The organism is Salipiger sp. H15 (genome assembly GCF_040409955.1).
GTDB lineage: Bacteria > Pseudomonadota > Alphaproteobacteria > Rhodobacterales > Rhodobacteraceae > Salipiger.
Map to the genome: position 1 here is coordinate 829,638 of NZ_CP123384.1, position 54,646 is coordinate 884,283.

55 protein-coding genes (2 of these 55 only partly in view) are annotated in these 54,646 nt (G+C 69.4%); 22 read left to right on the forward strand and 33 right to left on the reverse strand.

Annotated features, from left to right (window positions below):
* From yihA to PVT71_RS04075, 4 genes are all read left to right on the forward strand, one after another.
* On the forward strand, positions 1-470 hold the 3' portion of the coding sequence (gene yihA / locus PVT71_RS04060; protein WP_353473217.1) for a ribosome biogenesis GTP-binding protein YihA/YsxC. The gene continues 187 nt to the left of window position 1, outside the view; the window shows 470 of its 657 coding nt (coding positions 188-657); its start codon lies beyond the left edge, outside the window; it ends in the stop codon at positions 468-470.
* Positions 471-548: 78 nt separating this feature from the next.
* Positions 549-1,442, forward strand: a complete 894-nt coding sequence (gene argB, locus PVT71_RS04065; protein ID WP_353473218.1) for an acetylglutamate kinase — start codon at positions 549-551, stop codon at positions 1,440-1,442.
* Positions 1,439-2,119, forward strand: a complete 681-nt coding sequence (locus PVT71_RS04070) for a ferredoxin (RefSeq protein ID WP_353473219.1) — start codon at positions 1,439-1,441, stop codon at positions 2,117-2,119. The genes argB and PVT71_RS04070 overlap by 4 nt, the downstream gene beginning before the upstream one ends.
* Positions 2,116-2,604 carry a histidine phosphatase family protein gene (locus PVT71_RS04075; RefSeq protein ID WP_353473220.1) on the forward strand — a complete coding sequence of 163 codons (489 nt, stop codon included), beginning with the start codon at positions 2,116-2,118 and terminating at the stop codon, positions 2,602-2,604. The genes PVT71_RS04070 and PVT71_RS04075 overlap by 4 nt, the downstream gene beginning before the upstream one ends.
* A gap of 347 nt (positions 2,605-2,951) precedes the next feature.
* Here PVT71_RS04075 and PVT71_RS04080 read toward each other — a convergent pair whose 3' ends face one another.
* From PVT71_RS04080 to PVT71_RS04125, 10 genes are all read right to left on the reverse strand, one after another.
* Complete coding sequence (locus tag PVT71_RS04080; protein WP_353473221.1) at positions 2,952-3,740, reverse strand: amino acid ABC transporter ATP-binding protein; 789 nt, start codon at positions 3,738-3,740, stop codon at positions 2,952-2,954.
* Between the two features lie 11 nt (positions 3,741-3,751).
* On the reverse strand, positions 3,752-5,068 hold the full coding sequence (locus tag PVT71_RS04085; RefSeq protein WP_353473222.1) for an ABC transporter permease subunit: 1,317 nt from the start codon (positions 5,066-5,068) through the stop codon (positions 3,752-3,754).
* A gap of 1 nt (position 5,069) precedes the next feature.
* The gene (locus tag PVT71_RS04090; protein WP_353473223.1) at positions 5,070-6,497 is read right to left on the reverse strand and encodes an ABC transporter permease subunit; all 1,428 of its coding nucleotides are present in this window, start codon (positions 6,495-6,497) and stop codon (positions 5,070-5,072) included.
* Positions 6,498-6,655: 158 nt separating this feature from the next.
* The gene (locus PVT71_RS04095; RefSeq protein WP_353473224.1) at positions 6,656-7,675 is read right to left on the reverse strand and encodes an amino acid ABC transporter substrate-binding protein; all 1,020 of its coding nucleotides are present in this window, start codon (positions 7,673-7,675) and stop codon (positions 6,656-6,658) included.
* A gap of 197 nt (positions 7,676-7,872) precedes the next feature.
* Complete coding sequence (locus PVT71_RS04100) at positions 7,873-8,586, reverse strand: ATP12 family protein (RefSeq protein ID WP_353473225.1); 714 nt, start codon at positions 8,584-8,586, stop codon at positions 7,873-7,875.
* The gene (locus PVT71_RS04105; RefSeq protein WP_353473226.1) at positions 8,583-9,260 is read right to left on the reverse strand and encodes an HAD-IA family hydrolase; all 678 of its coding nucleotides are present in this window, start codon (positions 9,258-9,260) and stop codon (positions 8,583-8,585) included. Before PVT71_RS04105 ends, PVT71_RS04100 begins: the two co-directional genes overlap by 4 nt.
* Positions 9,261-9,264: 4 nt before the next feature.
* A complete protein-coding gene (locus tag PVT71_RS04110) occupies positions 9,265-10,317 on the reverse strand; it encodes an RluA family pseudouridine synthase (RefSeq protein WP_353473227.1) in 1,053 nt (350 codons plus the stop codon).
* Positions 10,314-10,691, reverse strand: a complete 378-nt coding sequence (gene crcB / locus PVT71_RS04115) for a fluoride efflux transporter CrcB (RefSeq protein ID WP_353473228.1) — start codon at positions 10,689-10,691, stop codon at positions 10,314-10,316. The genes PVT71_RS04110 and crcB overlap by 4 nt, the downstream gene beginning before the upstream one ends.
* Before the next feature lie 178 nt (positions 10,692-10,869).
* Positions 10,870-12,189, reverse strand: a complete 1,320-nt coding sequence (locus tag PVT71_RS04120) for a replication-associated recombination protein A (protein WP_353473229.1) — start codon at positions 12,187-12,189, stop codon at positions 10,870-10,872.
* 13 nt (positions 12,190-12,202) lie between these two features.
* Entirely contained in the window at positions 12,203-13,591 is a 1,389-nt protein-coding gene (locus PVT71_RS04125) for a trypsin-like peptidase domain-containing protein (RefSeq protein WP_353473230.1), read from the reverse strand.
* 189 nt (positions 13,592-13,780) lie between these two features.
* Here PVT71_RS04125 and serB point away from each other — a divergent pair, with 189 nt between their 5' ends.
* Positions 13,781-14,647, forward strand: coding sequence for a phosphoserine phosphatase SerB (gene serB, locus PVT71_RS04130; protein WP_353473231.1), 867 nt, complete (start codon positions 13,781-13,783; stop codon positions 14,645-14,647).
* Positions 14,648-14,744: 97 nt separating this feature from the next.
* Here serB and PVT71_RS04135 read toward each other — a convergent pair whose 3' ends face one another.
* Positions 14,745-15,770 (reverse strand): asparaginase, encoded by a 1,026-nt coding sequence (locus PVT71_RS04135; RefSeq protein ID WP_353473232.1) that lies wholly within the window; start codon positions 15,768-15,770, stop codon positions 14,745-14,747.
* 193 nt (positions 15,771-15,963) lie between these two features.
* On the opposite strand from PVT71_RS04135, the gene PVT71_RS04140 reads away from it, so the two are divergent.
* The 5 genes from PVT71_RS04140 to cueR all read left to right on the forward strand — a co-directional run bounded on the left by PVT71_RS04140 (position 15,964) and on the right by cueR (position 21,426).
* Positions 15,964-16,491, forward strand: coding sequence for an invasion associated locus B family protein (locus PVT71_RS04140; protein WP_353473233.1), 528 nt, complete (start codon positions 15,964-15,966; stop codon positions 16,489-16,491).
* Between the two features lie 228 nt (positions 16,492-16,719).
* A complete protein-coding gene (gene rlmN / locus PVT71_RS04145) occupies positions 16,720-17,916 on the forward strand; it encodes a 23S rRNA (adenine(2503)-C(2))-methyltransferase RlmN (protein WP_353473234.1) in 1,197 nt (398 codons plus the stop codon).
* Positions 17,917-18,019: 103 nt separating this feature from the next.
* Positions 18,020-18,445, forward strand: coding sequence for a hypothetical protein (locus PVT71_RS04150; protein ID WP_353473235.1), 426 nt, complete (start codon positions 18,020-18,022; stop codon positions 18,443-18,445).
* A gap of 102 nt (positions 18,446-18,547) precedes the next feature.
* Positions 18,548-21,037, forward strand: a complete 2,490-nt coding sequence (locus tag PVT71_RS04155) for a heavy metal translocating P-type ATPase (protein WP_353473236.1) — start codon at positions 18,548-18,550, stop codon at positions 21,035-21,037.
* Positions 21,034-21,426, forward strand: a complete 393-nt coding sequence (gene cueR, locus PVT71_RS04160) for a Cu(I)-responsive transcriptional regulator (protein ID WP_353473237.1) — start codon at positions 21,034-21,036, stop codon at positions 21,424-21,426. Before PVT71_RS04155 ends, cueR begins: the two co-directional genes overlap by 4 nt.
* A 3-nt stretch (positions 21,427-21,429) precedes the next feature.
* On the opposite strand, the gene PVT71_RS04165 is transcribed toward cueR, so the two are convergent.
* Together PVT71_RS04165 and PVT71_RS04170 are read right to left on the reverse strand one after the other, a co-directional pair.
* Complete coding sequence (locus PVT71_RS04165) at positions 21,430-23,991, reverse strand: ATP-binding protein (RefSeq protein WP_353473238.1); 2,562 nt, start codon at positions 23,989-23,991, stop codon at positions 21,430-21,432.
* Positions 23,988-24,431, reverse strand: a complete 444-nt coding sequence (locus PVT71_RS04170; RefSeq protein ID WP_353473239.1) for an oxidoreductase — start codon at positions 24,429-24,431, stop codon at positions 23,988-23,990. The genes PVT71_RS04165 and PVT71_RS04170 overlap by 4 nt, the downstream gene beginning before the upstream one ends.
* A gap of 227 nt (positions 24,432-24,658) precedes the next feature.
* On the opposite strand from PVT71_RS04170, the gene PVT71_RS04175 reads away from it, so the two are divergent.
* Positions 24,659-25,261 (forward strand): response regulator transcription factor, encoded by a 603-nt coding sequence (locus PVT71_RS04175; protein ID WP_353473240.1) that lies wholly within the window; start codon positions 24,659-24,661, stop codon positions 25,259-25,261.
* Between the two features lie 54 nt (positions 25,262-25,315).
* On the opposite strand, the gene PVT71_RS04180 is transcribed toward PVT71_RS04175, so the two are convergent.
* On the reverse strand, positions 25,316-26,323 hold the full coding sequence (locus PVT71_RS04180; RefSeq protein ID WP_353473241.1) for a zinc transporter ZntB: 1,008 nt from the start codon (positions 26,321-26,323) through the stop codon (positions 25,316-25,318).
* A gap of 396 nt (positions 26,324-26,719) precedes the next feature.
* On the opposite strand from PVT71_RS04180, the gene PVT71_RS04185 reads away from it, so the two are divergent.
* Together PVT71_RS04185 and PVT71_RS04190 are read left to right on the forward strand one after the other, a co-directional pair.
* Positions 26,720-26,956 (forward strand): hypothetical protein, encoded by a 237-nt coding sequence (locus PVT71_RS04185; protein WP_353473242.1) that lies wholly within the window; start codon positions 26,720-26,722, stop codon positions 26,954-26,956.
* Positions 26,957-27,135: 179 nt separating this feature from the next.
* Entirely contained in the window at positions 27,136-27,375 is a 240-nt protein-coding gene (locus PVT71_RS04190; RefSeq protein ID WP_353473243.1) for a hypothetical protein, read from the forward strand.
* Positions 27,376-27,578: 203 nt separating this feature from the next.
* On the opposite strand, the gene tuf is transcribed toward PVT71_RS04190, so the two are convergent.
* A complete protein-coding gene (gene tuf, locus PVT71_RS04195; protein ID WP_353473244.1) occupies positions 27,579-28,754 on the reverse strand; it encodes an elongation factor Tu in 1,176 nt (391 codons plus the stop codon).
* A gap of 120 nt (positions 28,755-28,874) precedes the next feature.
* The gene (locus PVT71_RS04200; RefSeq protein WP_353473245.1) at positions 28,875-29,543 is read right to left on the reverse strand and encodes a hypothetical protein; all 669 of its coding nucleotides are present in this window, start codon (positions 29,541-29,543) and stop codon (positions 28,875-28,877) included.
* Between the two features lie 120 nt (positions 29,544-29,663).
* Between PVT71_RS04200 and PVT71_RS04205 the strand changes: the two genes are divergently transcribed.
* Positions 29,664-31,034 (forward strand): cytochrome P450, encoded by a 1,371-nt coding sequence (locus PVT71_RS04205; RefSeq protein ID WP_353473246.1) that lies wholly within the window; start codon positions 29,664-29,666, stop codon positions 31,032-31,034.
* A gap of 86 nt (positions 31,035-31,120) precedes the next feature.
* Here PVT71_RS04205 and PVT71_RS04210 read toward each other — a convergent pair whose 3' ends face one another.
* From PVT71_RS04210 to PVT71_RS04230, 5 genes are all read right to left on the reverse strand, one after another.
* Positions 31,121-31,696: a cob(I)yrinic acid a,c-diamide adenosyltransferase gene (locus tag PVT71_RS04210; RefSeq protein ID WP_353473247.1), complete on the reverse strand. Its 576-nt coding sequence runs from the start codon at positions 31,694-31,696 to the stop codon at positions 31,121-31,123.
* Between the two features lie 2 nt (positions 31,697-31,698).
* The gene (locus PVT71_RS04215) at positions 31,699-31,899 is read right to left on the reverse strand and encodes a twin transmembrane helix small protein (protein WP_353473248.1); all 201 of its coding nucleotides are present in this window, start codon (positions 31,897-31,899) and stop codon (positions 31,699-31,701) included.
* An 86-nt stretch (positions 31,900-31,985) separates the two neighbouring features.
* A complete protein-coding gene (locus tag PVT71_RS04220; RefSeq protein WP_353473249.1) occupies positions 31,986-32,858 on the reverse strand; it encodes an SDR family NAD(P)-dependent oxidoreductase in 873 nt (290 codons plus the stop codon).
* A 78-nt stretch (positions 32,859-32,936) separates the two neighbouring features.
* Positions 32,937-33,500, reverse strand: a complete 564-nt coding sequence (locus tag PVT71_RS04225; protein WP_353473250.1) for an SH3 domain-containing protein — start codon at positions 33,498-33,500, stop codon at positions 32,937-32,939.
* On the reverse strand, positions 33,497-33,694 hold the full coding sequence (locus tag PVT71_RS04230) for a hypothetical protein (protein WP_353473251.1): 198 nt from the start codon (positions 33,692-33,694) through the stop codon (positions 33,497-33,499). Before PVT71_RS04230 ends, PVT71_RS04225 begins: the two co-directional genes overlap by 4 nt.
* Here PVT71_RS04230 and PVT71_RS04235 point away from each other — a divergent pair.
* The 3 genes from PVT71_RS04235 (at position 33,693) to PVT71_RS04245 (ending at position 38,059) form a co-directional block, all read left to right on the forward strand.
* Positions 33,693-36,008 (forward strand): DNA topoisomerase IV subunit A, encoded by a 2,316-nt coding sequence (locus tag PVT71_RS04235; RefSeq protein ID WP_353473252.1) that lies wholly within the window; start codon positions 33,693-33,695, stop codon positions 36,006-36,008. The genes PVT71_RS04230 and PVT71_RS04235 overlap by 2 nt on opposite strands.
* A 366-nt stretch (positions 36,009-36,374) precedes the next feature.
* Positions 36,375-37,133 carry an electron transfer flavoprotein subunit beta/FixA family protein gene (locus PVT71_RS04240; protein ID WP_353473253.1) on the forward strand — a complete coding sequence of 253 codons (759 nt, stop codon included), beginning with the start codon at positions 36,375-36,377 and terminating at the stop codon, positions 37,131-37,133.
* Complete coding sequence (locus tag PVT71_RS04245) at positions 37,133-38,059, forward strand: FAD-binding protein (RefSeq protein ID WP_353473254.1); 927 nt, start codon at positions 37,133-37,135, stop codon at positions 38,057-38,059. The genes PVT71_RS04240 and PVT71_RS04245 overlap by 1 nt, the downstream gene beginning before the upstream one ends.
* A gap of 53 nt (positions 38,060-38,112) precedes the next feature.
* On the opposite strand, the gene PVT71_RS04250 is transcribed toward PVT71_RS04245, so the two are convergent.
* A complete protein-coding gene (locus tag PVT71_RS04250) occupies positions 38,113-38,865 on the reverse strand; it encodes a glutaredoxin family protein (protein ID WP_353473255.1) in 753 nt (250 codons plus the stop codon).
* Positions 38,866-39,070: 205 nt separating this feature from the next.
* Here PVT71_RS04250 and PVT71_RS04255 point away from each other — a divergent pair, with 205 nt between their 5' ends.
* Positions 39,071-39,646 carry an NAD(P)H-dependent oxidoreductase gene (locus PVT71_RS04255; protein WP_353473256.1) on the forward strand — a complete coding sequence of 192 codons (576 nt, stop codon included), beginning with the start codon at positions 39,071-39,073 and terminating at the stop codon, positions 39,644-39,646.
* Between the two features lie 82 nt (positions 39,647-39,728).
* Here PVT71_RS04255 and PVT71_RS04260 read toward each other — a convergent pair whose 3' ends face one another.
* Positions 39,729-41,339, reverse strand: coding sequence for a capsule biosynthesis protein (locus PVT71_RS04260; protein WP_353473257.1), 1,611 nt, complete (start codon positions 41,337-41,339; stop codon positions 39,729-39,731).
* A complete protein-coding gene (locus PVT71_RS04265) occupies positions 41,317-41,976 on the reverse strand; it encodes an ATP-binding cassette domain-containing protein (protein ID WP_353473258.1) in 660 nt (219 codons plus the stop codon). The genes PVT71_RS04260 and PVT71_RS04265 overlap by 23 nt, the downstream gene beginning before the upstream one ends.
* Positions 41,977-42,168: 192 nt before the next feature.
* Here PVT71_RS04265 and PVT71_RS04270 point away from each other — a divergent pair, with 192 nt between their 5' ends.
* The gene (locus tag PVT71_RS04270) at positions 42,169-42,765 is read left to right on the forward strand and encodes a uracil-DNA glycosylase family protein (protein WP_353473259.1); all 597 of its coding nucleotides are present in this window, start codon (positions 42,169-42,171) and stop codon (positions 42,763-42,765) included.
* Positions 42,762-43,550: an SseB family protein gene (locus PVT71_RS04275; protein ID WP_353473260.1), complete on the forward strand. Its 789-nt coding sequence runs from the start codon at positions 42,762-42,764 to the stop codon at positions 43,548-43,550. The genes PVT71_RS04270 and PVT71_RS04275 overlap by 4 nt, the downstream gene beginning before the upstream one ends.
* A gap of 10 nt (positions 43,551-43,560) precedes the next feature.
* Here the strand turns inward: PVT71_RS04275 and PVT71_RS04280 are convergent, their stop codons facing one another.
* From PVT71_RS04280 to PVT71_RS04310, 7 genes are all read right to left on the reverse strand, one after another.
* The gene (locus PVT71_RS04280; RefSeq protein ID WP_353473261.1) at positions 43,561-44,565 is read right to left on the reverse strand and encodes a P1 family peptidase; all 1,005 of its coding nucleotides are present in this window, start codon (positions 44,563-44,565) and stop codon (positions 43,561-43,563) included.
* A 239-nt stretch (positions 44,566-44,804) separates the two neighbouring features.
* The gene (locus PVT71_RS04285) at positions 44,805-45,545 is read right to left on the reverse strand and encodes an SDR family oxidoreductase (RefSeq protein ID WP_353473262.1); all 741 of its coding nucleotides are present in this window, start codon (positions 45,543-45,545) and stop codon (positions 44,805-44,807) included.
* Between the two features lie 35 nt (positions 45,546-45,580).
* Complete coding sequence (locus tag PVT71_RS04290) at positions 45,581-47,026, reverse strand: aldehyde dehydrogenase family protein (RefSeq protein WP_353473263.1); 1,446 nt, start codon at positions 47,024-47,026, stop codon at positions 45,581-45,583.
* Positions 47,004-48,695 (reverse strand): ABC transporter ATP-binding protein, encoded by a 1,692-nt coding sequence (locus PVT71_RS04295; protein WP_353473264.1) that lies wholly within the window; start codon positions 48,693-48,695, stop codon positions 47,004-47,006. Before PVT71_RS04295 ends, PVT71_RS04290 begins: the two co-directional genes overlap by 23 nt.
* A complete protein-coding gene (locus tag PVT71_RS04300; protein WP_353473265.1) occupies positions 48,692-49,507 on the reverse strand; it encodes an ABC transporter permease in 816 nt (271 codons plus the stop codon). Before PVT71_RS04300 ends, PVT71_RS04295 begins: the two co-directional genes overlap by 4 nt.
* A complete protein-coding gene (locus tag PVT71_RS04305; protein ID WP_353473266.1) occupies positions 49,504-50,448 on the reverse strand; it encodes an ABC transporter permease in 945 nt (314 codons plus the stop codon). The genes PVT71_RS04300 and PVT71_RS04305 overlap by 4 nt, the downstream gene beginning before the upstream one ends.
* A 40-nt stretch (positions 50,449-50,488) precedes the next feature.
* Positions 50,489-50,932 carry an NUDIX domain-containing protein gene (locus PVT71_RS04310; RefSeq protein WP_353473267.1) on the reverse strand — a complete coding sequence of 148 codons (444 nt, stop codon included), beginning with the start codon at positions 50,930-50,932 and terminating at the stop codon, positions 50,489-50,491.
* Between the two features lie 111 nt (positions 50,933-51,043).
* Here PVT71_RS04310 and PVT71_RS04315 point away from each other — a divergent pair, with 111 nt between their 5' ends.
* Positions 51,044-52,180 (forward strand): alpha-D-ribose 1-methylphosphonate 5-triphosphate diphosphatase, encoded by a 1,137-nt coding sequence (locus PVT71_RS04315; RefSeq protein ID WP_353473269.1) that lies wholly within the window; start codon positions 51,044-51,046, stop codon positions 52,178-52,180.
* Between the two features lie 27 nt (positions 52,181-52,207).
* Here PVT71_RS04315 and PVT71_RS04320 read toward each other — a convergent pair whose 3' ends face one another.
* Positions 52,208-53,281, reverse strand: coding sequence for a 5-(carboxyamino)imidazole ribonucleotide synthase (locus PVT71_RS04320; protein WP_353473270.1), 1,074 nt, complete (start codon positions 53,279-53,281; stop codon positions 52,208-52,210).
* A 167-nt stretch (positions 53,282-53,448) separates the two neighbouring features.
* Positions 53,449-53,940, reverse strand: a complete 492-nt coding sequence (purE, locus tag PVT71_RS04325) for a 5-(carboxyamino)imidazole ribonucleotide mutase (protein ID WP_353473271.1) — start codon at positions 53,938-53,940, stop codon at positions 53,449-53,451.
* Positions 53,941-54,163: 223 nt separating this feature from the next.
* On the opposite strand from purE, the gene PVT71_RS04330 reads away from it, so the two are divergent.
* Positions 54,164-54,646: the 5' portion of an L-lactate dehydrogenase gene (locus PVT71_RS04330; RefSeq protein ID WP_353473272.1), read on the forward strand. 447 nt of this gene lie beyond the right edge of the window; the window shows 483 of its 930 coding nt (coding positions 1-483); its start codon is at positions 54,164-54,166; the stop codon falls past the right edge of the window.

The window sequence follows — 54,646 nt, forward strand, 5'->3', positions numbered from 1 at the left end:
TCAACGCGCTGACCGGCCGCAAGGGCCTTGCCCGGGCGTCGAACACGCCGGGCCGGACGCAGGAGATCAACTTCTTCACGCTGAACGAGAGCCACTACCTCGTCGACCTTCCGGGCTACGGCTTCGCCAACGCGCCCGTCGCCGTGGTCGAGAAATGGCAGCGCCTGCTCAAGCAGTACCTCTCGGGCCGCGCCTCGCTGCGCCGCGCCTTCGTGCTGATCGACGCGCGCCACGGGGTGAAATCCGTGGACGAGGAGATCATGGAACTGCTCGACAAGTCGGCGGTGACCTTCCAGGCGGTGCTGACCAAGACCGACAAGCTGAAGGCCAGCGAGCTTGCTAAGATCCTCGAGCAGGTGCGCGGCAAGCTCTCCAAGCACCCGGCCGCCTATCCCGAGATCGTGCTGACCAGTTCCGAGAAGGGCGAGGGCATTCCCACGCTCCGCGCCATCATCAGCGGGCTTTCCTGAATTTCCCCTTCGCAATCCCCGGCGTTGGATCTAGTTCTCCGGAACAGAGACATTCCCCGCATCGAGGATGCACCCTAGATGAAGAAGCAGACGATGAACCGAGACTGGATCGCGACAGCCCGCACTCTCAACGAAGCCCTGCCCTACCTGCAGCGCTATACGGGCGCGATCGTTGTGGTGAAGTTCGGCGGCAACGCCATGGGCGACACCGACGCCATGGCCGAGTTCGCCCGGGACATCGTGCTGATGCGACAGGTCGGCGTGAACCCGGTCGTGGTGCATGGCGGCGGGCCGATGATCAACGACATGCTCGCCAAGCTGAACATCCAGTCGGAGTTCAAGCGCGGCAAGCGCGTCACCGACCAGGCCACCGTCGAGGTGGTCGAGATGGTGCTCACCGGCCTCGTCAACAAGCGCATCGTGCAGGCGATCATGGACGAGGGCGGCCGTGCGGTCGGCCTCTCGGGCAAGGATGATGACCTCATCGTCTGCGAGGCGGACGATCCGGAACTCGGCTTCGTCGGGCGTCCGGTCGAGTGCAACGTGCAGGTGCTGCGCGACCTCTTCGCCGCCGGGATCATCCCCGTGGTGGCCCCTGTCGCGACCGGCATGGACTATCTCGAGACCTTCAACGTCAACGGCGACACCGCCGCTGGCGCGCTGGCCGCGGCGCTCAAGGCCGACCGCCTGCTGCTGCTGACCGACGTCTCGGGCGTGAAGAACAAGGACGGCGAGGTGGTCACGCAGATGACCCCCGAGGAAGTCCGCGCGATGATCGACGACGGCACCATCGCCGGCGGCATGATCCCCAAGACCGAGACCGCGCTGAAGGCGGTCGAGGACGGCGTGCGCGCGGTGGTCATCCTCGACGGGCGCGTGCCCAACGCCTGCCTGCTCGAGCTCTTCACCGAGCATGGCGCCGGCTCGCTGATTCGCCGCGCCGACCTGGAGCCGGTGCGCCCGCGCACGTGAGCCTCGGCGAGATCGACGCCGCGGCGCGGACCGAAGGCCTCGCCCTGCGCGGCGCCTTCCACCCCGCGCCCGGCGACGGCGCGCCGGACGGCTGCGCGACGCTGGTGCTTCTCGGCCCCGACGAGCCGCGGTTCTGGCCGGTCTTCTCGGCCTCGCCGGAATACCTCGACGGCGCGACGGCACCGATGGATCGCTGGTCCAAGCGGGTGATCGGCGCGCTGGCCGGGCGGTTCGGCGGCAGCGCGGTCCTTCCCTCGGACGGCCCACCCTACCCCTCCTTCTTCGCCTGGGCGCTCGCCAGCGGCCAGGCCTTCGCGGCACCGCCGGCGCTGCTGGTGCATCGCACCGCTGGCCTGCTGGTCAGCTACCGGGGCGCGATCGCGCTGCCCCTGCGCCTGCCGCTTCCGCCCCCTGCCCGCCGCCCCTGCGACACCTGCGACGCCCCCTGTCGCGGTGCCTGTCCCGTCGGTGCGCTCGGCGCGGGCACCCCTTATGACGTCGCCGCCTGCCAGGCCCACCTGCGCCGCGACGCGGGCGCCGAGTGCCGCCAGCGCGGATGCCTCGTGCGCCGCGCCTGCCCGCTCTCGGCCAGCCTGCAGCGGCAGCCGGCGCAGGCCGCTTTCCACATGACCGCTTTCATGGAAGACTGGCCGCCGGCGGTGGAGGGACGCGGATGAAACGGCTCATTCTCATGCGGCATGCGAAATCCGATTGGTCGGTGGGCATGCCGGACCATGCGCGCCCGCTGAACCCGCGCGGCCGGAAGAGCGCCCGGGCGCTCGGCGATTGGCTGCGGGCCGAGCAGATCGTGCCGGATCAGGTCCTCTGTTCCTCGGCCGCGCGCACCCGCGAGACGCTCGACCTCCTCGGCCTCGGCGAGCTTCCGACGCGTTTCGAGGACCGGCTCTACCTTGCCGGGCCGAAGATCCTGCTCAAGAGCCTGCAGGAGGCGAGCGGGGCAACCGTGCTGATGCTCGGGCACAATCCCGGCATCGGCGAATTCGCCAACCTGGTGGTCACGCACGGCCCCGGCCATCCGAAGTTCGGCACCTATCCGACCGGCGCCACGCTGGTGGCCGACTTCCCGGTCGAGGACTGGTCCGAGGCGCGCCTCGGCATGGCGGCCTGCCATGAGTTCATCGTCCCGCGCGAGCTTGCCTGACCCTCTCCGACCGGATTGTTGCGAAGTTTCAGGGGCCTGAAAACAGTGACGCCCGCGATCCCCCTCCCAAAGGATCGCGAGCGCCGCTGTAGCCGGTACTTGGCGAAAGCCCCCACCTCACGTGGTCCGGGTCATCCGCGTCGCATTGCCGTCCTCCCCTACGGCAATCCGACTTCGGACGACTCTCGGACGACCAGGAAGCGAAAGCCCCTTCATGGACACCGGTACAGATTCCAAATCGACATGCATCGCGATGCGACGCTGTGTAACGGACTGTAACACAAGCGACAAAAAAGCGAGCCCCAAATCGCATGGGACTCGCGCCTATAATTCAGATTTCTTCTGTCTCAGTGCCCGAGAATCTGGCTCAGGAACAGTTTTGTCCGCTCGTGCTGCGGATTATTGAAGAATTCCTCAGGTTCATTTTGCTCAACGATTTGTCCGGCATCCATGAAAATGACCCGATTCGCGACCTGCCGGGCGAATCCCATTTCATGGGTGACGCAAAGCATGGTCATTCCCTCCTCAGCGAGTTCGACCATGGTATCGAGCACTTCCTTGATCATCTCCGGGTCGAGCGCCGAGGTCGGTTCGTCAAAGAGCATGATCCGCGGCTTCATGCAGAGCGAGCGGGCGATGGCCACGCGCTGCTGCTGACCGCCCGAAAGCTGTCCCGGGTACTTGTGGGCCTGCTCGGGGATTTTCACCTTCTCGAGGAAGTGCATCGCCGTCTCTTCCGCCTGCTTCTTGGGGATCTTGCGAACCCAGATCGGCGCGAGCGTGCAGTTCTCGAGAATTGTGAGGTGCGGGAAGAGGTTGAAGTGCTGGAAGCACATGCCGACCTCGGAGCGGATCTTGTCGATGTTCTTCAGATCCGAGCTCAGCTCGATGCCGTCGACGACGATGCTGCCCGCCTGGTGTTCCTCGAGGCGGTTGATGCAGCGGATCATCGTCGACTTGCCCGAGCCCGAGGGCCCGGCGATGACGATCCGCTCGCCGCGGTAGACGGTCAGGTCGATGTCGCGCAGCACGTGGAAGGTCCCGTACCACTTGTTCATCTTCGTGATCTGGATGGCCACCTCGTCGGAGACCTTCATCTGGCTGCGATCGACTTCGCGTGTTGCAAGTTCAGACATTGGAGGTCTCCTTAGCGGTGCTCTCTGCGGAGCTTTTTCTCGAGGAAGAGCGAATAGCGGCCCATGCTGAAGCAGAAGATGAAGAAGCACAGGCCGATAAAGACGAAGAGTTCCCAGTAAATGCCGTTCCAATCGGTGGTCGCCCGGATCGAACTGGATAGGCCAATGGGATCGAGAAGGCCGATGAAGACGACCAGGGTGGTATCCTTGAAGAGGCCGATGAAGGTATTCACGATCCCCGGGATCGAGATCTTCAATGCCTGCGGCAGGATGACCAGCCGCATGGATTTCCAGTAATCCAGCCCCAGCGCGTCCGCGGCCTCGTACTGGCCCTTCGGCAGCGCGGCAAGACCGCCCCGCACCACCTCGGCGATATAGGCGGCCGAGAAGAGGGTCACCATGATGATGACGCGCAGCATCAGGTCGAAGTTGGTGCCCGGCGGCAGGAAGTAGTTCAGCAGCAGCGACGCGGTGAACAGCCAGACGATCAGCGGCACGCCGCGGATGATCTCGATGAAGGCAACCGAGAACTTGTTGATGATGAACATGTCCGACTGCCGCCCCAGCGCCAGCAGGATGCCCAGCGGCAGCGACAGCACGATGCCCGACACGCCGATGATCGTCGCCAACAAGAAGCCGCCCATCTTCTGCGTCGCCACGGTCTGCAGCGACAGCGGCACCACCGAGGCCAGCGCCCCGGCGAGCGGGCCGCAGACGAAGAGCCAGTAGAGCACCGGCACGACGATCGCGAGGATCACCGCCAGCAGCGTGCCGAGCTTCGGCGCGGCGAAGGTCATGATCGCCCAGCCGATGGCGAAGCCGAGGATGGCCGCGATCGGACCCCAGAGCGAGCCGCCCCAGATCAGCCAGAAGATCGCGAAGGGCGCGATGGCCGAAACCCAGAGCACCTTGCGCGGCACCGAGCTGAACAGCACCGGCGCGACCGCCGTGAGGAAGATCAGGAAGGCGAGGATCGGCCGCCAGTAGAGCTCCCGGGGGAAGAAGCCGAAGACCAGCTGCGGCCAGCGTTCGGCCAGCACCGCCCAGCAGGCGACATTGGTGCCCTCGCCGTAGCGCTCGGCGATGATCTGGCGGCACTGCGTGAGGTTCGAGGCGTCCCAGACCCCGCGCAGGGCCCAGGGCAGCAGGTGGCTCAGCACCGCGTAGATGACCCAGAGCGAGGCGAGGGTGAGCAGGATGTTGAGCCAGCTCGAGAACAGGTTGTCGCGGATCCACTTCACCGCGCCGACCTGGTTCAGCGGCGGCTCCTTCTGGTCGAGCATGGTGTCGCGGACATAGGCGACGGTCTGTGCATGGGTGTCGCTCATCTCACCGCTCCTTCAGCTTAACGGAGGAGTTGTAGACGTTCATCACGCCCGAGATCAGCAGGCTCAGCACCAGGTAGAACAGGCCCAGCAGCAGCATGCCCTCGAGCTCGCGGCCGGTCTGGTTGATGGTGATGCCCCCGAGGGTCGAACGCACGTCCATGTAGCCCACCGCGATGGCGAGCGAGCTGTTCTTGGTGAGGTTGAGGAACTGCGAGATCAGCGGCGGGATGATCACCCGCAGCGCCTGCGGCAGGATCACGAGGTTCATCGTGGTGCCCGGACGCAGACCCAGCGCGTAGGCCGCCTCGGTCTGGCCCTTCGAGATGGCGAGGATGCCGCCGCGCACGATCTCGGCGATGAAGGCGCCGGTGTAGAGCGACAGCGCCAGCCACAGCGCGATCAGCGAGTTGCGCAGGTGCACGCCGCCGTCGAAGTTGAAGCCGCCGAGCTCGGGCTTGTCGAGCGAGGCGCCGAGCGCCACCAGCACCACGATCAGCGGCACGAGAATGGCGGCGATCTGCAGCGGCAGGGTCATCGGGCGTTTGCCCGTGGCCTCCTGGATATGCGCCGCGCGCTTGCCGAGGAGCTTGGCCCCGACGCTGCCCGCGACGAGCACCGCGAGGATCAGCAGCCAGTCCCAGCCGGAGGAGGAGGGAATGACCTCTCCGCCCTCGCCCGCGGCAGAGGTGCCGGAGCCGCCCGCGCCCGCGGTGGTGCCGTTCTGCCCGGCCTGGATCCCGGCGCCGCCGGTGGCAATGCGGCTCGCGCCATAGGTGCCGGCCATGTTGGTGCCCGGCGTCGCGGCGGCCGCGGGGGCGGGCGCCTCCGCTGCCGCCACCTCGTTGCCGCCCAGGGAGCGGCTGAAGACCACGTTGGGGATGTAGACGCCGCGGTTGGTGATCGCGACGCTTTCACCGAGCAGCATCGAGGGGCCGTCACCGCCCTTGAAATCGCGCGGTGCGGGCATGGATTCCGTCATCAGCGCGAAGATCAGCACGATCCACAGCAGCAGCGGGACGTTGCGGAAGCCCTCGACGTAGACCGCCGCGAGACGCGAGACGATCCAGTTGTTCGACAGGCGCAGCACGCCCGCGATCACGCCCAGCACCGTGGCGAGGGCGCAGCCCAGCACCGCCACGAGCAGCGTGTTGAGGATGCCCACCAGCGCCGCGCGGCCGTGGGTCATCTGGTTGTTGTACTCGATCAGCTGCTGGTTGATGTCATAGCCCGCGGGCTGCGACAGGAACCCGAAGTCGAAGTCCTTGCCCAGTGCCTCGAGGTTGTGGATCGTGTTGGAAATCAGCCACGACAGCAGCAGTCCGATAAGGACCATCGCGACGACCTGGATGGTCATCGAGCGATAGCGCGTGTCGAAGATAAGCTGACTCAGCCGGAAGCCCTGCTCCGGCGGGTCCGAGATGGTCGCCATAAATTTCTCCCCGGACGCTTCCGTCGGCTCTGGGGTCCGCGGCGGTTGATCCGCCGTCTGCCCTGATCGGAAGCGCGCATTCGTTTTATGAAGGCGAAGTGGTCAAAGAAGGTGGAAAGGGGCGCAGGTCATCCCTGCGCCCCTCGCCTTGTCCGGTCTCAGCGGAAGGGCGGGCTGTAGAGCAGGCCGCCTTCGGTCCACTGCGCGTTCAGGCCGCGCGACAGGCCGATCGGGGTGGCTTCGCCGATGTTCTTCTCGAAGATCTCGCCGTAGTTGCCGCCCGCCATGATCGCGCGCTTGGCCCATTCGTTGTCGAGGCCGAGCATCGCGCCCAGTTCACCCTCGGTGCCGAGCAGGCGGTTGATCTCGGGGTTGTTCGTCGGGGCCGAGGACAGCTCCGCGATGTTGGCCGAGGTCACGCCGTATTCTTCGGCAGCGATCAGGGCGTTCAGGGTCCAGCGGGCGATGTCGCCCCACTCGTTGTCGCCGTGGCGGACGAGCGGACCGAGCGGCTCCTTCGAGATGATTTCCGGCAGGATCACGTGATCCGACGGGTTCTCGAAGGTGGCGCGGGTGGCTGCGAGGCCCGAGGCGTCGGTGGTGTAGACGTCGCAGGCGCCGGCAAGGTACTGCTGCTGCGCTTCGGCGTTGGTCTCGATCGGAACCGGCTCGTAGCTGATGTTGTTGGCGCGGAAGAAGTCCGCGAGGTTCAGCTCGGTGGTGGTGCCGGTCTGGATGCAGACGGTGGCGCCATCGAGTTCCTTGGCCGAGGCGACGCCCAGCGACTTCGGTGCGATGAAGCCCTGGCCGTCGTAGTAGTTCACGCCGATGAATTCGAACTTCAGGTCGACGTCGCGCGAGAAGGTCCAGGTGGTGTTGCGGGCCAGAACGTCGATCTCACCCGATGCCAGCGCGGTGAAGCGGGTCTGGCCGGTGGTCTGGGTGAAGGCAACCTTCATCGGATCGCCGAGAACGGCGGCCGCGAGCGCGCGGCAGTACGCCACGTCGAAGCCCTGCCACACGTTGTTTGCATCAGGTGCCGAGAACCCGGCAAGACCCGTCGAGACGCCGCACTTCAGCTCCCCGCGCGCCTTCACGTCGTCCAGGGTCGCGGCGCCGGCTGCACCGGCCGCGAGCGCGGCGACGGTCAGAGCGCCGAGAGTTACGGTCTTTTTCATGTTAACCTCTTCCTGTTGTCCGGTTCCTCATGAACCGGTTCCTTGATCCTTGCTGGATCAGCTTGGTCAGCCAGGGGCTCCCTCCCTGTGCTGACGGGAGTTTGGAAGCAAAGTTTTGGCGAGGTCAAGCCGGTGCAGCGCGAAAAAGGCATGCAAATGCCCAGATCTTACGCAGCGATCAGGGAAGAGGATTCAGTTTAGGCAGGCTGGCAGAGAGCGAAAAAACGATGCGCGTGCAGAAACGCCTGACGTTTGATTTCAGCCGCCTCGCGGGCTTCCTCGTCCTCGCCCCAGAGCTCTTCCTGGAAGGTCTCGTCGAGCCGGGACAGGGCCCAGAGTTCCTCGGCGGCGTGCTCCGTCCGGGTTGCCGCGAAGCCGAGGACCAGAGATCCCGTCAGCGCCACGAGGTCATGGAAGGCCGCCAGCTCGAACGGGCTCAGCGCATGGGTGCGCTCGGACAGGATGCCCAGCGGTGCCCCGGGCTGCGGCGCATGCATGAGCCCGGTGCGCGGCTCGAGCCGCGCCCCCAGCTCGCGCGCCGCCCAGTCGAGCAGCGGGTCCCAGCGCGCGGTCTGGCGCGCGACCAGCTCGGCGGGGCTTGCCGCGCGGTAGCACAGCAGGTCGCTGTCGCCATACTCGGCCAGCATCTCGGCCACGTCCGCATGCTGCGGCGCGACCTTGTCGATGGCGCTGTTGGCGGTGCGGGTGAAGGGCATGGTGCGCGGGTCGATCTTTTCGTCCTGCGCGCGCCATTCTGCGGCCATGGCCTCGGCGATGGCGCGGCTCGGGACCACCAGCGGCACCTTGCCCGGGGTGCGCAGCGGGCGCCCGTCGAGATGCACGGTGAAACCTCCCTCGGCCTCTTCGACCGTGGCGTCCTTGTAGAAGCGGCGGGGGGCCCATTCGCTCATGCGGCCTGGCTCCAGAGTTGCTCCAGCAGCGCCGGAAGCGCGCGGATGTCGTCGATGATGGTACGCGCGGAGGAAAGCCGCGCGCGCTCGTGATAGCCCCAGCTGACGCCGATCCCGTGGACCCCGGCCGAGGCGGCCATGTCCATGTCGTAGCTGGTATCGCCCAGCATGACGGCCTGGTGCGCGGACACCCCGGCCTCGGCCAGCGCCGCCTCGATCATCGAGGGGTGCGGCTTCGAGGGATGGTCGTCGGCGCATTGCTGGGTGACGAAGAGCTTGCGGATGCCGTGCGCGTCGACCAGCCGGTCGAGCCCGCGCCGCGACTTGCCCGTGGCGATGCCGAGCAGCCATTCGGGCCGGGCGTGCAGCGCGCCCAGCACCTCGCGCACATGCGGGTAGAGCGGCGAGCTCGCCTCGGTGCCGTTCTCGCTGCGCAGGCGCATGTAGCTCTGCTTGTAGCCCTCGACCATGGTGTCGATCATGGCGGCGTCGACGCCGGGCGCAAGCCGCGCCACCGCCTGCGGCAGCGACAGGCCGACGATGCCGAGGATCTCCTCGCGGCTCGGGGCCTCCATGCCGACCCCGGCGAAGGCGCCGCGCATCGAGGCGAGAATATCCGCCTGGCTGTCGACCAGCGTGCCGTCGACGTCGAAGATGATCAGCTTGAGGTCCATGCGGTCAGTGCAGCTCTTCGAAGGGATCGTCGGCGGCGAGGTCCTCGGTCCAGCCGAAGGTCTCCCAGCTCTGCGCCATGTGCTCGGGCAGCGGCGCGGTGATGGTCATCACCTTCTTGGTGACCGGGTGCAGGAAGGTCATCGAGCGCGCGTGCAGGTGCAGCTTCTTCGAGATGATGCCGCCAAGCTGCGCGCCCCAGCCATCGCCGAGGTTCTCCTGCCCCGAGCCGCCGTACTTGCCGTCGCCGATGATCGGGTGGCCGATCTCGGCCATGTGCGCGCGCAGCTGGTGGGTGCGGCCGGTGACCGGCTCCATCGCCACCCAGCTCGCGCGCCCGGCAACGCGGTAGAGCGTGGCGTAGAGCGTGTGGGCGCGCTTGGCGCCCGGGGTGCTGTCGATGTCGCGCGGGTGGACGGCGCGCATCTTCTCGCCCTCGCCCGAGGCACCGTGGCCGCCCGCCTTGACCAGCCCGTACTTGATCTCGCCGAGGTAGGGCGTCGGCACGCCGGCGACCAGGCCCCAGTAGATCTTGCGGGTTTCCTTGTGGCGGATCGCGGCGGTGAGCTGCGCTGCCATCTCGCGGGTGCGGGCCAGCAGCAGCACGCCCGAGGTGTCCTTGTCGAGCCGGTGCACGAGCCGCGGCTTCTCCTCGTAGCCGAACATCAGCGCCTCGGAGAGCCCGTCGACGTGGCGGGTCTGCTTGGAGCCGCCCTGTGTCGGCATGCCCGGCGGCTTGTTCAGGGCGATGATGTGATCGTCCTTCCACAGCACGCAGGACTGCATCAGCTTGGTGTCGGCGTCCGAGACCTTGGACTTCGGCTGCGCCGCGAGCCGGGCCATCTCCTCGGGCTCGGGCAACGGCGGGATGCGGATCTGGTTGCCGACCTCGACGCGGGTCGAGGCCTTTGCGCGGCCGCCGTCGACGCGGATCTCGCCCTTGCGGCACATCTTCTCGATGCGGCCCTGCGGGACGTGCGGGAAATGCCGCTTCATCCAGCGGTCGAGACGCTGGTCGCCGTCGCCCGGCCCCACGGTGACTGTCTGAACGCGGCTCATGCGAAGAAACTCCGAGTGACCGACAGGCCCGCGAAGAGCGCCGCCAGCGAGACGGCCACCGAGACCGCCACATAGAGGCCCGCCTGCGCGACGTCGCCGCGCTCGTAGAGCGTCGCGAAGTCGAGCGAGAAGGCCGAGAAGGTGGTGAAGCCGCCCAGCACGCCGGTCATCAGGAACGGCGCGAGCCGGTTGCCCGAGGTGTTGGCGAGGATGACCACGAGGGCGCCCATGGCAAAGGAGCCGACGATGTTCACCGTCAGCGTCCCCCAGGGGAATCCCTTTCCGAGCAGCCGCGACATGGCGAGGCCGGTCAGATAGCGCCCGCTGGCGCCAAGCGCTCCGCCGAGCGCGACTTGTAAAACCGTGAGGATCATTTGCGGGACATGTGCGAGAGGGGGCGGATTGTCAAGATTTTCGGGGGTTCGGAGCCAAGGCGGGGGCGCAAGGCTGCCATGACCGGCGGTCAGGAGAGGTGCCGGCGGCGGTCCGGGGGCGCTGCCCCCGCCGCGGCTGCGCCGCGACTCCCCCGGGATATTTGCCCCATGTGGAAGCTCAGGCGTTCCGCTCGCGGCGCAGCTTCGCGAAATAGTCGAGACGCTTCTTCAGTTCGCGCTCGAAGCCGCGCTCTACCGGAACGTAGTAGCTGTCGCGGCCGATCTCCTCGGGGAAGTAGTCCTGCCCCGAAAAGCCGTCCTCGGCGTCGTGGTCGTAGGCGTAGCCGCTGCCGTAGCCCTGCTCCTTCATCAGCCGGGTCGGCGCGTTGAGGATGTGCTTGGGCGGGCGCAGCGAGCCGGTCTTCTTCGCCGCCGCCCGCGCCGCCTTGTAGGCGAGGTAGGTGGCGTTCGATTTCGGCGCGAGCGCGAGGTAGACCAGCGCCTGCGCCAGCGCCAGCTCGCCCTCGGGCGAGCCGAGCCGCTCGTAGGTCTGCCAGGCCTGCAGGCAGAGCGCCTGCGCCTGCGGATCGGCGAGGCCGATGTCCTCGACCGACATGCGGGTGATGCGGCGGGCGAGGAAACGCGGGTCCTCCCCGGCCTCGAGCATCCGGGCGAACCAGTAGAGCGCCGCGTCCGGATCCGAGCCCCGCACCGATTTGTGCAGCGCCGAGATGAGGTTGTAGTGCCCGTCGCCGGACTTGTCGTATTGCGCGGCGCGGCGCATGAGCCGGGTCGAGAGCGCGTCGGTAGAGAGCGGGGCCTCGACGGTCCAGGCCATGATCTGCTCGATCAGGTTCAGCAGCGCCCTCCCGTCGCCGTCGGCCATCTCGAGCAACGCCGCGCGGGCGGCCTCATCGAGCGGCAGGGCGCGGCCCAGCTCCTGCTCGGCGCGCTGCACGAGGCGCTCGAGATCGTCCGGGGAGAGGCGCTCCAGCACCAGCACCTGCGCGCGCGAGAGCAGCGCGGCGTTCAGCTCGAAGCTGGGGTTCTCCGTGGTGGCGCCGACGAGGAGGATCGTGCCGTCCTCCATGTGCGGCAGGAACCCGTCCTGCTGCGCCTTGTTGAAGCGGTGGATCTCGTCGACGAAGAGCAGCGTGCCCCGGCCGTTGCGGTGCCGGAGCTTCGCCGCCTCGAAGACCTTCCGCAGCTCCGGCACGCCGGTGAAGATGGCGCTGATCTGGACGAAATGGAGGTCCGTGGCATCCGCCAGCAGCCGCGCGATCGTGGTTTTGCCGACGCCGGGCGGGCCCCAAAAGACCAGGCTCGACAGCGCGCCCGAGGCGAGCATGACGCCAAGCGGCGCCTCGGGCCCGAGCAGCTGCTGCTGGCCGATCACCTCGCCGAGCGCCCTCGGGCGCAGCCGGTCCGCGAGCGGGCGCGGTCCGCTCCGCTCCGGCTCGGGGCCGCTGCCCGGGGTCTCGTCGAAGAGATCGGCCATGCGCGGGTCCGGCTCAGGCGCGGAAGCGCAGCGAGATGCGGCCGTTGCCGCGCTGCGCGTCGATCTGGATGCGCGGCGCGGCGCCCTTCAACAGCCCGTCCACGTCGCCCGGCAGCTCGATGCCATGGCCGTTCACCGCGCGCAGCAGGTCGCCGCGCTGCAGCCCGATCCGCGCGCCCCAGGGGCCGGGATCGACCACCACCACGCCCTCGCCGCCGGCGAGCGGCAGGCCGAGTTCGGTCTGCACCGCCGGGTTGAGCCGCGCCAGCGTGAGGCCCGGCAGCACCGCGCGCTCGTCCAGCGTGACGCGCTGCTGCGGCGGATCGTCGGGGGCGGCGATCATCTCGACTTTCGCCTCGGCCTGCTGGCCGTCATGCAGGTAGGTGATCTCTGCCTCGTGGCCGAGCCCGGTGACCGACATCCGGTAGAGCATCTCGGCCGGGGTGTTCACCCCCTGCCCGTCCACCGCGAGCACCACGTCGCCGACATCGAGACCTGCCGCGGCGAAGGGGCTCGCCTCGTGCATCTGCGAGACCAGCACCCCGCCGGGCAGCCCCATGCCGAGGCTTTCCGAGAGATCCGCATCGACGCTCTGCCCGGTCATCCCGGCCCAGGGCCGCTCGAAGGAGGTCTTGCCCGCCTCGGCCTGCTCGACGAACTGCTTCACCAGCGCCGAGGGGATGGCGAAGCCGATGCCGTTGGAGCCGCCCGAGCGGGTGAGGATCGAGGTGTTCACCCCGATGAGCTGGCCCTTCACGTCGATCAGCGCGCCGCCGGAGTTGCCCGGGTTGATCGGCGCGTCGGTCTGGATGAAGTAGCCGCGGGCGTTGCCTGTGGCGGTGCCCGACCGGGCGAGGCCCGAGACGATGCCCGAGCTGACGGTCTGGCCGACGCCGAAGGGGTTGCCGATGGCCAGGGCGAGCTCGCCGACCTCGACCGTGTCGCTGTCGCGCAGCGGCAGGAAGGGCATGTCCTTGGCGCCCTCGAGCTTGAGGATGGCGAGGTCCGCCTCCTCGTCCGCCAGCAGCACCTCGGCGTCGTACTCGGCGCCGTTGTTGAGCACGACGCGGATGTCGGTGGCCTGGCCGACCACGTGGTAATTCGAGACGACGATGCCGTCAGACGACAGGATCACCCCCGAGCCGAGCGAGTTCTGCACCCTTGGGCGGCCGCGGAAGTCGCTGAAGAGATTGCCGAAAAGCGGGTCGCCCGCGAACGGGCTGCGCTCTTCGACGACGCGGCTGGCGTAGATGTTGACCACGGCCGGGGTCGCCTGCTTGACCAGCGGCACGAAGGAAAGAGAAATCTCCGTCTGGCTCTGCGGCACCTGCGTCTCGGCAAGGGCCGGGGCTGCGGTGACGGCGAGGGCAAGTGCGGGAACGATCAGGATGTTTCGGAGCATTGTGCGGTCCTCCAGTACCTTTGGATATGTCGGGGCAAGGGCGCGATTGCAAGTCACGCCCCGGTGCGCATTCCGTGCGCTTTTCGTGCACGCCCCATGCACATCGCGCCGCCCCCTGCCGCCGCGGAGGCTGGAAAAGCGCCGCGGGCCGTGCCAGAAGCCGCCGCGTCAGACATTGGAGTGCCTCTCATGCAGATCGTCTCGCTCATCGCCCGTCCCGGAACGCTCGACACCGCGCTGGTGGAAAGCCTGCGCAACGCCTGGGGCGGCGGTCCGGTCACCGTGCTCTCGGACGGCGAGGCGGCGGAGTTCCCGGTCGCGGCGGTGCCCGGCAACTTCGAGGAGGTGCGCGCCTCGCTGGCCGCGCAGGCCGACCTCAACGTGCTGCCCGCCGCGGGCCGGCGCAAGAAGATGCTGCTGGCCGACATGGACAGCACGATGATCCAGCAGGAATGCATCGACGAGCTGGCCGAGGAGGCGGGCGTCGGCGCGCATGTGAAGGCGATCACCGCCCGCGCGATGAACGGCGAGCTCGATTTCGAGGGCGCGCTGACCGAGCGCGTGGCGCTGCTGAAGGGCCTGCCCGAGAGCGTCATCGGCAAGGTGCTCGACACCCGCATCACGCTGATGCCGGGCGGGCTGGAACTGGTCGCGACGATGAAGGCGAACGGCGCCTACGCGGCGCTGGTCTCGGGCGGATTCACCGCCTTCACCTCGAGGATCGCCGAGACCATCGGCTTCGACGAGAACCGCGCCAACACGCTGCTGGTCGAGGACGGGGCGCTGACCGGCGTGCCGGCGCAGCCGATCCTCGGGCGCGAGGCCAAGGTGCAGGCGCTGGAGGAGATCACCGCGCGGCTCGAGATCACCGAGGCCGACGTGCTGGCGGTGGGCGACGGCGCGAACGATCTCGGCATGCTGGGCCGCGCGGGCTTCGGCGTGGCGCTGCACGCGAAACCCTCGGTGCAGGCCGAGTGCGACCTGCGGGTAAACCTCGGCGATCTGACGGCGCTGCTGTTCCTGCAGGGCTACGCGCGCGAGGACTTCGCGGTCTGAGGACCGGGGACCGGGGGCCCTGCCCCCGGCGGAAGTCGGGCCCGGAAGAAGGGCCCCGGAAAGGGACCGCGGCGCGGTCCCTTTGCCGTTCGGGGGGTCAGGAGGCGAAGAGCGTGTCGCGGGGGCGGATCTCGCCGGTCACCAGCCCGTCGAAGTTGCGCAGCTCGGGGTTGAGGAAGCGGTGCACGTCGGGATGCGCCGGGTCGGCGACGCCGAGCCGCACCAGCAGCGAGGCCATGACGCATTCCGCCGCGCGGGTCGCGCCGTCGATGATCTTCACCGCCACGCCGAGACCGCGCTGCGGCAGGATGGCGACGAAATAGCCCTCGGCCCCGGTCTTGATCGCGATCGGCTCGAGCGCGGCGCGCATCAGCAGGGTGCAGGCGCGGCCCTCGCCGGCCACGAGGTCGGGATAGGCATACATCGCGTCAACCAGCTCGGCGCCGGCGCGGCTCAGCGAATCGAAGCGCCGGTGGGCGCTGGCGAACCAGGCCATGGCGCGGGCCATGCCGTGCATCGTGGTGGCAAGGTTCGGCGCCGAGCAGCCGTCGATGCCGTAGCAGGGGCTGACCTCGCCGGTCACCTGCTCGAAGGCGTCGCGCACCGCCACCTGCACCGGGTGCTCGGGCAGCACGTAGTCGGGCCCGGCGCCGAGGTACTGGCTCAGCGTCAGGAACCCGGCGTGCTTGCCCGAGCAGTTGTTGTGCACGCGGCAGGGGCTCTTGCCCTCGCGGATCATCTGCAGCTTCAGCGCCTCGTCGCGGCTCGGCTGCGGGCCGCAGCGCAGGTCGTCGTCGGAAAGCTCGAGATCGGCCAGCCAGGCCTCGACCGCGGCCACGTGCAGCGGTGCGCCCTGGTGCGAGGCGCAGGCCAGCGCGAGCTGCGGCGGGGTCAGGTGCCAGGCCTCGGCGGCGCCCGAGGCGACCAGCGGCAGGGCCTGGATCATCTTCGACGAGGAGCGCGGGTAGACCAGCGCCTGCGGGTCGCCCCAGGCCTCGACGATGCCGCCCGAGGCGTCGCAGATCACTGCGTGCCCGAGGTGCAGGCTCTCGACGAGCGGGCCGCGGCGGACCTCGACCATGGGCACGGCGGCGGTGACGGGGTCTTGGCGGGCCTGTAGCATTCGGGACGTCCTCACAAACGAGCGATATTCTGCCATCGGGGCTTTCTCGCCCCGCGGGTTTCGGTCTATTGTCTCGCCGTCGAGCACGAATGGTCGCGCCGGTCAAGAGACCGACAGAGGTCCTGGACAAGCCTGTCAGAGGACAGGGGCGCGGACAGGCAACAAGAAGCAAGCACGTCTGGAGGCTGCAGGTATGAAGTCAATTCTCGGTGGGGTTCTGGGCGCAACGCTCGCGCTCAGCGCGAGCGTCGGTGTCGCGCAGGAGGAAAGCACCAACCGGGTGAACGCGATCACCGACTGGTCGGTCTTCGAGGGCCAGAGCCCGCGCGAATGCTGGGCGGTGACCACCTACAAGGAAAGCGTGAACACCAAGGATGGTCGCGTGGTGTCGGTGAAACGCGGCGACATCCTGCTGATGGTCTTCTACCGTCCGGAGGCCGGCGTCACGGGCCAGGTCGCCTTCACCGGCGGCTATCCCTTCGCGGGCGGCTCCACGGTGGGTGTCGAGGTCTCGGGCGAGAAGTTCGACCTCTACACCGAGGGCGAATGGGCCTGGCCGGCAACGCCGCAGGACGACGCCAAGATCATCGCCGCCCTCAAGCGCGGCTCCGAGGCGGTGCTGAGCGCCGGGTCGGCGCGCGGCACGATGACCAAGGACACCTTCTCGCTGCTGGGCTTCACCGCCGCGGTGGAAGACGCCGAGAAGCGCTGCAAGGGCTGAGGATGCGCCGGGCCGCGCGCGCCTTGCGCGGCGGCCCAGTCCCTCCCCCCGCCCCCGGCCCGATGCGGCGTTCCGGCGCAGCCGGGCCCGCGGCGGGTTGAAATTTCCGGGGCCGTCCACAGATCGGTTCCGAGACCGGACCTCAGAGGGGAACGCGCCTGCGCGTTCCCTTTGTCTTTTCCAGGCGAATCCTGTAAGGAGATGCCTTCTTTTTCCGAGGATGACGTGATGACTGCCAGCGCGCCGATCACCCAGGACGTGGTGACGATCCCCCGCAAGCTGCCGGAAAGCGGCAAGGTGAACCTGGTCGGGCTCACCCGTGACGCCCTGCGCGCCGCGCTGATCGAGGCCGGAACCCCCGAGAAGCAGGCGAAGATGCGCGTCGGCCAGATCTGGCAGTGGGTCTATCACTGGGGCGTGCGCGACTTCGGCGCGATGACCAACCTCGCCAAGGACTACCGCGCGCTGCTCGACGCGACCTTCACGATCGATCTGCCCGAGATCGTCTCGAAGCAGGTCTCGGCGGATGGCACGCGCAAGTACCTCGTGCGCATCGCCGGCGGCCACGAGGTCGAGGTGGTCTACATCCCCGAGGAAGACCGCGGCACGCTCTGCATTTCCTCGCAGGTGGGCTGCACGCTGACCTGCTCGTTCTGCCACACCGGCACGCAGAAGCTGGTGCGCAACCTGACCGCGGGCGAGATCATCGGTCAGGTCATGCTGGCGCGCGACGACCTCGGCGAATGGCCCGAACCCGGCACCGGTACCGGCGAGAGCGGGCCGCGCCTGCTGTCGAACATCGTGCTGATGGGCATGGGCGAGCCGCTCTACAACTTCGACAACGTGCGCGACGCGATGAAGATCGCCATGGACGGCGAGGGCATCGCCCTGTCGCGCCGCCGCATCACGCTGTCGACCTCGGGCGTGGTGCCGGAGATCGCCAAGTGCGCCGAGGAGATCGGCTGCCTGCTGGCGGTCAGCTTCCACGCCACCACCGACGAGACCCGCAACACGCTGGTGCCGATCAACAAGCGCTGGAACATCGAGACGCTGCTGACCGCGCTGCGCGAATACCCGCGCCTGTCGAACTCCGAGCGCATCACTTTCGAATACGTGATGCTCAAGGACGTGAACGACAGCGACGCCGACGCGCGCCGGCTGGTCAAGCTGATCCAGGGCATTCCCGCCAAGATCAACCTCATCCCGTTCAACGAATGGCCCGGCGCGCCCTACCAGCGTTCGGACTGGGAGCGGATCGAGCGGTTCGCCGACATCGTCTACAAGGCCGGCTACGCCTCGCCGATCCGCACCCCGCGCGGCGAGGACATCATGGCCGCCTGCGGCCAGCTGAAATCGGCCACCGAGCGGGCCCGCAAGTCGCGCCGCGAGATCGAGGCCGAGACCGGGCTCGGCGGCGCCGCTTGACTTACCTGATTTAAACAATCAGGATTACCTCACCCAGCCAGTCCCGTCTCCGGGACAGCCCGGATCGACGGCCCTTCGCGGGCGACTGGCTGGGAGAGGTTCCATGCGACATGAACGGTTCGACCGGGTGGATCTGCGCCCCGCGGAGGCGCGGGTGGTGCGGCTGCTGCGGCTGTGGCGCGACAATGACGAGGCCACCGCGCAGCTTGAACTGCGCGACGCGCTCGGCTTCACCCGTGCCCGCGCCTGCCTGCGCGCCTTCGGCGATCTGGCCGGGCTGCTGACCCGGCATGGCTGGCACGGGCCGCTGATCCTGCCCCTCGATGCACAGAGCATCTCGGACGACGAGCGCGCCATCGCCCGCTTCGTGCTGACCGCCACCGAGCAGGACCGCGAGCTGGCGCTCGCCGAGGCGACGATGCTGGTGACTCCCGTGCATCTCCTCACGCTGGTGAATGTCGCCGAGCGGGTCGGCCTGCCGCTGCTTTGCGAGGAGTGCCGCGCGCGGCTGCATTGCCCGCTGAACTGAGGCCCCTGCGACGGATCGCGCCCGCGTCCCGAGACCCTCTTGACCTTCCAGTGACTGGAACCCTTATCTAGGGCACCGACCAGCATTGGAAGGAGTCGCGACATGGCCGATGGAGACCTGCGCTTCGAGGTGACGAAGATGACCTGCGGCGGCTGCGCCGGCCGCGCGCAGAGGGCGCTTGCGGGGGTCGAGGGCGTGACCGAGGCCTCGGTGAACCTTGCGACGAAGATGGCCCATGTCGAGGGCAGCGCCGGGGTTCCCGCGCTGCGCGCCGCGCTCGACAAGGCGGGCTATCCCGCGCGCGAGAGCAGCCTGCGCCTTGGCATCGAGGGGATGAGCTGCGCCTCCTGCGCGGGCCGCGTCGAGCGCGCGCTGAGCGCCGTTCCGGGCGTGCTCTCGGCCAGCGTGAACCTCGCCAGCGAGACCGCCGAGGTGAAGCTTCTGGCGGGCTCCGCCGAAGCCCCGGCGCTCATTCGCGCGGTCGCGGGCGCGGGCTACAAGGCCAGCCTCGTCGGGGATGACAGCGCCGAGCACGAGGCCCGCAAGGAGGCCGAGCACGCCGCGCTGAAGCGCGACCTCACCGTTGCCGCCGTGCTGACCGCGCCGGTCTTCGTGCTGGAGATGGGCGGGCATTTCATTCCCGGCTTCCATCACCTGATCGCCGCCACCATCGGCATGACCGCCTCGTGGCTGATCCAGTTCGTGCTGGTGACCGCCGTGCTGGTCTGGCCCGGGCGGCGCTTCTACCGGATCGGATTGCCGCTGCTGGCGAAGGGCGCGCCGGACATGAACTCGCTGGTGGCGCTCGGCACGCTGGCGGCGTGGCTCTATTCCACCGTCGCGCTCTTCCTTCCGGGGCTGCTGCCCGAGGGCACGCGCGCGGTCTATTTCGAGGCGGCGGCGGTCATCGTCACGCTGATCCTGCTGGGGCGCTTCCTCGAGGCGCGGGCCAAGGGGCGCACCGGGGCGGCGATCAGGCGGCTGGTCGGGCTCAGGCCCTCGACCGCACGGGTCGAGCGCGAGGCCGGGATCATCGAGCTGCCGATCGCCGAGGTGGTGACCGGCGACGTGCTGCATGTCCGCCCCGGCGAGCGCATCGCCGTCGATGGCGAGGTGCTGACCGGGCGCTCCTACGTAGATGAGAGCATGATCACCGGCGAGCCGGTGCCGGTGGAGAAATCCGAAGGCGCAACGGTGGTCGGCGGCACGGTCAACGGCGCGGGCGCGCTCAGCTTCCGGGCCACGGCGGTCGGTGCCGACACGATGCTGGCGCGGATCATCGCGCTGGTCGAGGAGGCGCAGGGCGCCAAGCTGCCGATCCAGGCGCTGGCCGACAAGGTGGTGGTCTGGTTCGTGCCCGCGGTCATGGGTGTGGCCGCGCTGACCTTCCTTGCGTGGCTGGTCTTCGGCCCCTCCCCCGCGCTCACCTACGCGCTGGTCGCGGGCGTCTCGGTGCTGATCGTCGCCTGCCCCTGCGCCATGGGGCTTGCCACGCCGACCTCGATCATGGTCGGCACCGGGCGGGCCGCCGAGCTGGGCGTGCTCTTCCGCAAGGGCGACGCGCTGCAGCGGCTCGAGAGCGTCAGGGTGGTGGGCTTCGACAAGACCGGCACGCTGACCGAGGGGCGGCCCGAGCTGGTGCGCACCGCCGTCGCGCCGGGTTTTGACCAAGGCGAGGTGCTGCGCCTTGCGGCGAGCGCCGAGCAGAGCTCGGAACACCCGATCGCGCGGGCGCTGGAGCGCGCCGCCGAGGGAGCGCTGGTGCAGGCGGAGGCGGTGGAGGCGATTGCCGGGCACGGGCTGCGGGCCACGGTCGAGGGGCGCTCGGTGCTGGTCGGGGCCGCCCGGCTGATGGCGCGCGAGGGGATCGACCTCGGCCCGCTTGCCGCCGCGCATGACGAGATCGCCGGTGCCGGGCAGACGCCGGTGCTGGTTGCCATTGATGGGCAGATCGCCGGGGCGCTGGCCGTGGCCGACAGGGTCAAGCCGGGTGCCAAGGCGGCGATCGCCAGGCTGCACGACATGGGACTGAAGACCGCGATGATCACCGGCGACACGCGCGCCACGGCAATGGCCATCGCCGCCGAGCTCGGCATCGACCATGTCGAGGCCGAGGTGCTGCCCGAGGGCAAGCGCGACGCGGTGCGGGCGCTGCGCGCGGCGCATGGCGCGGTGGGCTTCGTCGGCGACGGCATCAACGACGCCCCGGCGCTGGCCGAGGCCGAGGTCGGCCTTGCCATGGGCACCGGCACCGACGTCGCCATCGAGAGCGCCGACGTGGTGCTCGTGTCGGGCGAAACCCGGGGCGTGGTCGAGGCGGTGCATCTCAGCCGCGCGGTGCTGCGCAACATCCGGCAGAACCTCTTCTGGGCCTTCGGCTACAACGTCGCGCTGATCCCGGTGGCGGCGGGGGTATTCTACCCGGCCTTCGGCACGCTGCTCTCGCCCATGCTCGCGGCGGGGGCGATGGCGCTGTCTTCGGTCTTTGTCCTAAGCAACGCGCTGCGGCTGCGGCGGCTTGCCCCGGCCATGGCGCCCGGGCGCGGCGCCCGCCCGGCCCACACACCCCAGACTCAGGAGGCAAAGGCATGAACATCGGAGACGTTGCAGAACGCGCCGGGCTGCCGCCCAAGACCATCCGCTATTACGAGGACATCGGGCTGGTGACCCCGCACCGGGGTGCCAACGGCTACCGCGCCTTCACCGAGCGGGACGCGCACAAGCTGGCCTTCCTCGCCCGGGCGCGGACGCTGGGCTTCACCATCGAGGACTGCCGCGCGCTGCTCGCGCTCTACGAGGACGAGAGCCGGGCCAGCGCCGAGGTGAAGCACATCGCCGAGGAGCACCTTGCGCAGATCGACGAGAAGCTCGCCCAGTTGCAGCAGATGCGCGACACGCTCGCCCACCTTGTGCATGCCTGCCACGGCGACGACCGGCCCAACTGCCCGATCCTCAGCGACCTCGCAAGGCAGCCGGGCTGAACCTCAGGCCTGAAGCTCGAGCTCGAGCAGCGCCTTGCGCGTCGCCTGCCAGACCGGCAGCACCGCGTCGAGGCTGTCGGCGGGAAGCGGCGCACCCGCGCGCGCCTTCTCTTCCTGGTGGCGCAGCGCGCCGTGCAGCGCCCGCGCGCCGAACACCGCCGCCGATCCGGCGATCCGGTGCACCTTTTCCGCGTAGCGCACCGGGTCGATGCCGTCGCCCAGTTCCTCGGCAAGGCCGGTGAGGCCGGTCTCGGTCTCGGCAAGGAAACGGTCGCGGAGCGACACGAAGAGCTCGGGCCCCAGCGATTCCGCCGCCGCGCCGAGGGCCACGTCGTCCAGCACCTCGGCCGGGGTCTCTGCCTGCGGCTCGGCGGGCGCGGGGCCTGCCTCGGGGGCCGGGGTTCGCGCCGGCGCGATGCCCGAGATCATCTCGGCCAGCGCGCGCCAGGTGATCGGCTTGGTCAGCGTGGAACTCATCCCGGCCTCGCGGAACCGCGCCACGTCGGCGGGCAGCGCGTGGGCGGTCAGCGCGACGATCGGCGTCGCGTCGTTGCGCCCGCCGCCGGCGCGCATCCGCCGCGTCGTCTCGACCCCGTCGAGCCCGGGCATCGAGATGTCCATGAGGATGATGTCGAAACTCTCGGCGGCGGCCTGGCGCAGGCCCTCGGCGCCGTCATGCGCCTCGGAGACGCTGTGCCCCATCTTGCGCAGCATGGCCGTGGCCACGAGGCGGTTCACCGGGTTGTCCTCGACCACGAGGATGCGCGAGGGCTGCATCTCGGGCACGCCCGGCGCCGGCTGCGGCTCGACCGCCTTGCGCGGGGCGCGCTCGGCCGGCAGCGAGACCTGGAACCGCGTCCCCTGCCCCACCCTGCTCTGCACCGCGACCTCGCCGCCCATGGCCTGCACCAGCCCCCGCACGATGCCGAGCCCGAGCCCGGTGCCCTCGGCGGCACGCATGTAGGAGGAATCGAGCGTGACGAAATCCTCGAAGATGCGCTCGTGCTGGTCCTCGGCGATGCCGATGCCGTTGTCCACGACCTCGAATTCCAGGTTTCCCGACTTCGACAGGCCGAGAAGCGACAGCTGGATCTCGCCGTTCTCGGTGAACTTGATGGCGTTGCCGACGAGGTTGACCAGCACCTGCCGCAGCCGCGCGCGGTCGCCCATCAGCAGCGGAACCCCGGCCTCGGGGATGCGGACCTGCAGCATGTTGCCGCGCGCCGCGGCGGTCGGGCGCAGCACGTCGACCACCTCGCGCACGAGGTCCACGGGGTTGTAGGGCGCGCGGGCGAAGCTGAAATGCCCGGTCTCGAGCCGCGAATGGTCGAGCACGTCGTTCACGTGCTGCAGCAGCACGTCGCCGGCGCGGCGCAGGATCTGGACGTATTCGCGCTGGTCGCGGCCGAGCTCGGTCTCGGTCAGCAGCTCCAGCGCGCCGATCATGCCGTTGAGCGGCGTGCGCATCTCGTGGCTCATGATGGCGATGAACCGCGCCTTGGCCTGCTCGCCTTCGACGGCGCGGTCGCGCGCCTCGACCAGTTCCTCCTCGGCGCTGATGTCGCGGGTGATGTCGCGGAAGTAGATCGCCCGCAGCACGTCGCCCTCGTGCTCGGTCTCGGTAACCGAGAGTTCCATCGGGTAGCGCGTGCCGTCGGCGCGCATCCCCTGGCAGCGCACGCGGCCGCGCCCGGCGTGCCGCGCGAGGCCGGGATCCCCCGCCTCCTCGGTATCGGGCGGGAACAGCAGCTCCGAGGCGCGGCGCCCGCGCACCAGCCGGCCCTCGTGGCCGGAGATGCAGCTTGCCGCGCCGTTGAACTGCAGGATGATGCCGCTGCGGTCGGTGACCACGATGCCGTCGAGCGCGGTCGAGACCACGGCCTCGAGCCGGTGATTGGCCCGGGCGCGGCGCTGCGCCTGGTCGCGGGCGAGGTGCATCAGCTGCCAGAGCGCCACCACGCCGAGCGCCAGCGCCAGCACCAGAATCAGCGCCATGCCCGACAGGCGGACGAGCGAGTTCATCACCTTGCGCCGCTGCGTGTCCGAGGCCGCCGAGAAGGCGCGCACGCCCGAGAGCGAGACCTCGCGCACCGCCAGCCGCACGTCCAGCGCCTGCGCGCGCAGGGCCGGCAGGGCGGCGATCAGCGCCTCGTCGGGCGCGTCGATGTATTGCACGCTGTCGTTCAGGAAATCCGCGATCGTGGTCATCGGACCGCGCGCGCGCTGCGTGTTCACGATATCGGCGTAGAGACCGCCGCGCGACACGGTCTGGTAGCGGCTGAAGAAAATGTCGAAGGTCAGGCGCAATTCCCGGGGATCGACAAAGCCGGCGGGCCGCTCGAGCTCGCTTTGCAGGCGGGCGAATTCCACCTCCATCTGGGCGAGCGACCATTGGCCGTTGTCGGAATTGGCGGTCGCGAGACCCTGGATCTGCCGCGCCGCGTCCACGGTCAGCAGGACCAGCGCCGCGAGGCAGAGCACGATGAAGGGCGCGCTCAGCGCCGCCCAGCGTTTGCGCGTCGGAAGGCTGCTGCTGCCCTCGTCGGAGAGGTCGGTCGCGCTCACGGCCCGACGACGATGCGGTTGAGCTGCCAGATGCTGCGCGCGAAGATGATCTCGCTGCGGTACTCGGGATGCTCGTCATAGGGATAGACGATCCACAGCGGCCCCTTGTCGCGCACGCTCATCAGCGAGCCGTTGCGCGCCCAGGCGATGATCGGCCCGCCCTCCGCCGCGTCCTCGACAGGGATGTCGGCCGAGTATTCGTTGATCGCGACAGCGGTCAGCGTGCCCCCGGTCACCTCGAGCGCGGTCACGAGGTCATGCAGCGACACGCCGGTGAAGCGCTGCGGCCCCTCGGTCCAGATCGTGGTGGTCGTGAAGGTCGTGGTTCCGAGCGCCTCGAGCATGTGCAGGTCGAAGGCCGCGCCCTCGGGCTGGTTCTTCACCGGGACGTTGCCGCTGACCGTCAGCAGCACCTGGCCCTGCGGTTCTCCCAGGGGCATTGCAATCGCCGGAAGAGCGGGAAAAAGGATCGACACGCAGAAAACGACCCAACGGAACATAACCCTCAACCTCCTTGCGAACCTTATTACCGGTCAATATCATACGGCCCTGTTACCCAAGCGCAAAGAACTACCACATTGCGAGTGCCTGAAACAGTTGGTGAAACCTTCCGGTAATACTTTTGCGCCAGAAATCGCTTGCTGCATAGGTCGTGCCAGGAGGACATATGCGTATTCTGGTCGCTGATGACCATGATCTCGTCCGAGAGACGATTGCAGCCTTCCTCCGCTCGGAAGGTATTGACGAGGTTGATACCGCGGCAACGCTGGACGAAGCCATCGCACTTGTCGAACGCGGCGTCTCCTTCGACCTGATTCTGCTCGATTACAACATGCCCGGCATGTCCGGCCTCTCCGGTCTCGACCGGATGCGCGAGACCTGCGCGGGCGTGCCCGTGGCGCTGCTCTCGGGCACCGCCACCGCCGAGATCGCGCAGGCCGCGATCCGCTCGGGGGCCGCCGGCTTCATTCCCAAGACGCTGCCGTCGAAGACCATCATCAGCGCCGCGCAGGTCATGGCCGCGGGCGAGATCTTCGCGCCCTACAGCTTCATGACGCAGGTCCCCGACGGCAAGGCCGCCGAGCTCACCCCGCGCGAGCGCGAGGTGCTGCGCGGTCTCTGCGAGGGCAAGTCGAACAAGGAGATCGCGCGCGACCTCGACCTGCAGGAAGTGACGATCAAGCTCCACGTGAAGACGCTGAGCCGCAAGCTCGAGGCGCGCAACCGCACCCACGCGGCGATGATCGCCAAGGAACTGAACCTGGCTTGAGTCCGGGACTGACGCGGGCCTGACCCTGAACCCGGCGCTGGAAACGGGGCTGCGCTAGATCCAGCGCAGCCGCCGCAGGATCATCAGCTGCAGCGCCACCACGACCAGCAGCCCGCCGCAGAACACCCAGAAGGCGACCGGCTCGCTCGCCCCGGGCATGCCCGCGACGTTGATCCCGAAGAGCCCGGTGAGGAAGCCCAGCGGCAGGAACAGCGCCGAGAGCACCGAAAGCATGTACATGTTGCGGTTCAGCCGGTCCGAAAGCTGTCCGGCCAGCTCGTCGCGCACCAGCGCCATGCGCTCGCGCATCGCGTCGGCGTCCTCGACCACCCGCTCGAGCGCGTCGAGCTCTTCCTCCTGCTGGCGCATGTCATCCTGCCCCAGCCAGTCCGGGTGGTTGACCTGCAGCGCGCGCAGCGCGTCGCGCTGCGGCAGAAGGTAGCGGCGCAGGATGATCGCGCGGCGGCGCAGCTCGACCAGCTGCTGTCGCAGGGCGTCATGGCCCGCTTCCAGCACATCCTCCTCGATCTGGTCGGCCTCGTCGTCGATGCCGGCCCAGAACTGCTCGATGCGGTAGGTCAGGCGCTCGACGAGCATCGACAGGAACCCCGCGCAGGTCCGCGGCCCGCCGCCGAGCTCCAGCGACTGCGCGATGTCCTCGACCGCGCGCACCTTGCGCCGCGACAGGCTGACGATGCGCTGCGGGTCGATCCAGAGCCTGATCGACACCATGTCCTCGGGGTCGGCCCCCTCCATCGTGTTGATCCCGCGCAGGATGACGATCAGCCCGTCGCCGATGCGGGTGATGCGCGGCCGGGTCTCCTCGGCCACCAGCGCGTCGATGATCGTCGGGTCGAGATAGGACAGGTTCTCGACGATCCAGCGCGGCGCGTCCGGGTGCGAGGCGCGCAGGTGGACCCAGCCCAGCGTCTCGCTGCGCAGCACCTCCGGCGCGGTCGCCGGGACGAGTCGCGCGCAGGCATCGGGCCCGGAGAGGACGTATCCGGCTTCGATCAGGTCTTCGGGGTGTGTGACGAGCTCCTGCATGGCGAAAAGGTACATCGCCGCCGGCAAAGGGCAAGTCCCTCCGTTGCAGGGGAAATATGCCCTGAATTCAAGGACTCCGCGACCTACGCCCGGGGCCCCTCCCGGCCTGTTCAAAAACGCACAGGGGCTGGTTATTTTTTGGAAACCCTGCCGTTTTCCAAGTCAGGATCACGGATTTACGACAGTTGAAACTGAACCGTGCGGTTCATTTACTCAGGAAATCGAAGGGTTTTCCGCGCATGGGAATTCCCCTGCTCACTTTCAAGCCCACGATTTCGCGAGCGCCCGTGAGCTATCCGGTGATTTGATAAATCCCTCTGCAAGAACGATTTATCTGCTGTCCCCAACGGAAACGGGACGCGGCGACGCCTGACGCCACCGCAGTCAAACGCCAAAAATAGGAACGTCGTTATGAAAACCCTTATCGCATCCGCCCTCGTTGCAACCGCAGCCTTGACAGGCGTGGCCTCCGCCGCGACCCAGACCTCCGTTCCCGCACAGAACGAGATCCGCGAGCTGATCCCGAACGCCGACCTGTCGGGCCTGACCCCGGCCGAGATCGTCTCGATCGACCAGGCCATGGACCGCGTCGACGGCCTCGCGCAGAAGATCGGCACCGGCCAGGCGCTGATCCAGTCGCTGCGGTGATCGACCGACGCGCCCTCCGGCGCGCCCCCGGATCGACCCCCGGAAATACGCCCGTGGCAGGCCGCCGGCACTGAGCCGCCCGCCACGGGACGGGGCGCACAGCCCCTCCCCGCGCGACAGCGCACCTCCCCAATGGCATCGCAGAATGCCGACCGAAAAAGTTACGGAAGGATTACCCAATGAAGACTCTCATCGCATCCGCCCTCGTCGCAACCGCCGCGCTGACCGGTGTTGCCTCCGCCGCTCCCTCGACCGCAGAGAACGCCGCGCGCATCATCCAGGCCTCGCTGCCGGACGCCGACCTCTCGGGCCTGAGCACGCAGCAGATCGTCGCCGTGGCGCAGACGCTGCAGAACACCGACGGCGGCGCCGCCAAGAAGGCCGGCGTGACCGAGGCGCTGATCAACTCGCTGAACTGATCCGCACGGGCCGCAGGGCCCCTGCCGAAGCTGCAAGAGGCCGACCCGATCCCGGGCCGGCCTTTATTTCTGCCCGCAGCGCCGACGACCGCAGGCAGGCGCGGGCGCGAATGCGAAGCGCACATGGAAAAGGGGCCGCCCGATGGGCGCCCCCTTTCCTGTCTGTCGGATCACCGGCCCCGCGGGGCCGGATCACGCGATGATCACTCGAGGATTTTCGAGACGACGCCCGAACCGACGGTGCGGCCGCCTTCGCGGATTGCGAAGCGCAGACCGTCTTCCATGGCGATCGGTGCGATCAGTTCCACGGTGAACTTCAGGTTGTCGCCGGGCATGACCATCTCGGTGCCCTCGGGGAGGGTCACGGTGCCGGTCACGTCGGTGGTGCGGAAGTAGAACTGCGGACGGTAGTTCGCGAAGAACGGCGTGTGACGGCCGCCTTCTTCCTTGGTCAGGATGTAGACCTCGCACTCGAACTTGGTGTGCGGCTTCACCGAACCCGGCTTGCAGAGAACCTGGCCACGCTCCACGCCTTCACGGTCGATGCCGCGCAGCAGGGCGCCGATGTTGTCGCCTGCCTCACCGCGGTCGAGCAGCTTGCGGAACATTTCCACGCCGGTGCAGGTGGTCTTCTTGGTGTCGCGGATGCCGACGATCTCGAGTTCGTCGCCGACGTTCACAACGCCACGCTCCACACGGCCGGTCACCACGGTGCCGCGGCCCGAGATCGAGAACACGTCTTCGATCGGCATCAGGAACGGCTGGTCCACGGCACGTGCCGGCTGCGGGATGTACTCGTCCACGGCCGCCATCAGTTCGCGGATCTTGGCTTCGCCGATTTCCGGCTGGGTGCCGTTCATCGCGTGCAGGGCCGAGCCGGCGATCACGGGGATGTCGTCGCCCGGGAAGTCGTAGGCCGACAGCAGTTCGCGGATTTCCATCTCGACGAGCTCGAGCAGCTCTTCGTCGTCGACCTGGTCAACCTTGTTCATGAACACGACCATGGCGGGGATGCCCACCTGGCGGCCCAGAAGGATGTGCTCGCGGGTCTGCGGCATGGGGCCGTCAGCTGCGTTCACAACCAGGATCGCGCCGTCCATCTGCGCCGCGCCGGTGATCATGTTCTTCACGTAGTCGGCGTGGCCGGGGCAGTCGACGTGCGCGTAGTGGCGTGCGTCGGTCTCGTATTCCACGTGCGCGGTCGAGATCGTGATGCCGCGGGCTTTCTCTTCCGGCGCGCCGTCGATCTGGTCGTACGCCTTGAAGTCACCGAAGTACTTGGTGATCGCTGCGGTCAGCGTGGTCTTGCCGTGGTCGACGTGACCGATCGTGCCGATGTTGCAGTGCGGCTTGCCGCGCTCAAACTTTTCCTTTGCCATCTTTCCAGACGTCTCACCTCTAGGGGGTCGACTGCGACCCGGTTTCGCATCGCGGGCCGTTTATTGGGTCGGGAGCAGAAAATCAAGCGCCCGTTGAGATCTGCGCCCCGGAAGGCGCGCTTATTCGGTCACGGTTTCGCGCGCCGGGGCCCCGGCCGCCGCTGCCGCGGCGGCATTTCCGCCCGCCGCGTCCCCTGCCGCGGCCAGCCGCGCCTCGGCCGCCGCTTGCGCCTCCTCGCCGCCGAACCAGCCCTTCTCGCGCAATTCGCGGCGCATCCAGAGCTCGATCTGCAGCGCCGCGTTGGCCGAGAGGTTGCGCATCTGCTCCTCGCGCGACTGGGTCAGACCCGAGCCCGCGACGGTCTCGGCGGTGACCGCCTCCATCACGGTGATCTGCTCGGGCTCGGCGTTGAGCTTCGCCTGCGCCGCGTCGTCCCAGAGCGTGACCCGCAGCACCAGCGCCGATTTCGGGCTGAACACCAGCGGCACGCCGGGCTGGGCCAGCACGTAGCCCTCGACCGAGGCGCCGATGTGGTAGTACTTGCCGCCGGTCTGCCGGTCGAACCGCTCCTCGATCGCCGCATCGACGGCCTCCGTCCATTCCTCGGCGCTGGCCTCGCGCGAGAGCGGGCCTTTCGTGAGGTTGGGGGCCACGACCTCGGAGAAGCCGAGCTTGAAATCGCCGATCGGCTCGGCGGGCTTCCGGAGGTTGGCGAGCCCGTTCTCGCAGGCGGAGAGGCTCAGGATGGCGGTCAGGGCGGCGGGCAGGGCGACGGCTAGGCGGAACATCTTCGAACTCTCTCCCGGGGCGTGACTGGTCCCGAGCCATAGCGCCGCGGCGGGGCCGGAGGCAATCGCGCGGCTTTGCCGACGCACGCCGAGCGCCTATCTTCAGGGGGGAGGTGTGACATGAACGAGACGACTTTCCCGCCTGCGCGGCAAACCGAGCGCCTGCCCGTGCGCGCGCCGCTGGTCACCGAGCCGCTGGGGATCCTCGCCAGCCTGCGCGCCGCGCGGCGCAACCTGCTCGAGATCATCCCAGAGCTCGCCACGCGCGTGCCCATGGTCTCGGGCCGCACCGGGGCGCGCTGGCACATGCTGATGGAGCCGGGGGCAATCCGCGAGGTGCTGCTCGAACGGGTCGATGACTACCCGAAGTCCATGGTCACCAAGAACATGCTGCGCCCGGCGATCGGCGAGTCGCTCTTCGTCGCCGAGGGGGCGCACTGGCGCTGGCAGCGGCGCGCCGCGGCCCCGGCCTTCTCGGCGCGCAACGTCGGCAACCTTGCCCCGGTCATGGCCGGGGCCGCGCGGCGCGCCGCCGGGCGGATCGAGGCGCAGGCCGGCCGCGCGGTCGATCTCTACGACGAGATGGTGACCACCACCTTCGACGTGATCTCCGACGTGACCTTCTCGGGCGGCGAGGCCTTTGCCCGCGGCGCGGTGCACCGCGCGCTCGACGTCTACATCGCCGAGGCCGGGCGGGTGTCGCTCTTCGACGTGCTGGGCCTGCCGGACTGGGTGCCGCGCCCGGGGCGGATGCGCAGCGGCGGGCTCAACGAGATGAAGGCGGTGGCCGATGCCGCCGTGGCAGAGCGCGCCCGGCGCGGCCCGCGCGAGGTGCCGGACCTGCTCGACCTGCTGCTCGCCGGCGAGGACCCCGAGACGCTGCGCCGGATGAACCCGGGCGAGCTGCGCGACAACCTGCTGACCTTCATCGTCGCCGGACACGAGACCACGGCGCTGACCCTCGCCTGGGCGCTCTACCTGCTGGCCTTCGACCCCGAGGCGCAGGAGCGCGCCAGGGCCGAGCTGTTCTCGGTGCTGCCCGGCGGCGAGATCGGCGCCGCGGAGGTGGCGGCGCTGCCCTACCTGCGCCGGGTGGTGGAGGAGACGCTGCGGCTCTACCCGCCTGCCGGGATCGTCTCGCGCACGGCGCTGAGGCCGGACGAGCTCTGCGGGCGCGAGATCCGCGCCGGCGACACGGTGATGATCCCGATCTACGCGCTGCACCGCAGCCACAGGCTCTGGGACGCGCCCGACGCCTTCCGGCCGGACCGCTTCGTCGAAAGGCCGCAACGCTACAGCTACATTCCCTTCGGCGACGGGCCCCGCATCTGCATCGGCGCCGCCTTCGCGATGCAGGAGGCGCTGATCGTGCTGGCGACGCTGCTGCGGCGCTTCCGCTTCACCCCGGTGACGGGGCGCGACCCGAAGCCGGTGATGATCATCAGCCTGCGCCCCGAGGGCGGGGTCTGGCTGGAGGCGGACCCGCTCTGACCGGGGCGCGGCGCGCGTGGCGCGGGCGGGATCGGCGGGCTGCCGCACCGTGGCGGGGCGCCGGTTGCGGCGCCCTCTTCCGGGCCTTACGTCCGGTGCGCGCCCGGCACCCAGAGCACGTCGGCCCGGCCGCCGTCATTGGCCATGCGCGCCGCGCAGAAGAACCAGTCGCTGAGCCGGTTGAGGTACTTCACCGCGTGGATGTTCACCTCCTCCGACGCCGCCAGCTCGACCGCGCGGCGCTCGGCGCGGCGCGCCACGGTGCGGCACTGGTGCAGGAAGGCCGAGGCGGGCGAGCCGCCGGGCAGCACGAAGCTGCGCAGCGGCTCGAGCTGCGCGGTCATCCCGTCCATCTCGGCCTCGAGTCGCTCGACCTGCGCCTGCGTGACGCGCAGGACCGGGTAGCCGGCCTCGGCGTCGCGGGCCATGTCGGGGCGGCCGAGGTCGGAGCCGAGGTCGAAGAGATCGTTCTGGATCCGCGCCAGCGCCGCGTCGAGATCGCCCTCGGCGTGCAGCCGCGCGAGGCCGACCACCGAATTGAGCTCGTCCACCGTGCCGTAGCTCTCGACCCGCGCGCAGTACTTGGGCACGCGGGTGCCGTCGACCAGCGCGGTGTCGCCCTTGTCGCCGGTGCGGGTGTAGATCTTGTTCAGCACGATCATCGTCAGCTTCTCCGGACGAGGACGAACACGAGGATCAGCACCACCGCGACGAATTGCGCGATGATGCGCCAGCGCATCGCCTTGTTGGCGTATTTCTTGTTGAACTCCCCGCCCTTGGCAAAGGAGCCGATGCCGAAGAGCAGGATGCCGACAACCGCCAGCATCACCACGGCCACGACCAGAAACAGCGGATCCTTCTGCATTGTGCAGCCTCCCTATCCTCGATGACCCCACATAGCCGCTTCGCCGGCAAAAGCGAAGGACGCGCGGCTGCGACCTTGGCGCGCGCTCAGCGCGAGCGGGCGATCAGCAGGTCGAGGAGCCGGGTCGGCAGCAGCCGGCGCAGCGTGCCCATGATATGCGTCGCGGTGGTCACGTAGTAGCGCGGTGCGGGACGCTCGCTTTCCAGCGCGCGGATCAGCTTTTCGGTGACCGCGGAGCCCGGCAGCTCGAAGGTGTCGGGCTTGCCGCCCGAGGGGGCATAGAGCCGCTTCAAAAGCGAGCCCTCGTATTGCGCGCGGCGCGGGCTCGCCTGCCAGTCCACCCAGCGTTCGAAATGCGGGACGGAATTGGCGCGGATGCGCGAGGTGATCGGGCCGGGCTCGAGCAGGATCACCCGGATCGGCGTGTCCGACATCTCGATGCGCAGAACGTCGGTCAGCCCCTCGAGCGCGTGCTTGGTCGAGACATAGGCGCCGCGCCAGGGCATCGGCACGATGCCGAGCACCGAGGAGCAGTTGATGATCCGCCCGTGACCCTGCGCACGCATCACCGGGATCACCTTGCGGGTGAGCGTGTGCCAGCCGAAGAGGTTGACCTCGAAGATCTCGCGCAGCGCATCGGTCGGCAGGTCCTCGAGCGCCCCGGGCACCGCGTGGGCGCCGTTGTTGTAGAGCGCGTCGAGCCGGCCGCCGGTCGCCGCCAGCACCTCCGCGAGGGCCGCGTCCATCGAGGACTCGTCGGTGTAGTCGAGGCGCGGGCTCTCGAAGCCGAGAAGCCGCATGCGGGCGCAGTCCTCCTCCTTGCGGCAGCTGGCGAAGACGCGCCAGCCGCGGGCGCGCAACCCGCGCGCCGCCGCCTCGCCGATGCCCGAGGAGCAACCGGTGATGAGGATGGATCGTTCGGAAGTTTTCGCCGAAGTCTCGGCTGTGCCCTGCGCCATCGTGCCTGCCCTGCCCGTCTTGCCTGTTTCCCCGACGGGATAGGCGAGCCGGGCGGCGGGGGCAATCGCGCAGCGGGCTCAGTCGGCCGCGGCGCTGAGGTAGGCGTCGAACATCCAGCCGGCGGTGCCGCCGTTGCGGGCCTGCAGCTTCACCCAGCCGTCGCCCGGGTCGGAGAGGATCTCGACCTCGTCGCCCTCGGCGAGCTGGCCGACCACCGAGTAGCCGGTGCCCGGCCCGTAGCGCAGGTTGACCCGCGTGCCGGTGACCCGGCGCAGGTCGCCGGAGTCGGGCTCGGCAGCCGCTGCGGCGGCGGGCGCCGCGACCGGGGTCGCGCTTTCCGGCTCGAAACTGGCGGAGATCGGCTGGGCCGGCACCGCGGCAAGGGCGACGTCGATCACGTCGGGCCTGGCGGGTGCTGGCGAAGGCGAATCGGAGGCGGAGACGTCGGCCAGCGAGGCGGTGCTGGCGCGGGTGACCTCGGGCAGGGTCGCGGGGCGCGCATTGGCCGGGGTCGCGAAGCCGCCGGCGAGCAGGTTCGGCAGGTTTACCGTGTTGGTTCCCGGCTCGAAATCACCGCCGCCGGAGAGCGAGTACCAGGCCCAGCCCAGCAGGGCGAAGGTGAGAACGATGAAACTTTTCATGCTGAAATCTCCCGGACGGAATAGGGCTGGCTGAAAAGGGCCGCGAACGCACCGCTCAAATACTCGGCGTCACGCACACCATAGTTGATTCCGGCAGGCTGCATAAGCGGAATCCGGGAAAAATCGCGCCCTCGCAGATTTCCCTCGGAGGATCGCTTGCCCGCGCTTTTCTGCGCGGGTATCACAATATGCATGAATGATATCGTCGATGACCCCAACATGAACCCTCGTAACGTGGCTGAGACCCTGCGCCGGGCGATCGGCGAGCGGTACCTGACCTATGCACTGTCGACGATCATGAACCGGGCTCTTCCAGACGCCCGGGACGGGCTCAAGCCCGTGCATCGTCGTATCCTTTATGCAATGCGCCGGCTGCGACTTAGTTCCACCGGGGGCTTCCTGAAGTCGGCAAAAATCTCCGGCGACACGATGGGGGACTTCCACCCGCACGGCGACGTGGCGATCTACGACGCCATGGCGCGCCTCGCGCAGGACTTCACCATCCGCTACCCGCTGGTCGACGGGCAGGGCAACTTCGGCAACATCGACGGCGACAACCCGGCGGCCTCGCGCTACACCGAGGCGCGCATGACGATCATGGCCGAGGCGCTGCTGAACGGGCTCGACGAGGACGCGGTCGACTTCCGCCCGAACTACGACGGCCGCCTCGAGGAGCCGGTGGTGCTGCCGGCCTCCTACCCGAACCTGCTGGCCAACGGCGCCTCGGGGATCGCGGTGGGCATGGCGACCAACATCCCGCCGCACAACATCGGCGAGCTGATCGACGCCTGCCTGCATCTCATCAAGTCGCCGAACGCGGCGGACGAGACGCTGCTCGGCCACGTGCCCGGACCCGACTTCCCCACCGGCGGCGTGATCGTCGAGCCGCGCGAGAACATCGCCCAGGCCTATGCGACGGGGCGCGGCTCGATCCGCCTGCGCGCCAAGTGGGAGGTCGAGGACCTTGGCCGCGGCATGTGGCAGGCGGTGGTCACCGAGATCCCCTACCAGGTGCAGAAGTCCAAGCTGGTCGAGCGGCTGGCCGAGCTGATCCAGACCAAGAAGGTCCCGATCCTCGCCGACATCCGCGACGAGAGCGCCGAGGACATCCGCATGGTGCTCGAGCCGAAGACCAAGAACGTCGACCCCGACGTGCTGATGAACATGCTGTTCCGCAACTCGGATCTGGAGATCCGCTTCTCGCTGAACATGAACGTGCTGATCGACGGGGTGACGCCGAAGGTCTGCTCGCTGAAGGAGGTGCTGCGCGCCTTCCTCGACTTCCGGCGCGACGTGCTCTGCCGCCGCTCGCGGCACCGGATGGAGAAGATCGACCACCGTCTCGAGGTGCTCGAAGGCCTGATCATCGCCTTCCTCAACCTCGACCGCGTCATCGACATCATCCGCTACGACGACGATCCCAAGGCCGCGCTGATGCGCGAGGACTGGGGGCGCAAGATTGCCCGCGCCACGTCGGAGGCCGATTACGTCTCCCCCGCCCCGGTGTCGGGCGAGGAGGAGTTCGGCCTGACCGAGGTGCAGACCGAGGCCATCCTCAACATGCGCCTGCGCAGCTTGCGCCGGCTCGAGGAGATGGAACTGGTCGCCGAGCGCGATGCGCTGATGGAGGAACGTGCCGGGCTCGAGGACCTGCTGGCCAGCGAGGATCTGCAGTGGAAGAGCATCTCGGGCGAGCTGCGCGAGGTGAAGAAGGCTTTCACCAAGGGGCTCGAGCGCGGTGCCCGCCTGACCACCTTCGCCGAGGCCGGCGAGGTCGAGGACGTGCCGCTGGAAGCGATGATCGAGCGCGAGCCGATCACCGTGGTCTGCTCGCAGATGGGCTGGATCCGCGCGATGAAGGGCCATATCGACCTCGGCTCCGAGCTGAAGTTCAAGGACGGCGACGGCCCGCGCTTCACCTTCCACGCCGAGACCACCGACCGGCTGCTGGTGTTCGGATCGAACGGGCGCTTCTACACGCTCTCGGCCGCCAACCTGCCCGGCGGGCGCGGCATGGGCGAGCCGCTGCGGCTGATGGTCGACCTGCCCAACGAGGCGCAGATCATCGACATCTTCGCCCATGTGCCCGACCGCAAGCTGCTGGTCGCCTCGTCGGCCGGTGACGGCTTCCTCGTCCCCGAGACCGAGGTGCTGGCGCAGACCCGCGCCGGCAAGCAGGTGCTGAACGTGCGCGACGACGTGTTCGCGAAGATCTGCAAGCCGGTGCAGGGCGATGCCGTCGCCGTGGTCGGCGAGAACCGCAAGGTGCTGGTCTTCATGCTCGACGAGCTGCCCGAGATGGGCCGCGGCAAGGGCGTGCGGCTGCAGAAGTACAAGGATGGCGGGCTGTCCGACATCACCACCTTCACGCTGGCCGACGGTCTCAGCTGGAAGGATCCCGCCGGGCGCACGCGCACCGAATCCGACCTTTCCGAGTGGATCGCCAAGCGCGCCACCTCGGGCCGGATGGCGCCGCGGGGCTTCCCGAGGGACAACACCTTCACCTGATCCAGCAAGGGCCGCAACGTGCGGCCCTTCGCTTTTGAGGGCCCCCCTGCCGCCCGGGGGCAGGTGCCTGCGAATCGACCGCGCCGCGGCTTTCGGTCGCGCAATTCCGGGCGCGAGGACAGCGCCGGCCCCCCTGCCCAAATCCGCGGCGTTTGGCAGAAACTGCCGGATTCCGTTTCCGACGCTTCGAAAATTCCCCGCGACATCGCCGCCACGCCCGGACAGTTACCTCGCGCAAACGCAGCGTCCTTTTGCTGCGCCTGCGCAAATTGGCTCTGTTTCCCCAGCGTTCACTTCGTTATCACCCCACGGGAGAACTACGAAGTGCCGCGTCCGGCGCGGCGAAACTCAGGGAGAGATCCGCTCATGAAGGTGCTTGTGCCCGTGAAGCGCGTGATCGACTACAACGTGAAAGTCCGCGTGAAGGCGGACGGCACGGGGGTCGATCTTGCCAACGTCAAGATGTCGATGAACCCGTTCGACGAGATCGCCGTCGAAGAGGCGATCCGTCTGAAGGAGGCCGGGAAGGCCGAGGAGATCATCGTCGTCTCCATCGGCGTCAAGCAGGCGCAGGAAACCCTGCGCACCGCGCTGGCCATGGGCGCCGACCGCGCCATCCTCGTCACCGCCGCCGAGGACGTGCACACCGACATCGAGCCGCTCGCCGTCGCCAAGATCCTCGCCAAGATCGTCGCCGAAGAGGCGCCGGGTCTGGTGATCATGGGCAAGCAGGCGATCGACAACGACATGAACGCCACCGGCCAGATGCTCGCCGGCCTGCTGGGCTGGGCGCAGGCGACCTATGCCAACAAGCTCGACGTCGAGGGCGATGCCGCCACCGTGTCGCGCGAGGTGGACGGCGGCCTGCAGACCATCAAGGTCGCCCTGCCCGCCATCGTCACCGCCGACCTGCGCCTCAACGAGCCGCGCTACGCGTCGCTGCCGAACATCATGAAGGCGAAGAAGAAGCCGCTCGACGAGAAGACCGCCGCCGACTTCGGCGTCGACGTCAGCCCGCGCCTCGAGGTGGTGAAGACCTCTGAGCCCGCGGAACGCGCGGCCGGCATCAAGGTGGGCTCGGTCGACGAGCTCGTGGCGAAACTGAAAGACGTGGGGGCACTCTGATGGCCGTTCTCCTTCTTGCAGAGATCAACGACGGCGCGCTGGCGCTGGACGCAACCGCCAAGGCCGTCTCCGCCGCCAAGGCGCTCGGGGACGTGACCGTTCTGGCCGCGGGCGCCTCGGCCTCCGCAGCCGCCGCCGACGCCGCCAAGATCGACGGCGTCGCCAAGGTGCTGGTCGCCGAGGACGCGCTCTACGGTCACCGCCTGGCCGAGCCGGTCGCGGCGCTGATCGTGTCGCTTGCCGGTGACTATTCGCACATCGTCGCCCCGGCGACGACCGACGCGAAGAACATCCTGCCGCGCGTCGCCGCGCTGCTCGACGCGATGATCCTGACCGACGTGACCGCCGTGGTCGACGCCGACACGTTCGAGCGCCCGATCTACGCCGGCAACGCGATCCAGACGGTCAAGTCGAAGGACGCCAAGAAGGTCATCACCTTCCGCACCTCGACCTTCGAGGCCGCCGCCTCCACCGGCTCCGCGCCGGTCGAGACCATCGGCGCGGGCGAGAACCCGGCGCTGTCCGAGTGGATCGAGGACAAGGTTGCCGAAAGCGACCGTCCCGAACTCACCTCGGCGAAGATCGTCGTCTCGGGCGGCCGCGGCGTCGGCTCGGAAGAGGACTTCGCGCTGATCGAGAAGCTCGCCGACAAGCTCGGCGCCGCCGTGGGCGCCTCGCGCGCCGCGGTGGACTCTGGCTTCGCGCCGAATGACTGGCAGGTCGGCCAGACCGGCAAGGTCGTGGCGCCGGACCTCTACATCGCCGTCGGCATCTCGGGCGCGATCCAGCACCTCGCCGGCATGAAGGACTCCAAGGTGATCGTCGCGATCAACAAGGACGAAGAGGCGCCGATCTTCCAGGTCGCCGACTTCGGCCTCGTCGCCGACCTCTTCACCGCCGTGCCGGAGCTGACCGAAAAGGTCTGATCCGCCAAGGCAGAGACAGCGAAAGGCCCGCCCTTCCGGCGGGCCTTTTCGTTTCAGAACACCTGCCGCGCCAGCATCCAGAGCCCCATGGCGATCATCGCGAGGTTCTCGGTCAGCGACACGAAGCCAAGCGGCACATTGCTGCCGCCGCCGACGCAGGCGCATTTGAGCTCTCGTTTGTCGACGTAGACCGCCTTGATCACCGAGACCGCGCCGATGCTCCCGATGACCAGCGCCACCGGCGCGGCGAGCCATGTCAGCACGCCCGCCAGCATCAGCAGGCCCGCGCCGGCCTCGGCAAAGGGGTAGACGTAGCCGTAGCGGACATGGCGCTGCGCCAGCAGGTCGTAGTTCAGGAACATGGTCTGGAAGCTCTCGACATCCTGCAGCTTCTGCAGGCCCAGCAGCACCATGCCGAAGGCGATGAACCACTCGATCACCTGCCACGACAGCACCGTACCCAGCACCAGCCAGCCGAGCGCCAGCGCCATCAGGAAGGCGACCGAGAAGATCGCGATCACCGGGCGGTAGGAGGTGGCGCCCGGGTCGCGCACCGGCTTGCCGAGGTGGTGCCGGACATCCTCGTAACCGCCGATCCGCACGCCGCCGATGAAGGTCTGCGGCGTCGACGTGACGTCGTGGGGGCGCTGGAAGGCCTCGGTCTCTGCCTTGCTGCGCAGCGGGTGGTCATGCACCTCGAAGCCTTCGCGCTCGAGCAGGTCCCTGGTCTTGAGCCCCCAGGGGCAGAGGTGCTTCGGCATCACCATCCGGTAAAGCTCGGCGCTGCGGGTCTCGTCCTTGGGCATGGGAACCTCCTGCTTCGGGACCTCAACGCGCCGGACCGGCGTCCGTTTCATCGCCCCGCGTCTGCGCGCCCGTGCACCCATGCACCCGCATTGTGCGCTGGGGAGAATTGTCGTCGCGACAATCGTGCGTAGGTATGGGGCAAGGCACGGCCCCTCCTCCCCTCCGGGCCGACCCGAACAATTCATTCCCGGAAGGACACCTCCCATGTCGCTCAAAGTTAAAATCATCCTCGGCTCCACCCGCCCGGGCCGCATCGTGCCGATCGTCGGCAAATGGGTCGAAGAGATCGCCAAGCAGCAGAACGGTTTCGACGTCGAAGTCGTCGACCTGAAGGAAATCAACCTGCCGCTGCTCGACGAGGCCGGCCACCCGCGCGCCCAGGCCTACGAGCACGAGCACACCAAGAAATGGGCCGCCAAGGTCGCCGAGGCCGATGCCTTCGTCTTCCTGACCCCGGAATACAACAGCTTCCCCTCGGCCGCCCTGGTCAACGCCATCCAGGCACTCGCCGTGGAGTGGGAGCGCAAGGTCGCGGCCGTGGTCAGCTACGGCGGCGTTTCGGGCGGCATGCGTGCCGCGCAGGAGCTGCGCCAGCTGCTGGTCAACATGAACGTCATGGCCCTGCCGCAGTCGGTGCCGGTGCCCTTCGTGTTCAACTACATCGGCGAGGACGGCGTGCTGCGCCCCGAGCAGCCGGTGGTCGACGGCCTGCGCGGCATGTTCAAGGAGCTGACGGTCTGGGCCGAGGCGCTGAAGCCCGCCCGCGCCGAAGCCGCCTGATCCGCCCGCGATCGCCTTCCAGACGAAGAAACGCCCGGCCATCGGCCGGGCGTTTTGCATGTCGGAAGCGGTGGTGAGACGCTCAGCTCGAGACCTGCTCGCGCAGGATCGAGGCGGTGAGCGAGATCATCAGGTAGATGCCCGAGAAGATCAGGAAGGCGAGGATCGTGTTCTCGAAGCTGCGCGGGTAGCTCGGATCCTCCGAGGCCACCGGCTCGACCGAGGTGGTCAGGTAGCGCGCCTGGCTCTCGGCATCGCGCCGCGCCTGTTCGAGCCGCTCGAGCGCGGTCTGCAGCATGAGGTCGCGGGTAGCGAGGTCGGCCTGCGCGAGCTGGATCTGCACCGCCTTCTCGGCCAGCGAATCCTCGCCCGTGGTGGCACTGGTCATCTGCGCGTTGAGATCGACCAGCAGCGCCTCGAGCCGCCGCACGTCGCCGCGCGCGCCCTCGACCCGGCTGTTGTTCGGACGGGCGTTGTCGAGCAGCGCCTGCAGCGTCAGCTGCTTTTCCTGCAGTTGCACCTCGACGTTGCTGATCTGCGTGCGCAGCGAGGCGATCCGGCCCTCGGGGTCGATCACCGAGCCCTGCTGCTGCAGACGCACGAGCTTTTCCTGCGCCTCCTGCCGCTCGGCCCGGGCCTCTTCCAGCCCGACATCGGCATCGGTCACCGCGTTGGAGCGCTTGCGCAGCGACAGGTTGTCGACCCGCGCCTCGGCATAGCCGATCAGCGCCCGGCTGAAGCGCGCCGCCGTCTCTGGGTCGGCGGCCTGGATCTCCATCTTCACCACGCCCTCGGTCGGGTCGTAGCCGATCTCGATGTTGCGCTTGTAGACGCCGTAGGCCTCCTCGTTCGAGGCGCCCTCGTCGAGCCGCTGCAGCGGGTCGATCCACGCCTGCTGGTAATGCGCCTTGAACCCCTCGTCGCGGTCGAGCCGCAGCATGGCGTCCTTGGACATCAGGTAGCTCTGCACCGCGATCGCGTCCTGGTTGGTGGCGAACTGCGTGCCCGAGAAGAGGCTGCCCATGGACGAGGCGGAATTCTCGGCCTTGAGGATCAGGAACTCGGACTTGGTGGCGTACATCGGCGTCGCGACGACGTAGAAGTAGTAGCCCGCGAGGATCGTCGGCAGCATCACGAAGAAGGCCAGCCGGGTCAGCAGCATCGCCTGCTTCTTGCGGCGCCGGCGCGCGAGCTCCTGCTGGATCTTCATGATCTCGGCGGCGCGGCGCTCGGCCGGGCTGGCGGTCTGCGTCGAGGGCAGCTGGGTCTTCGGCACGACCGGCAGCGGCAGTCCCTCGTCCTCGGGCTGCAGCATCGGCAGACCGGCCTCGGGCCCCTTGGCCCCGCCGCCGCCGCTGCCCGCCGAGGGCACCACCAGCTCGAGCATCGTGCTGCGCTGGAACGGGTCGATCCCCCGCGCCCGCAGCATCCGCACCGCGTCGTAATCCGAGGCCGGCTCGAAGCCGTTCTTCTGCGCCACGCGCCGGGCAAGGCGCAGCTGGCGGCCGGTCAGCCCCTCGGCGCGGATGGCGTCGAGATCGGTGGCCCCGGCAGCCGGCTTCGCCTCGGCACCCGCCGGGGTATCGGCCGGTGTCGACGCGGCGATTTCCTCCGCCTGCACGGCAGCGGGCGCGACCTGTGCCGCGTCGGGGCGGCGGAGACGGAATTTCTTAGCCTTGGGTTTCGTAATCATAGAGCCGTTTCGCTTCTTCCAAGGTGTCAAACTGGTGCAGCTTGCCGTCCATCAGGACCGCCGCCTTGCGGGCGAATTTCTCGAGGATCGCCGGCTGGTGCGAGACGATCACGATGGTCGTGGTGCGCAGCCGCTCGGCGAGGATCTCCCCGGCCTTGCGGTTGAACTCGACGTCGGTCGAGCTCGGCATGCCCTCGTCGATGAGGTAGATGTCGAAATCCAGCGCCAGCATCAGCGAGAAGGTGAACCGCGCCTTCATCCCCGAGGAATAGGTGCCGATCGGCTGGTCGAAATACTCGCCCAGCCCGCAGAGCCAGCGGCAGAAGGCCTCGACGTATTCGGGATCGAGCCCGTACATGCGGGCGATGAAGCGGGCGTTCTCGCGGGCCGAGATCTTCGACACCACGCCGCCCATGAAGCCCAGCGGGAAGGACACGCGCGACGTGCGGCGAACCTCGCCCTCGTCGGGTTTCTCGAGCCCGGCCATCATGCGGATGAGGGTGGTCTTGCCGGTGCCGTTGGGGGCGAGGATGCCGATGCTCTCGCCGACGTTCACCTGGAACGAGACACGGTCGAGGATCACCTTGCGGCGCTCCCCCGTCCAGAAGGACTTGCTGACCATGTCGAACTCGATCATCTCACTGCCCCTGCCTGCGTGCCAAGCATACCAGCGGCCCGCGGAATGGGGGATTCCTACTCAGCGATTTCGTTTAGATTATGACCGAATTTTGAAACAAACGCCGCCTTGCGGCCTTACATTCCCGGTTTCCTCACCGCCTCGGGCCCGCGGGCACTGGAAGGCCGTGTCGGAAATGCCTAGCTCTGCCCCATGCCCGAGACCCTGACCGCCCTCGAAGACCGGATCACCGCCTGCCGCCTCTGCGCCGCGCGCTTCGCCGCCACCGCGACGCATCACGCGCCGCGCCCGGTGGCCTGGTTCCGTCCCGGCGCCCGGCTGCTGATCGCCGGCCAAGCACCCGGAATGCGGGTGCACGGCTCGGGGCGCCCCTTCGACGATCCCTCGGGCGACCGGCTGCGCGACTGGCTCGGCCTCTCCGAAGACGAGTTCTGGGACCGCTCCCGCGTCGCCATCGTGCCCATGGCCTTCTGCTTTCCGGGCTATGACGCCAAGGGCGCGGACCTGCCGCCGCCGCCGATCTGCCGCGCCACCTGGCATGATGCGCTCTTCGAGGCGCTCGGTCCCCTGCCGCTGCGCCTCTACGTGGGCGGCCACGCGCATCGCTACCACCTCGGCACCAGGGGCGGCGTCACCGAGACCGTGGCCGCCTGGCGCGACCACCTTCCCCACGCTCTGCCCTTGCCCCATCCGTCCTGGCGCAATACGGGGTGGCTCAAACGCAATCCGTGGTTCGAGGCCGAGCTCCTGCCCGTCCTGCGCGCCCGTGTCCGCGAGGTCCTGACATGACGATTACACCGCTCGATGCCGCGCTCGCCGCGATGGAAGCCGCCCCCGAGGATGACAACGCCCGCCTGCGCTTCTACGAGCGCCTTGCCGATGGCGAACTCTTCCTGCTGCTGACGCGCGAGATCGACGGCGACCAGATCGCGCCCGAGCTCTTCGACCTCGGCGACGCGCGCTTCGTGCTGGTCTTCGACCGCGAGGAGCGCCTGTCGCAATTCGTCGGCCGCGCCGCGCCCTATGCCGCGCTCTCGGGCCGCGCCGTGGCGAACATGCTGGCCGGTCAGGGCATCGGCCTCGCGGTGAACATCGAGGTCTCCGAGGCCTCGACCCTGCTGCCCGCCGAGGCGGTGGACTGGCTGGCGGCGACGCTCGGCCACGGGCCGAAGGAGGACGAGGCGCGGATCGAGGAGGTCACCAGGCCCGGCGGCCTGCCCGAGGCGCTGCTCTCGGCGCTCGACACCAAGCTCGCCACCGCCGCCGGCTTCGCGCGCTGCGCCTGGCTGGCCGGGGCGACTTACGAAGGCGGCGGGCGCGGGCATATCCTCGCCTTCGCCGGGGCGGTGCCCGGCGCCGAGGACGCGCTGGCGCGAGCAGTGAACGAGGCGCTGGTCTTCTCCGGCATCGAGGCGGGGGCGCTCGACGTGCTCTTCCTGCGCGACAGCGACCCGCTGGCGGCCTCGCTCACCCGCGTCGGCCTGCGCTTCGACCTGCCCGAGATCGAAGAGCCCACGCGGATCGAGCGCATCGCCCCCGGCTCGGACCCCGACAGCCCGCCGATCCTGCGCTGACGCCTACCCCTTAGAGCCCCAGTTCCTCGCGCAGGGTCGGCAGCGTGTCGCCCGGCGCGGGGCTCGCCTCCCAGACCGCGCGGGCGATGGCGCGGGACAGGCACAGGCTCGCCGCGTGGCCGATCTGCGCCAGCTGCAGCGCCGGGGCGACCAGCGCCTTGCGGCCCGTGGCACAGGCAAAGACGAGGTCCCCGTCCATCGGCGAATGCGCCGGAAGGATGGCCCGGCCGATCCCGTCCTGCGCCGCCACCGCCACGCGATGGGCCTGCGCCTTGTCGATCTGCGCATCGGTGGCGACCACGGCGATCGTGGTGTTCCCCAGCGCCGCCATGGCCCCGGTCTTGCGGCTCTGCGGCATCTCGTGGAAGCCCTTGGCCGGCTCGGTGCCGAGCCCGCCGAACTCCTCGCCGATCTCGAAGGGCGCGGCCCAGAAATGCCGCCCCGAGGGCGTGGTCACGCTGCCCATGGGGTTCACCGCGACCAGCGCGCCGACGGTGATCCCGCCTTCCAGCACCAGCGAGGCCGAGCCCAGCCCGCCCTTGTGCTGCGCCGTCTGCGCGCCGCAGCCCGCCCCGCGCGAGCCGAGCCGGAACGCGGTCCCGGCATTTGCCAGCGCCTGCCGCCCGAGCCCGGGATAGGGGTTCACCCCCCAGTGCTTGTCGCCGCCGTTGAGCAGGTCGAAGAGGATCGCCGCGGGCACGATCGGCACCCGGGCCGAGAAGACCTCGAAGCCCCGCCCCTCCTCGTGCAGCGCGTCCATCACCCCCTGCGCCGCGGCAAGCCCGAAGGCGCTGCCGCCCGAGAGCACCAGCGCGTCCACCCCCGGCGCGGTCTTGTCGGGGGCCAGCAGGTCGGTCTCGCGCGTGCCGGGCGCGCCGCCCATGACCGAGACCGAGGCGACCATCGGCGCCTCGCCGACAACCACCGAGACGCCGGACTTCAGCAGGGAATCCTCGGCATTGCCGACCTTCAGGCCGGGCACGTCGGTGATCAGGTTCAGGGGACCGGGTCGCATGACTCCACTCCTTGCAGCCACAGGTTGATATTTTGCTGCACTGCGGCAAAAGACAAGAGCGCGCGCTGTCGCAGGTGTGCCCTTGCGCAATTATCGGACACCGAAAGGCGGTATCGCGCCCCGCCTGCCGCGAAAAGCGCAAAGCTGCCGGTTCTTCTCTTTCCAAATACGCCCGGGGGAGACGCGGCGCAGCCGCGGCGGGGGCGGAGCCCCCTCCCGCCCTGGCCGCCGGCGCCGCCTCAGATGCAGCGCCCGCCGTCCACCTCCATGCACACGCCGGTGACCAGCGAGGCCTCGTCCGAGCAGAGGTAGAGCGCCGCGTTGGCCAGATCCTCGGGGGTCGAGAACCGCCCCATGGGGATGGTCGAAAGGAACTTGGCGCGCATCTCGGGCGTGTCCTCGCCCATGAAGCTCTTCAGCAGCGGCGTCTCGCCCGCCACCGGGTTCAGCGCGTTGACCCGCACGCCGAAGGGGGCGAGTTCGATCGCCATCGCCCGCGTCGCGGTGATCATCCAGCCCTTCGAGGCGTTGTACCAGTTGAGCCGCGGACGCGGCGAGACCCCGGCGGTCGAGGCGATGTTGAGGATCGCCCCCGCGCCGCGCTCCTTCATCCCGGCGACCAGCGCCCGCGCGGTCAGGTAGACCGACTTGCAGTTCACCGCCATGACGCGGTCGAAATCCTCTTCCGAGATGTCTTCCAAGAAGCCCGGCAGGTGCGTCACCCCGGCGTTGTTCACCAGGATGTCCACCCGGCCCATCTCGGCCACGGCGCGGCCCGCCATCTCGGCCACCGAGGCGCCGTCCGCCACGTTCGCCATGTGCGCGATGCCGCCGATCTCGGCGGCCACCGCCTCGGCGCCCTCCATGTTGATGTCGGCGACCATCACCCGCGCGCCCTCTGCCGCGAAGCGCCGCGCGATGCCCGCGCCGAAGCCCGAGCCCGCGCCGGTCACGATGGCGGTCTTGCCCTCAAGTCTCATGCCTGTTTCCTCCGTCATTTCCGCGGTCGCGGCGCTCAGCCATGATGCGCCGCCACCGTCTTCAGCACCGAGAAGCCGTAAAGCGCCTCGAAGCCCTTCTCGCGCCCGTGGCCGGACTTTCCGACCCCGCCGAAGGGCAGCTCCACCCCGCCCCCGGCGCCGTAGTTGTTGAGAAACACCTGCCCCGCCTTCAGCTTCTTCGCGAGCCGCATCTGTCGCGCGCCGTCGCGGGTCCAGACGCTGGCGACGAGGCCATAGGCGGTGCCGTTGGCGATGCGCAGCGCGTCGGCCTCGTCCTCGAAGGGAATGATCACCTGCACCGGGCCGAAGATCTCGTCCTGCGCCAGAATGTGCTCCGCCGGGACCGGGCCGTAGAGGCAGGGGGCGACGTAATGCCCGCCCATGGGCAGCCCCTCGGCCAGCCGCGCCCGCGCCAGAATCGGCAGGTCCGCGCCCTGCGCGAGGAAGCCCTCGACCCGGCGCTTCTGCGTCGCGCTGATCAGCGGGCCGATGTCGTGGTCCGCCATGGCCGGGCCGACCACCTTGGCCGCGTAGGCGGCGGCCATGCGGGCCATCACCTCGTCCAGCACCCCGCGCTGCACGAGGATGCGCGACGAGGCCGAGCAGGTCTGCCCGGCGTTCTGCAGCCCGGCGTTGACGAGGAAGGGCAGCGCGGCGTCGAGGTCGGCATCGTCGAACACCAGCTGCGGCGACTTGCCACCGAGTTCCAGCGTCACCGGGATCACGTTGTCCGCGGCAGCGCGCTGCACGGCGGCGCCGGTGGCAACCGAGCCGGTGAAGCTCATGTGCTGCACGCCGGGATGCGCCGACAGCGCCGCGCCCGCCTCGGAGCCGAGCCCCGGCACGACGTTGAGCGCGCCCGCCGGAAGCCCCGCCTGCTGCGCGAGATCGGCGAAATACAGCGCCGTGAGGCAGGCGTCCTCGGCCGGTTTCAGCACGCAGGCATTGCCCATGGCCAGCGCCGCACCGACCGAGCGGCCGATGATCTGCATCGGGTAGTTCCACGGCACGATATGCCCCGTCACCCCGTGCGGCTCGCGCAGCGTGTAGACGGTGTAGCCAGCCATGTAGGGGATCGTCTCGCCGTGGATCTTGTCGGCCGCGCCGCCGTAGAACTCGCAGTAGCGCGCCAGCGCCACCGCGTCGGCCCGCGCTTGGCCCAGCGGCTTGCCGACGTCCTGCGCCTCGATCCGGGCAAGCAGGTCGACGTTCTCGAGCACCAGCTGGCCGATCCGGGTGAGGATGCGCCCGCGTTCCAGCGCGGTCATCGCGCCCCATTCGCCGTCCAGCGCCGCCTGCGCCGCGGCCACCGCCTCGTCGATCTCGGCCCTGCCGCCGCGGGCGATGCGCCCGATCTCCTCGCCCGTGGACGGATCGCTCAGCGGCAGCGTGTCCGCGGTCTCGCGCCACGTGCCGCCAATGAGCACGCGGGCGCTGTCAAAGGGGCTCCCCTCCGGCATCGTCATCTCCTCCCGTCTCCGGCGCCGGAAGTCTCGGCGCCGCCTCCATGAGGGATTTGGTATACCAGTGCCGGGGATTGTCAAACACCTCGGCCGTCTCGCCGCGTTCGACGATCTCGCCCTCGCGCATCACCAGCACGCGGTCGGTGATGGAGCGCACCACCGAAAGATCGTGGCTGATGAAGAGGTAGGTGAGGCCCCGGACCCGCGACAGCTCGGCCACCAGATCGAGGATCTGCGCCCGCACCCGCACGTCGAGCGCCGAGACCGCCTCGTCGAAGATCACCAGCTCGGGTTCGATGATCAGCGCGCGGGCGATGGCGATGCGCTGCCGCTGCCCGCCCGAGAAGGCATGGATCGGCGCGCCCGCGTGCTCGGGCTTCAGCCCCACGGCAATCAGCGCCTCGGCGATCGCCGCCTGCCGCGCCGCGCCCGTCGGCGGGTCCGGCAGCAGGTGGAAGGGCTCGGCGATGATCCTCCCGACGCTGTGGCGCGGGTTGAACGAGCCGTAGGGGTCCTGGAACACCACCTGCACGCGGCGGCGGATCTCGGGGTCTGGCCTGCCGTGCGACAGGATCGGCTTGCCGTCCAGGGTGATCGTCCCCGCCTGCAGCGGCTCGAGCCCGAGGATCGCGCGGGAGAGCGTGGACTTGCCGCAGCCCGACTCGCCCACCAGCCCGACCCGCTCGCCGCGCCGGATGTCGAAGCTGACGCCCTTCACCGCCCGGAACGCCTCGCGCGGGGCGAGGACGTGGCGGCGCGGCAGCGGGTAGTCGCGGACGGCCGCCTGCACGTCGAGCAGGGTCGCGCCCGGCGTCACCGGCACGAGCGGCGCCTGGTGGCGCGAGGCCTCGAAGAGCTGGCGGGTGTAGGGGTGGCGCTGCTCGGCCAGAACCTGCGCCGTCGGCCCCTGCTCTACGATGCGCCCGGCGTTCATCACCGCGATGCGGTCGGCCATGCCCGCCACTACGGCGAGGTCATGGGTGATCATCAGCATGCCCATCCCCTCCTCGCGCACCAGCCCGGTGAGCAGCTCGAGGATCTGCGCCTGGGTGGTCACGTCGAGCGCGGTGGTCGGCTCGTCGGCGATCAGCAGCTTCGGGCGCAGCGCGATGGCCATGGCGATGCCGACCCGCTGACGCTGCCCGCCGGAAAGCTCGTGCGGGTAGCGGGTGGGCGGGATGCGCGCGGGATCGAGCCCGACCCGGGCCATGACCTCGGCGGCGCGGGCGCGGGCGGCGTCGCGGCCCATCGCCTTGTGGATGAGGATCGTCTCCATCACCTGCTCGCCGATGCGCTGGACGGGGTTGAGCGCGGTCATCGGCTCCTGGAAGACCATGCCCACCTCGCGGCCCCTGAGCGCGCAGAGATCGCGCTCGGGCAGGGTCAGCAGGTCGCGCCCCGAGAACAGCAGCCGGCCGCTCGTCGCGGCGCCCTCCGGCAGCAGCCCGATGGCGGCCAGCGCGGTCATCGACTTGCCCGAGCCCGACTCGCCGGTGAGCGCGAGGATCTCGCCCTGCCGCAGCGCGAGCGACACATGATCGAGGATCGGCGCGCCGCCGATGGCGAGGCTGAGGCCCTCGAGCTGCAGCAGCGCCTGTTCCGCGGTCCGCGCCGGGGGCTCTGCCCCCGGACCCCCGGGATATTTGTGACATATGGAAGCGGTCATGCGCGGCTCGGCCTCAGGCGGGGATCGAGCGCGTCGCGCAGCCCGTCGCCGAGCAGGTTGAGGCCGAGCACCGTCAGCAGGATGGCGAGGCCGGGCACGATGGCGACATGCGGCGCGAGCGCGACCATGGTCTGCGACTCGGCCAGCATCCGGCCCCAGCTCGGCACCGGCGGCTGCGCGCCGAGCCCGACGTAGGAGAGCCCGGCCTCGGCGAGGATGCCGAGCGAGAACTGAATGGTGCCCTGCACGATCAGCAGGTTGGCGAGGTTCGGCAGGATGTGCTCGGCGCTGATCCGCGGCGCGCCCTTGCCGGCGACGCGGGCGGCGAGGATGAACTCGCGGCGCCAGAGGCTCAGCGCCGCGCCGCGGGTCAGCCGGGCGAAGACCGGGATGTTGAATATGCCGATGGCGAGGATGGCGTTGAGCGCGCCGGGGCCGAAGATCGCGGTGATCAGGATGGCGATGACCAGCGAGGGGAAGGCGAAGACGAGGTCGTTGGCGCGCATCACGATCTCGTCGAGCCAGCCGCCCTGCCGGGCGGCGGCGGCGAGCCCGAGCGGCACGCCGAGCCCCATGCCGAGCCCCACCGCCACCAGCGCCACGGCCAGCGAGGTGCGCGCGCCGGTCATCACCATGCTCAGCAGGTCACGGCCAAGGTGGTCGGTGCCGAGCAGGTGCGCCGCCGAGGGCGGCTGCAGGCGGGCGGTGATGTCGACCGCGGTGACATCGCCGGGCGTCCAGAGGAAGGAGATCAGCGCGGCGGCGGTGAAGGTCAGGGTCAGCGCGGCGCCGAGGAACAGGGAGGGTCTCATCGCGGGTGCCTCAGCCTCGGGTCGGCCAGCGCGTAGGCCATGTCGGTGAGGAAGTTCACCGCGATCACCGCGAAGACCAGCAGCATGACGACGCTTTCGACGACGATGAGGTCGCGCTGGGTGATCGACTGGAAGATCAGCCGGCCCAGCCCCGGCAGGAAGAACACCTGCTCGATGATGATCGCCCCCGCCAGCAGGAAGGAGAACTGCAGCCCGAGGATGGTCAGCACCGGAATGAGCGCGTTGCGCAGCCCGTGCCGCCAGAGCGCCTGCCGCCGCGAGAGCCCCTTGGCGCGGGCGGTGCGGATGAAATCCTCGGACAGGATGTCGATCAGCGAGCTGCGCATCACCCGGGCGAGGATCGCCGCCTGCGGCAGGGCCAGCGCCACCGCCGGCAGGGTGAGGGATTTCAGCGCGAGGAGCGGGTTCTCCCAGCCGGGGAAACCGCCGGCGCTGAACCAGCGCAGCTTCAGCGCGAAGAGCAGCACCAGAAGCATGGCGAACCAGAAGTTCGGGATGGCGATGCCGAGCTGCGTCGCCCCGATCACCCCCGCGTCGCCGGCCTTGCCCCGGCGGGCGGCGGCGTAGATCCCCGCCGGCAGCGCGATCAGCGTCGAGAGCCCCAGCGCGTAGAGCGCCAGCGGCAGCGAGACGGTGATGCGGTCGGCCACCATCTGCGCCACCGGGGTGCGGTAGGTGTAGGAGGTGCCGAAATCGCCGCTCAGCATGCCGCCGAGCCAAGCGAGGTAGCGTTGCCACTTCGGCAGGTCGAGCCCCAGCTCCGTGCGCAGCGCCGCCACCGTGTCGGGCTGGGCGTTCATGCCAAGCATGTAGCTGGCCGGGTCGCCGGGCGCGACCTCGACCACCAGGAAGATGACCAGCGACGCCACCAGCAGGGAAAGCGCCAGCGAGGTCAGACGTTTGAGCGCATAGCCAAGCATGGGGCCACGTTATGCGCAGCCCGCGGCGCGGTCCAGCGGCTCAATGCTGGATGAGCTCGAGCGGGTCGTAGCCGAAGCCCCTGCCCCAGGCCACGTGCGGCAGGCTGTCGGGCTTGAAGCGCAGGCCCGCCATCTCGTCGCGGGTGACGAAGCGCCGCTCGGTCACCACGCCCTCGGGGTCCTGCCAGGCGGCGTCGATCTGCCCCGAGACGAGGCGGCAGCGGAAGAAGATCTCGACCTGGTGGAAGCCCGAGGCGGGGTCGTGGAACTCGTTGACGAGGCAGGGCGGGCCCACCTTCACCTCGAGCCCGGTCTCCTCGCGCAGCTCGCGGGCGAGGTTCTCGGGCAGCGAGGCGCCGGTCTCGACGCCGCCACCCGGCGCGCACCAGAGGTCGCTCCTGCCGCCGGGCCAGGCGTTGACCAGCAGCAGGCGGTCCTCGTGCAGCAGCACGGCGCGGGCGGCGAGGCGGGGCGACTTGGGCATGGGCTTCCCTTCGGGCGTGTCCTTTTGCCCCTTTCATAGGGCCGGGCGGGCGCGTATCTCAAGCGCCGACCCCGCCCTGCCGGACCCTTCCTGCTCAAAGGCCCGCTGCCCGTGCTCGACCTGACCTTCCTCAATGCCCCCGTCCTGCGCCCCGAGGGCTGGACCGACGCACCCCTCTCGATCGCCGGGGGGTGCATCGGCGGCGCCGGCAAAGCGGTGGATCTCTCGGGTTTCGAGATCCTGCCCGGCATCATCGATGCCCATGGCGACGGGTTCGAGCGGCACATGGCGCCGCGGCGCGGGGCGCTGCGCGAGCGTGCCTCGGGGGTCGAGGCCTGCGCCGCCGAGCTGGCCGCCTGCGGCATCACCACCGCCGCGCTGGCGCAGTTCTGGTCCTGGGAGGGCGGCATGCGCGGGCCCGAGTTCGCCGAGGAGGTGTTTGCCGCGGTCACCGAGGTCGCGCCGACGGTGCCCGTGGACCTGCGCCTGCAGCTGCGGCTCGAGACGCATTTCCTCGACGGCTTCGCCGGGGCCGAAGACGCCGTGGCACGCTGGGGCATCTCCTACGTGGTGTTCAACGACCACCTGCCGCACCAGCGCCTCGCCGAGGGGCGCAAGCCGCCGCGGCTGACCGGGCAGGCGCTGAAGAGCGGTCGCAGCCCCGAGGCGCATCTGGCGCTGATGACAGGGCTGCACGAACGCGGCGACGAGGTGCCGGCGGCGCTGGACGGGCTCTGCGCCCGGCTGGCGGCGCGCGGCGTGACCATGGGCAGCCATGACGACCGCACCGCCGAGGGACGCGCCGCGTGGCGCGCGCGCGGCGCGCTGGTGTCGGAATTCCCCGAGACGGTCGAGGCGGCGCAGGCCGCGCGCGACGCCGGGGAGTTCATCGTGCTCGGCGCGCCCAACGTGGTGCGCGGCGCGAGCCACGCGGGCAACGTCTCGGCGCTGGAGCTCGTGGGGATGGGGCTCTGCGACGCGCTCGCCTCGGACTACCACTACCCCGCCCCGGCGCGTGCCGCATGGCGCTGCGTGGAACTGGGGCTGCTGGACGAGGTCGCGGCGTGGAAGCTGGTATCGGAGGGGCCGGCGCGACTGCTGGGGCTGACTGACCGGGGCCGCATCGAGGACGGGCTGCGCGCCGATCTGGTGATCCGCGAGCAGGCGACCCGGCGCATCGTGGCGACCATCGCGGGGGGCCGCGTCGCCTACATGAGCGGCGACGTGGCCGGGCGCTTCATCACCTGAACCGCCCCGACTTGTTATCCGGAAGGATCAGGCGCCGCGGACGATGCGGTTGACGTGGCCCATCTTGCGGCCTGCCTTGGCCTCGGCCTTGCCGTAGAGGTGCAGCGCGGTGTCGGCCTCGCGCAGGATCTCGGGCACCCGGTCCATGTCGTCGCCGATCAGGTTCTCCATCTGCACGTCGGAATGGCGCGAGCCGTCGCCGAGCGGCAGGCCCGCCACGGCGCGGATGTGCTGCTCGAACTGGTCGACGCTGCAGCCGTTCTGCGTCCAGTGGCCGGAGTTGTGCACCCGCGGCGCGATCTCGTTGACCACCAGCCCGTCGGCGCAGACGAAGAGCTCGACCCCCATCACGCCGACGTAGTCAAGCGCGTTGAGGATGCGCCCCGCCAGCAGGATCGCGTCCTGACGGTGCGCCGGGGTCAGGCGCGCGGGCACGGTGGTGGTGCGCAGGATGCCATCGCGGTGCACGTTCTCGCCGGGATCGAAGCAGGCGACCTCGCCGTTCGTGCCGCGCGCCGCGATCACCGAGACCTCGTGGCTGAAGTCGACGAAGCCCTCGAGGATGGCGGGCGCCCCGCGCATCTCCTCGAAGGCCTCGGCGGCGTCCGCCTTCTTGAGGATGCGCGCCTGGCCCTTGCCGTCGTAGCCGAAGCGGCGGGTCTTGAGGATCGCCGGGGCGCCGATCAGTTCGAGTGCGTTGTGCAGGTCGGCCTCGGTGTCGACGGCGGCAAAGGGCGCGGTGCGCAGGCCGAGACCCGAGAGAAACTCCTTCTCGGTCATCCGGTCCTGGCTGACGCGCAGCGCCTCGCGGCCCGGACGGATCGGGCGCAGCGCCTGCAGCGTGTCGAGAGCCTCGGTCGGGATGTTCTCGAACTCGTAGGTCACCACGTCCACCGACTCGGCGAAGCGGGTCAGCGCCGCCTTGTCCTCGTAGGAGGCGGTGGTCACCGCGTGGGCGACGTGGCCGGCGGGCGGCTCGGCACCCGGCTCGAAGATATGCGTGCGATAACCGAGGCGGCTGGCGGCAACGGAAAGCATCCGCCCCAGCTGTCCGCCGCCGAGAATGCCGATGGTTGCACCTTGGGAAAGAGCGTCAGACATGGGGGCCTCCGTTGCTGGGGTCGGGTTTGGCCGCTTTTCCTGCGGATCGGCGCGGCTTGCAACACCCCATTGTGCCGTCGCGGCACGGATTCCGGCGCTGTGGCCGGGCGCCGCGCGCGTGGCGCCCGCCCGGGGCGCGTCTGGGCCCCGGGCGGTGCCGCGATGGATCAGTCCCGCACGGGCTCGTCGGGGATCGAGTCCGACAGCGCCTGCCGCCAGGCGTCGAGCCGCCCGGCCAGCGCCGGATCCCGCAGCGCGAGGATGCCCGCCGCCATCAGGCCCGCGTTGGCCGCGCCCGCCGCGCCGATCGCCATGGTCGCCACCGGGAAGCCGCGCGGCATCTGCAGGATCGAGTAGAGGCTGTCGACGCCCGAGAGCGCCTTGGTCTGCACCGGCACGCCGATCACCGGCACGCGGGTCTTCGAGGCCATCATGCCCGGCAGGTGCGCCGCGCCGCCGGCACCGGCGATGATCACCTGAAGGCCGCGCCCGGCGGCTTCCTTGCCATAGGTCCAGAGCCGGTCCGGCGTGCGGTGCGCCGAGACGATCTTGACCTCGTAGGCCACGCCCAGCTCGTCGAGCATCTGCGCCGCTTCCTGCATCGTGGGCCAGTCCGACTGGCTGCCCATGATGATGCCGACCTTCACCTGTTCCGTCATGTCCGGGCCTCTTTCGCCTGCGGGATCCGCCCTCTGGACCCGCCTCGTGGAGGCGGCACTATAGCCGCGTCGCCCCGGGTGTCCATGCCGGCCGTAGGTCTGCGCGCGGGCTGGGCAGGTCGCGGAAAACCGCGCCCTTGCCCGTGCTTGCCGCCTGCCCGCGTTTGGTGCCGCGCCGCTCCCGTGCCATGCTGCCGCCATCTGCGGAAGAAGGGAGAGCGCCATGAAGGTGGGAATCGTGGGGGCGGGCATGGTCGGCTCGGCGGCGGGCTACGCGCTGGCGCTGCGCGGCGGGGCGAGCGAGATCGTCCTCGTCGACCGGAACGAGGCGCTGGCGACGGCGCAGGCCGAGGACATCGGCCACGCGGTGCCCTTCGCCCATCCCTGCCAGGTGCGCTCGGGCGGCTACGAGCGGCTCGAGGGGGCCGAGATCGTCATCCTCGCCGCGGGCGTGGCGCAGAAGCCCGGAGAGAGCCGCCTGAGCCTGCTGTCGCGCAATGCCGGGGTCTTTGCCCAGGTGATCGAGGGCGTGCAGAAAGCCGCCCCCGGGGCGATGCTGCTCGTCGCCTCGAACCCGGTCGACGTGATGACCGAGGTGGCGCTGCGCGCCTCGGGCCTGCGGGCCGGGCAGGTGATCGGCTCGGGCACGATCCTCGACACCGCGCGCTTCCGCTGGCTGCTCGGCGAGCACCTCGGCATCGCGGCG

Excerpts from the sequence above, each read along its gene's own strand:
- argB (WP_353473218.1), top strand. The coding sequence starts at position 549 with ATGAAGAAGCAGACGATGAACCGAGACTGGATCGCGACAGCCCGCACT.
- PVT71_RS04075 (WP_353473220.1), top strand. The coding sequence starts at position 2,116 with ATGAAACGGCTCATTCTCATGCGGCATGCGAAATCCGATTGGTCGGTG.
- PVT71_RS04080 (WP_353473221.1), bottom strand. The coding sequence starts at position 3,740 with ATGTCTGAACTTGCAACACGCGAAGTCGATCGCAGCCAGATGAAGGTC.
- PVT71_RS04085 (WP_353473222.1), bottom strand. The coding sequence starts at position 5,068 with ATGAGCGACACCCATGCACAGACCGTCGCCTATGTCCGCGACACCATG.
- PVT71_RS04090 (WP_353473223.1), bottom strand. The coding sequence starts at position 6,497 with ATGGCGACCATCTCGGACCCGCCGGAGCAGGGCTTCCGGCTGAGTCAG.
- PVT71_RS04095 (WP_353473224.1), bottom strand. The coding sequence starts at position 7,675 with ATGAAAAAGACCGTAACTCTCGGCGCTCTGACCGTCGCCGCGCTCGCG.
- PVT71_RS04100 (WP_353473225.1), bottom strand. The coding sequence starts at position 8,586 with ATGAGCGAATGGGCCCCCCGCCGCTTCTACAAGGACGCCACGGTCGAA.
- PVT71_RS04105 (WP_353473226.1), bottom strand. The coding sequence starts at position 9,260 with ATGGACCTCAAGCTGATCATCTTCGACGTCGACGGCACGCTGGTCGAC.
- PVT71_RS04110 (WP_353473227.1), bottom strand. The coding sequence starts at position 10,317 with ATGAGCCGCGTTCAGACAGTCACCGTGGGGCCGGGCGACGGCGACCAG.
- crcB (WP_353473228.1), bottom strand. The coding sequence starts at position 10,691 with ATGATCCTCACGGTTTTACAAGTCGCGCTCGGCGGAGCGCTTGGCGCC.
- PVT71_RS04120 (WP_353473229.1), bottom strand. The coding sequence starts at position 12,189 with ATGGCCGATCTCTTCGACGAGACCCCGGGCAGCGGCCCCGAGCCGGAG.
- PVT71_RS04125 (WP_353473230.1), bottom strand. The coding sequence starts at position 13,591 with ATGCTCCGAAACATCCTGATCGTTCCCGCACTTGCCCTCGCCGTCACC.
- serB (WP_353473231.1), top strand. The coding sequence starts at position 13,781 with ATGCAGATCGTCTCGCTCATCGCCCGTCCCGGAACGCTCGACACCGCG.
- PVT71_RS04135 (WP_353473232.1), bottom strand. The coding sequence starts at position 15,770 with ATGCTACAGGCCCGCCAAGACCCCGTCACCGCCGCCGTGCCCATGGTC.
- PVT71_RS04140 (WP_353473233.1), top strand. The coding sequence starts at position 15,964 with ATGAAGTCAATTCTCGGTGGGGTTCTGGGCGCAACGCTCGCGCTCAGC.
- rlmN (WP_353473234.1), top strand. The coding sequence starts at position 16,720 with ATGACTGCCAGCGCGCCGATCACCCAGGACGTGGTGACGATCCCCCGC.
- PVT71_RS04150 (WP_353473235.1), top strand. The coding sequence starts at position 18,020 with ATGCGACATGAACGGTTCGACCGGGTGGATCTGCGCCCCGCGGAGGCG.
- PVT71_RS04155 (WP_353473236.1), top strand. The coding sequence starts at position 18,548 with ATGGCCGATGGAGACCTGCGCTTCGAGGTGACGAAGATGACCTGCGGC.
- cueR (WP_353473237.1), top strand. The coding sequence starts at position 21,034 with ATGAACATCGGAGACGTTGCAGAACGCGCCGGGCTGCCGCCCAAGACC.
- PVT71_RS04170 (WP_353473239.1), bottom strand. The coding sequence starts at position 24,431 with ATGCCCCTGGGAGAACCGCAGGGCCAGGTGCTGCTGACGGTCAGCGGC.
- PVT71_RS04175 (WP_353473240.1), top strand. The coding sequence starts at position 24,659 with ATGCGTATTCTGGTCGCTGATGACCATGATCTCGTCCGAGAGACGATT.
- PVT71_RS04180 (WP_353473241.1), bottom strand. The coding sequence starts at position 26,323 with ATGTACCTTTTCGCCATGCAGGAGCTCGTCACACACCCCGAAGACCTG.
- PVT71_RS04185 (WP_353473242.1), top strand. The coding sequence starts at position 26,720 with ATGAAAACCCTTATCGCATCCGCCCTCGTTGCAACCGCAGCCTTGACA.
- PVT71_RS04190 (WP_353473243.1), top strand. The coding sequence starts at position 27,136 with ATGAAGACTCTCATCGCATCCGCCCTCGTCGCAACCGCCGCGCTGACC.
- tuf (WP_353473244.1), bottom strand. The coding sequence starts at position 28,754 with ATGGCAAAGGAAAAGTTTGAGCGCGGCAAGCCGCACTGCAACATCGGC.
- PVT71_RS04200 (WP_353473245.1), bottom strand. The coding sequence starts at position 29,543 with ATGTTCCGCCTAGCCGTCGCCCTGCCCGCCGCCCTGACCGCCATCCTG.
- PVT71_RS04205 (WP_353473246.1), top strand. The coding sequence starts at position 29,664 with ATGAACGAGACGACTTTCCCGCCTGCGCGGCAAACCGAGCGCCTGCCC.
- PVT71_RS04210 (WP_353473247.1), bottom strand. The coding sequence starts at position 31,696 with ATGATCGTGCTGAACAAGATCTACACCCGCACCGGCGACAAGGGCGAC.
- PVT71_RS04215 (WP_353473248.1), bottom strand. The coding sequence starts at position 31,899 with ATGCAGAAGGATCCGCTGTTTCTGGTCGTGGCCGTGGTGATGCTGGCG.
- PVT71_RS04220 (WP_353473249.1), bottom strand. The coding sequence starts at position 32,858 with ATGGCGCAGGGCACAGCCGAGACTTCGGCGAAAACTTCCGAACGATCC.
- PVT71_RS04225 (WP_353473250.1), bottom strand. The coding sequence starts at position 33,500 with ATGAAAAGTTTCATCGTTCTCACCTTCGCCCTGCTGGGCTGGGCCTGG.
- PVT71_RS04235 (WP_353473252.1), top strand. The coding sequence starts at position 33,693 with ATGAATGATATCGTCGATGACCCCAACATGAACCCTCGTAACGTGGCT.
- PVT71_RS04230 (WP_353473251.1), bottom strand. The coding sequence starts at position 33,694 with ATGCATATTGTGATACCCGCGCAGAAAAGCGCGGGCAAGCGATCCTCC.
- PVT71_RS04240 (WP_353473253.1), top strand. The coding sequence starts at position 36,375 with ATGAAGGTGCTTGTGCCCGTGAAGCGCGTGATCGACTACAACGTGAAA.
- PVT71_RS04245 (WP_353473254.1), top strand. The coding sequence starts at position 37,133 with ATGGCCGTTCTCCTTCTTGCAGAGATCAACGACGGCGCGCTGGCGCTG.
- PVT71_RS04250 (WP_353473255.1), bottom strand. The coding sequence starts at position 38,865 with ATGCCCAAGGACGAGACCCGCAGCGCCGAGCTTTACCGGATGGTGATG.
- PVT71_RS04255 (WP_353473256.1), top strand. The coding sequence starts at position 39,071 with ATGTCGCTCAAAGTTAAAATCATCCTCGGCTCCACCCGCCCGGGCCGC.
- PVT71_RS04260 (WP_353473257.1), bottom strand. The coding sequence starts at position 41,339 with ATGATTACGAAACCCAAGGCTAAGAAATTCCGTCTCCGCCGCCCCGAC.
- PVT71_RS04265 (WP_353473258.1), bottom strand. The coding sequence starts at position 41,976 with ATGATCGAGTTCGACATGGTCAGCAAGTCCTTCTGGACGGGGGAGCGC.
- PVT71_RS04270 (WP_353473259.1), top strand. The coding sequence starts at position 42,169 with ATGCCCGAGACCCTGACCGCCCTCGAAGACCGGATCACCGCCTGCCGC.
- PVT71_RS04275 (WP_353473260.1), top strand. The coding sequence starts at position 42,762 with ATGACGATTACACCGCTCGATGCCGCGCTCGCCGCGATGGAAGCCGCC.
- PVT71_RS04280 (WP_353473261.1), bottom strand. The coding sequence starts at position 44,565 with ATGCGACCCGGTCCCCTGAACCTGATCACCGACGTGCCCGGCCTGAAG.
- PVT71_RS04285 (WP_353473262.1), bottom strand. The coding sequence starts at position 45,545 with ATGAGACTTGAGGGCAAGACCGCCATCGTGACCGGCGCGGGCTCGGGC.
- PVT71_RS04290 (WP_353473263.1), bottom strand. The coding sequence starts at position 47,026 with ATGCCGGAGGGGAGCCCCTTTGACAGCGCCCGCGTGCTCATTGGCGGC.
- PVT71_RS04295 (WP_353473264.1), bottom strand. The coding sequence starts at position 48,695 with ATGACCGCTTCCATATGTCACAAATATCCCGGGGGTCCGGGGGCAGAG.
- PVT71_RS04300 (WP_353473265.1), bottom strand. The coding sequence starts at position 49,507 with ATGAGACCCTCCCTGTTCCTCGGCGCCGCGCTGACCCTGACCTTCACC.
- PVT71_RS04305 (WP_353473266.1), bottom strand. The coding sequence starts at position 50,448 with ATGCTTGGCTATGCGCTCAAACGTCTGACCTCGCTGGCGCTTTCCCTG.
- PVT71_RS04310 (WP_353473267.1), bottom strand. The coding sequence starts at position 50,932 with ATGCCCAAGTCGCCCCGCCTCGCCGCCCGCGCCGTGCTGCTGCACGAG.
- PVT71_RS04320 (WP_353473270.1), bottom strand. The coding sequence starts at position 53,281 with ATGTCTGACGCTCTTTCCCAAGGTGCAACCATCGGCATTCTCGGCGGC.
- purE (WP_353473271.1), bottom strand. The coding sequence starts at position 53,940 with ATGACGGAACAGGTGAAGGTCGGCATCATCATGGGCAGCCAGTCGGAC.